Source organism: Collinsella sp. LCP19S3_D5 (assembly GCF_052121415.1).
Taxonomy (GTDB): domain Bacteria; phylum Actinomycetota; class Coriobacteriia; order Coriobacteriales; family Coriobacteriaceae; genus Collinsella.
The window spans coordinates 57,672-101,295 of the sequence record NZ_JBQKEH010000008.1; the positions used below are offsets into that span (position 1 = coordinate 57,672).

At 60.6% G+C, this 43,624-nt stretch carries 33 protein-coding genes and 2 tRNA genes (1 of these 35 running past the window's edge); 5 read left to right on the plus strand and 30 right to left on the minus strand.

What is annotated here, in order from left to right; translation table 11 throughout:
- The 7 genes from ACTQXO_RS04805 to ACTQXO_RS04835 form a co-directional block, all read right to left on the minus strand.
- Positions 1 to 82, minus strand: partial view of a lysostaphin resistance A-like protein gene (locus ACTQXO_RS04805; RefSeq protein WP_441032247.1) — the beginning only. 830 nt of this gene lie to the left of the window's left edge; the window shows 82 of its 912 coding nt (coding positions 1–82); its start codon is at positions 80 to 82; its stop codon lies beyond the left edge, outside the window.
- Between the two features lie 102 nt (positions 83 to 184).
- Positions 185 to 388 carry a type II toxin-antitoxin system RelB/DinJ family antitoxin gene (locus tag ACTQXO_RS04810; protein ID WP_117647680.1) on the minus strand — a complete coding sequence of 68 codons (204 nt, stop codon included), beginning with the start codon at positions 386 to 388 and terminating at the stop codon, positions 185 to 187.
- A gap of 920 nt (positions 389 to 1,308) precedes the next feature.
- Entirely contained in the window at positions 1,309 to 2,691 is a 1,383-nt protein-coding gene (locus tag ACTQXO_RS04815; RefSeq protein WP_427795718.1) for a 6-phospho-alpha-glucosidase, read from the minus strand.
- A gap of 3 nt (positions 2,692 to 2,694) precedes the next feature.
- The gene (locus ACTQXO_RS04820; protein WP_441032990.1) at positions 2,695 to 4,311 is read right to left on the minus strand and encodes a PTS transporter subunit EIIC; all 1,617 of its coding nucleotides are present in this window, start codon (positions 4,309 to 4,311) and stop codon (positions 2,695 to 2,697) included.
- Between the two features lie 99 nt (positions 4,312 to 4,410).
- Complete coding sequence (locus ACTQXO_RS04825; protein WP_441032987.1) at positions 4,411 to 5,265, minus strand: PRD domain-containing protein; 855 nt, start codon at positions 5,263 to 5,265, stop codon at positions 4,411 to 4,413.
- A gap of 18 nt (positions 5,266 to 5,283) precedes the next feature.
- Positions 5,284 to 5,796: a PTS sugar transporter subunit IIA gene (locus ACTQXO_RS04830; RefSeq protein ID WP_427795715.1), complete on the minus strand. Its 513-nt coding sequence runs from the start codon at positions 5,794 to 5,796 to the stop codon at positions 5,284 to 5,286.
- Positions 5,797 to 6,242: 446 nt separating this feature from the next.
- A complete protein-coding gene (locus ACTQXO_RS04835) occupies positions 6,243 to 8,447 on the minus strand; it encodes a DEAD/DEAH box helicase (protein ID WP_427793338.1) in 2,205 nt (734 codons plus the stop codon).
- Between the two features lie 637 nt (positions 8,448 to 9,084).
- On the opposite strand from ACTQXO_RS04835, the gene ACTQXO_RS04840 reads away from it, so the two are divergent.
- The 4 genes from ACTQXO_RS04840 (at position 9,085) to ACTQXO_RS04855 (ending at position 12,737) form a co-directional block, all read left to right on the plus strand.
- Positions 9,085 to 11,427, plus strand: coding sequence for a heavy metal translocating P-type ATPase (locus ACTQXO_RS04840; protein ID WP_441032984.1), 2,343 nt, complete (start codon positions 9,085 to 9,087; stop codon positions 11,425 to 11,427).
- Positions 11,428 to 11,574: 147 nt separating this feature from the next.
- Positions 11,575 to 11,796, plus strand: coding sequence for a heavy-metal-associated domain-containing protein (locus ACTQXO_RS04845; RefSeq protein ID WP_154515953.1), 222 nt, complete (start codon positions 11,575 to 11,577; stop codon positions 11,794 to 11,796).
- Between the two features lie 51 nt (positions 11,797 to 11,847).
- A complete protein-coding gene (locus ACTQXO_RS04850) occupies positions 11,848 to 12,117 on the plus strand; it encodes a metal-sensing transcriptional repressor (protein WP_229778266.1) in 270 nt (89 codons plus the stop codon).
- Between the two features lie 146 nt (positions 12,118 to 12,263).
- The gene (locus ACTQXO_RS04855) at positions 12,264 to 12,737 is read left to right on the plus strand and encodes a hypothetical protein (protein WP_427747716.1); all 474 of its coding nucleotides are present in this window, start codon (positions 12,264 to 12,266) and stop codon (positions 12,735 to 12,737) included.
- A gap of 90 nt (positions 12,738 to 12,827) precedes the next feature.
- Here the strand turns inward: ACTQXO_RS04855 and ACTQXO_RS04860 are convergent, their stop codons facing one another.
- The 5 genes from ACTQXO_RS04860 to gltB all read right to left on the minus strand — a co-directional run bounded on the left by ACTQXO_RS04860 (position 12,828) and on the right by gltB (position 23,433).
- On the minus strand, positions 12,828 to 14,198 hold the full coding sequence (locus ACTQXO_RS04860) for an amidohydrolase family protein (RefSeq protein WP_441545507.1): 1,371 nt from the start codon (positions 14,196 to 14,198) through the stop codon (positions 12,828 to 12,830).
- 490 nt (positions 14,199 to 14,688) lie between these two features.
- On the minus strand, positions 14,689 to 15,765 hold the full coding sequence (locus ACTQXO_RS04865; protein ID WP_441545508.1) for a hypothetical protein: 1,077 nt from the start codon (positions 15,763 to 15,765) through the stop codon (positions 14,689 to 14,691).
- 351 nt (positions 15,766 to 16,116) lie between these two features.
- The gene (locus ACTQXO_RS04870; RefSeq protein ID WP_427717769.1) at positions 16,117 to 16,824 is read right to left on the minus strand and encodes a hypothetical protein; all 708 of its coding nucleotides are present in this window, start codon (positions 16,822 to 16,824) and stop codon (positions 16,117 to 16,119) included.
- 424 nt (positions 16,825 to 17,248) lie between these two features.
- Entirely contained in the window at positions 17,249 to 18,730 is a 1,482-nt protein-coding gene (locus ACTQXO_RS04875) for a glutamate synthase subunit beta (protein ID WP_441032974.1), read from the minus strand.
- A gap of 5 nt (positions 18,731 to 18,735) precedes the next feature.
- Entirely contained in the window at positions 18,736 to 23,433 is a 4,698-nt protein-coding gene (gene gltB, locus ACTQXO_RS04880; RefSeq protein WP_441032971.1) for a glutamate synthase large subunit, read from the minus strand.
- A gap of 513 nt (positions 23,434 to 23,946) precedes the next feature.
- Between gltB and ACTQXO_RS04885 the strand changes: the two genes are divergently transcribed.
- The gene (locus tag ACTQXO_RS04885; RefSeq protein WP_441032969.1) at positions 23,947 to 25,203 is read left to right on the plus strand and encodes an Nramp family divalent metal transporter; all 1,257 of its coding nucleotides are present in this window, start codon (positions 23,947 to 23,949) and stop codon (positions 25,201 to 25,203) included.
- 469 nt (positions 25,204 to 25,672) lie between these two features.
- Here the strand turns inward: ACTQXO_RS04885 and ACTQXO_RS04890 are convergent, their stop codons facing one another.
- The 18 genes from ACTQXO_RS04890 to rpmE form a co-directional block, all read right to left on the minus strand.
- The gene (locus ACTQXO_RS04890) at positions 25,673 to 25,816 is read right to left on the minus strand and encodes a rubredoxin-like domain-containing protein (RefSeq protein WP_035137395.1); all 144 of its coding nucleotides are present in this window, start codon (positions 25,814 to 25,816) and stop codon (positions 25,673 to 25,675) included.
- An 89-nt stretch (positions 25,817 to 25,905) separates the two neighbouring features.
- Complete coding sequence (locus ACTQXO_RS04895; RefSeq protein ID WP_427727425.1) at positions 25,906 to 26,409, minus strand: flavin reductase family protein; 504 nt, start codon at positions 26,407 to 26,409, stop codon at positions 25,906 to 25,908.
- A 232-nt stretch (positions 26,410 to 26,641) separates the two neighbouring features.
- Positions 26,642 to 27,112, minus strand: coding sequence for an SsrA-binding protein SmpB (smpB, locus tag ACTQXO_RS04900; RefSeq protein WP_006235325.1), 471 nt, complete (start codon positions 27,110 to 27,112; stop codon positions 26,642 to 26,644).
- Positions 27,102 to 28,019, minus strand: a complete 918-nt coding sequence (locus tag ACTQXO_RS04905) for a hypothetical protein (RefSeq protein ID WP_154515983.1) — start codon at positions 28,017 to 28,019, stop codon at positions 27,102 to 27,104. Before ACTQXO_RS04905 ends, smpB begins: the two co-directional genes overlap by 11 nt.
- Positions 28,020 to 28,114: 95 nt before the next feature.
- Positions 28,115 to 28,191: transfer RNA gene (locus tag ACTQXO_RS04910), tRNA-Glu, on the minus strand.
- A gap of 17 nt (positions 28,192 to 28,208) precedes the next feature.
- Positions 28,209 to 28,282: transfer RNA gene (locus tag ACTQXO_RS04915), tRNA-Gln, on the minus strand.
- A gap of 310 nt (positions 28,283 to 28,592) precedes the next feature.
- On the minus strand, positions 28,593 to 28,952 hold the full coding sequence (locus ACTQXO_RS04920; RefSeq protein ID WP_427727422.1) for an arsenate reductase family protein: 360 nt from the start codon (positions 28,950 to 28,952) through the stop codon (positions 28,593 to 28,595).
- Positions 28,953 to 29,267: 315 nt separating this feature from the next.
- Positions 29,268 to 31,403 (minus strand): ribonuclease R family protein, encoded by a 2,136-nt coding sequence (locus ACTQXO_RS04925; RefSeq protein ID WP_441032963.1) that lies wholly within the window; start codon positions 31,401 to 31,403, stop codon positions 29,268 to 29,270.
- Between the two features lie 267 nt (positions 31,404 to 31,670).
- Positions 31,671 to 32,591, minus strand: coding sequence for a permease-like cell division protein FtsX (ftsX, locus tag ACTQXO_RS04930; RefSeq protein ID WP_154515997.1), 921 nt, complete (start codon positions 32,589 to 32,591; stop codon positions 31,671 to 31,673).
- Positions 32,578 to 33,795, minus strand: coding sequence for a cell division ATP-binding protein FtsE (gene ftsE / locus ACTQXO_RS04935; RefSeq protein ID WP_441032959.1), 1,218 nt, complete (start codon positions 33,793 to 33,795; stop codon positions 32,578 to 32,580). Before ftsE ends, ftsX begins: the two co-directional genes overlap by 14 nt.
- Before the next feature lie 445 nt (positions 33,796 to 34,240).
- Complete coding sequence (locus ACTQXO_RS04940) at positions 34,241 to 35,182, minus strand: transketolase family protein (RefSeq protein WP_441014998.1); 942 nt, start codon at positions 35,180 to 35,182, stop codon at positions 34,241 to 34,243.
- Position 35,183: 1 nt separating this feature from the next.
- Positions 35,184 to 36,014: a transketolase gene (locus ACTQXO_RS04945; RefSeq protein WP_154516003.1), complete on the minus strand. Its 831-nt coding sequence runs from the start codon at positions 36,012 to 36,014 to the stop codon at positions 35,184 to 35,186.
- Between the two features lie 207 nt (positions 36,015 to 36,221).
- Complete coding sequence (locus ACTQXO_RS04950) at positions 36,222 to 37,112, minus strand: YitT family protein (RefSeq protein ID WP_441032955.1); 891 nt, start codon at positions 37,110 to 37,112, stop codon at positions 36,222 to 36,224.
- A gap of 162 nt (positions 37,113 to 37,274) precedes the next feature.
- Positions 37,275 to 38,423, minus strand: coding sequence for a peptide chain release factor 2 (prfB, locus tag ACTQXO_RS04955; RefSeq protein WP_441032952.1), 1,149 nt, complete (start codon positions 38,421 to 38,423; stop codon positions 37,275 to 37,277).
- Positions 38,423 to 41,230, minus strand: coding sequence for a preprotein translocase subunit SecA (gene secA / locus ACTQXO_RS04960; RefSeq protein WP_441032949.1), 2,808 nt, complete (start codon positions 41,228 to 41,230; stop codon positions 38,423 to 38,425). Before secA ends, prfB begins: the two co-directional genes overlap by 1 nt.
- A gap of 156 nt (positions 41,231 to 41,386) precedes the next feature.
- On the minus strand, positions 41,387 to 41,659 hold the full coding sequence (locus ACTQXO_RS04965; RefSeq protein ID WP_441032946.1) for a hypothetical protein: 273 nt from the start codon (positions 41,657 to 41,659) through the stop codon (positions 41,387 to 41,389).
- The gene (locus ACTQXO_RS04970; protein WP_441032943.1) at positions 41,646 to 42,749 is read right to left on the minus strand and encodes a hypothetical protein; all 1,104 of its coding nucleotides are present in this window, start codon (positions 42,747 to 42,749) and stop codon (positions 41,646 to 41,648) included. The genes ACTQXO_RS04965 and ACTQXO_RS04970 overlap by 14 nt, the downstream gene beginning before the upstream one ends.
- A gap of 190 nt (positions 42,750 to 42,939) precedes the next feature.
- Positions 42,940 to 43,365, minus strand: coding sequence for a 50S ribosomal protein L31 (gene rpmE, locus ACTQXO_RS04975; RefSeq protein WP_154516018.1), 426 nt, complete (start codon positions 43,363 to 43,365; stop codon positions 42,940 to 42,942).
- Positions 43,366 to 43,624: the final 259 nt, after the last annotated feature.

Here is a 43,624-nt window from a genome sequence, read left to right on the forward strand (position 1 = left end):
CGGAGAACAAAACGACGCTCAGGGCAATATCGACAGCGACGACGCCAAAACAGGCAAGCGCCCAAATCATCGCATTGAGCATGCCAACCTCCTCCCGACAGGTAGTCATTTAAGAACGTCCCCAACGACTACCCTAACTGCCGGCAGACAAGTAACGTCCCCAAGTACCGGCAGTTTGGGACAGTCATTGTTGATGAGAATCGGGTGCAGTGCCAAAGGCCCCGCTGGGCGAAATGTCGAACGGGAAGGTGCCGCAGCGATTGAACGCGGCGATAAACATGCGGATGGCGTTGGACGGCGTGGTGCCCACGAGCTGGGTTGCCGCCGCGAAGGCCGCCTTTTCCTCGGGCAAGACCTTCGCGACAACCGGGGTCATGTGTTCTGCCATGGCGCTTCCTTTTTGAAACAACGGTGGTGCGGATAGATGCGGGCCACGCGGCTGGGCGACGGGCTGTGAAGGCAACCCGATTGGCCCGCATCTGGAGTTTGTTTCTGCGGCGTTGGTATTACTTGGTATTCCTAAGTTATACCCGGCAGATAGAATACCACACCCGATCCCATGGGGACGGAGAAAAGACGGATTATTTTGTTGCTGGGTTAGTATTTAGAGCGTGATGATGTCCGAGATATCGAGGGCCTAAGCGTCGGCGTATGGCGCGCCCAGGCTGGGTATCCGGCGCATGGCGCCCTATTGTCTTGCATAATTTCGCTTGCGTCATGCATAAAAAGACGGGGGCACCCCTTCTCGTCCCAACGTACCCCCGCTTGTACCGTGCAAAAACCGGAGTTTTCAGCATCGCGGCCCCCGCAGGCGGTGCCGCGAATCGTGGACGCCGCGCGATTGGCGTCGTTTTGGGGCACGGCGCGACGCGAAACGCGCGTTATCGCCGCGCCGGACGCCGTCAGCCAACCCAAATCGCCTGCCGAAGGATCCCGCTGGCTCAAAAAGACGATTCCGGCGCGTATGCAGTCACCCCGGCTTGCTGAAAACTCCCAAAAATGCACGGCGCGCCCCGGGGGACCCGTGCGCGCCACGAAAAACACGCCCGCATCCAAAAGAATGCGAGCGCGAAAGCCGGATGGCGGCAAGGGCGCCAGGCAGCGGGCGAAATCCCCGGCGTGTCCGCCCGGGCACCGCAGCCGCCGCGCGTCAGCAGAAAACCTCATGCCCTGCGTTGATGTCAGAGAGCCCATCCCCCGTATCAATCCTTTGCGCAAAACGGAAATGCCTCGTCCGCGCAAGCACGCGGACGAGGCATTAATCATGTTTTGCGGTCAGCGACTCTTTTGCGCCAGCGTCTTCTGCCTTTAGCTAAGCTCGGGCCAGTAACCCTTGTTGGCCTCGATCATGTCGTCGAGAACCTCCTTGGCGACCTTCATCGACGGCACGGTCTTGTTCAGCGTAAAGGCCTTGAGCGCCTTCTCGTACGAACCCTCGATCGTAGCCTCGACCAGGAGCTTCTCGGAGTTCAGCTGCTGCATCATGAGGCCCTGCTGGAACAGCGGAATGTTGTCGCGGCTGATGACTTCGGGGCCGTTCTTGCCAATGTAGGCAGGCAGCTCGACCATGGCGTCGTAGGGCATGTTGGGGATAGCGCCCTTGTTCTCGCAAATGACCAGGAAGCGCTGCTTGGTGTCGTTCTTCAGAGCGATAGCCAGGTCGGCAATCCAGTCGCCGTGGCTGCCCGCATAGAACGTGCTCTCGTCGATCTCGCCCGTCTTCTCGTAGTGATCGATACCATCAAAAAGGTTCTTCTCGCGCGTCTCCTCGACCTCATTCGCACGGGTGCGCTCGGGGTTGGAGTGCTCGACGAACTCCTTCTGCTGCAGGTAGTAGTTCAGATACGTGTTGGGCAGATACTCCGGGAAGCACTCCATGATCTCGTACACGCCCTTCCAGACGTAGTACCAGCTGCCCTTGGTGTGACGGTTCTGCTCGGGATGCTCGTCGGTGGCCTCCTCGGGCTTCTTGGACATCAGCGAGCTCATGCCCTTGAGGTACGAATCGGCCAGCAGAATCTCATGCTCCTTGATGTACTCGCGCAGCTGCGGGAGCACCTCCTCGCCCTTGTGGCGGATCGAGGTGAACCAACCAAAGTGGTTGAGGCCAAAGTAATCGTACTCGACATCCTTCTTGTCGATATCGAGCGCAGCGCAAACCACGTCGATAATCGCGATCGGCATGTCGCAGATGTTGATGATGCGAGCATTGGGACGCAGAACGCGGCAGGCCTCGGAGACGATGGCGGCAGGGTTAGAGTAGTTGAGAATCCAGTAGTCCTTCTTGGCGTACTTCTCAACGTCATCGATCAGCTCGACCATGGGGAAGATGGTACGCATGCCATAGGCAAGGCCGCCGCAACCGCAAGTCTCCTGACCCACGCAGCCGTGACGCAGCGGAATCTTCTCGTCCTGCTCGCGCATGGCATAGCCGCCCACGCGCATCTGGGCAAACACGAAGCTCGCGTCGGTAAAAGCCGTCTTTTTGTCGGTGGTCACCGTGAGCTTGATGTCCAGGCCGAGGTCCTCGTGCAAAATCCAGTCCACGAGCACGCCGATCTTGCGCTGGCGCTCCTCGTTGATGTCGTACAGACGAATCTCGTCAACATCGAGCTCGTCCTTGCGCAGGGCGATGGACTTGACGATGCCGGGGGTAAAGGTGGATCCGCCACCACACAGAGTAATGATCATTGTTTACTGCTCCTTCTCAATTGTGTTTTCGACCTTGTCGCGCATCTCGGCGACCTTCATGCCAAAGATGATCTGGATATTGTTGCCGTTGCGGTTGATGCCACTGTTGGGCACGTGGTTGATGAGGTCCTCATCGATGAGGTCCGGGTTCTTAACGTTCACGCGGAGACGCGTAAAGCAGTTCTCGAGCTCCTCGATGTTGTCCTTGCCGCCAAGACCTGCGACCAGGTCGGCAATGCCTGCATCGACGCCCTCTGCGGGAGCCGCGGCAACAGCGCCCTGCTTCACCGCAACAGATGCGGCGGCCTCGCCCTCGGCAACGGACTCGGCGAGCTCGGACTCCTCCTCGCGACCGGGAGTGTGGAGGTTGAGCTTCTTGATAAGGAGGGTGAAGAGGAAGAAGTACAGAGCGGCGTTGACGACTCCAAGCACCAGCATAACCGGCCAGTTGGTCTTGTCGACACCCAGGACCAGGTTGGAAACCACGACGTTGATGATGCCGCCTGCAGTCGAAGCGGGCACGGAGAGGACCTTGAGCAGGACCAGGAAGATGCCGGAAAGAACCGAGTGAACGACAAAGAGCACGGGAGCGGCAAAGACAAAGAGGAAGTCCATGGGCTCGGTCACGCAGGAGAGCACGACGGTGATGATCAGCGGGATGATAACAGCCTTGGTCTTGTCCTTGTTCCCCTTGTAAGCAGTGAAGATAAAGGCGAGACCGATACCGATGTAGGGCCACAGGTTGTTGAAGGCATAGCTGTTGAAGTAGGTGCTATCGGAGAAGGGCTGGCCCGTCATTGCCATCTCGGCGACACGGATGGGATAGGCGCCGGCGATAACCTGATCGCCCAGCGTCAGGGTGCCACCCACATCGGAGAACTGGAACGGGATGGAGATGAGGTGGTGCAGACCGGTGGGAACGAGCAGCTTGTTGAGCATGCCGTAGATAAACAGACCGATGTTGCCCGAATCCTTAATGATGCCGGCAACGGAGGAGATAGCACCCTGAACCGGAGGCCAAACGATGCAAAAGCCAGCGCCCATAAACCAGGAGATGATGATCATGATCAGGAACGGAAAGCGAACGCCCGAGAACATCGACAGGGCAATGGGGAACTGCTTGTTCGAGTACTTGTTGAATACGGCACCGGTGATGCAACCAAGAATGATGCCGCCAAACACGCCGGTATCGAGCACTTGGATGCCCATAACGGTGCTCTGGCCAGTTCCGGTAAGGCCGAGCATGCCGCTCGCCTCGGCAAGAGAGCCGGTGGCGTTGAGCACGATGTTGTTAGCCTGCAGGAACAGGAAGAACGACATCAGGGCGATCAGCGAAGCATGGCCCTTGTTCTTCTTTGCCATGGCGCCGGCGATGCCCACGCAGAACAGAATCGAGAGGTTGTTGATGATAAACATCAGCGACTGATAGACAACGGCGCCCACGAGCTGGAACGGACCGAAGCCCAGCACAGGGACCATGGCGCAGATGGTCTTGTTGGTCAGAATAATGCCCACGACGAGCAGAATGCCGGCAACCGAGAGATACATCATCGGCTGGACGATTGACTTCGCGAACACCTCCAACGGCGCTTTGAAATTGAACTTCTTTTTTGCGGTCATAGCGGTACTCCCCTTCCTTTTCCGCAAATTAAGACAGATGTGCCCTGGACAAGACCGTGAGCCTTGCCTTATATCAATCGATGTGTGGGCACGTTATGCCTAGAGACCAGGTTCTCCAAGCAGGTTAACAATGTGATACGCGAGATAACTCTTCTCGGCATTGGTAACGACAACGTTATAGGTAGACGACAAGTGGGCGGCTATGGCGTCCGCGCACGAGAATGCGCACGGATATGCCGTTTCATCGATTCGGAACAGCGCGTCGCCGTTGATTTGCCCTGCCGCGGGATCGAGCGCTCGCTGTGCGAAAAACTGCAGGTGACGAACGAAACGTTCATAAGGCAGCGAGGTGTCATCGAGGGTCGTAGCATAGCGCTTGGAAACAATCGCGAGCACGTCACGAACAAGCTGGACCGAAACAATCAAACGATCGGAGCGTTGCGGCATGGTGGCGTTGACGATGTGCAGCGTAATGAAACCCTGCTCTTCTTCGCTCATCTGGATGCCCATATACTCCTTGACAATCTGCAACGCACGGCCCGCAAGCGCATACTCCTTGCGATAGAACTGCTGGATCTCGAGCAGCAACGGATTCTCACAGGAGACGCCCTTGCGCTCGCGCTCCAAAGCAAGGCTGATATGGTCTGCGAGAGCAATGAGAATCTTGTCGTTGATATCAACATTGAGCTCTCGACGGAGCATCTGAACAATGTCCTCGGCAATCACGAGGTTGACGGTGGGGATGGACTCCAAAAGATGCGCCAAGCGGTCAATCGTACGCGAATCCTGAGAAGTTCCCTCCTGCAACGCGTAGGTCTTTTCGATCGACGCCTCATCGATGGCATCGCCGGCATGACGGCCAAAGCAGAGGCCTCGACCGATGACGATGAGCTCGGAGCCATCGTCCGAAGTGACCATTGCGACGTTGTTGTTAAAAACTCGCTTGATAACCACGGTACCCACCACAAGAACTTACTCAGAAAGCCAGACGACAGACTCTTTAACAACAACAGGGCCGGAAGCATGCTCACGAAGAGTCGAGTTCTCTGAGCGCTCGCACACGATAACGAAGACCGTGGGATCGAAGCCGGCGGCGCGGACCGCGTCGAAATCGACCTCGACGAGGGGCTGGCCCGCGTCGACATGGTCACCCTGGGCAACAAGCGCATGGAAGCCCTTGCCTTCAAGCTTAACAGTATCGATTCCGATATGCAGCATCACCTGAGCAGAGCTGTCGTCGGACATGATGCCCAGCGCGTGCTCAGTCGGAAACAGCGCCGCGACGGTGCCTGAAACAGGAGCGCACACCGTTCCCTCTTGGGGAACCACGGCAACGCCATCGCCCACCGCACGGCTGCTAAAAGCGGGGTCATTGGTATTTTCTAGATGAACAAGCTCGCCGGAAACGGGAGCGAGGATTTCGAACTCGGAAGCTGCAGTCTTCTGCTCATCCGAACCGCCCATTAGGCGAGAAAAGAAACCCACGGTAGCATGTCCCTTCATAAATATAGCCCAACCAAAATCAAGCGAATGCATCCATAGAGACACACCCGTTCAAAGACTTTGGTTAGGCCCACGTCCGAGGGACTCGGTAACCTTCCGCATTTCTTTTACGGAAGCTATTGTAGACAAGCCCAAAGCCGGAACAACCATTATGACCGATGAACGGTATTTTTTCTTCGATAAACGGTATTTAGGCGACACTTGGGGACACTCCTTGTTTGGTGCCTTGGGGACAGGTTACTTTGCACCAATCATGAGTTGCGGTGAAATAGGGACTGAAAAGCCGCTCAAAAGGCCAAAACAGTCCGTACTCCACCGCAACTTCAAGACGTTGGTGCATATGAACCCGTCCCCTTGCACCAAAAAGGGCCCCGAGCATAGTCTGCTCGAGGCCCAAACTCGTGTCGCCTTACCGCGCGACGCGTATGTTACTTGCGCTTGCCGCCGCCGTCACCGGGGCGACGGGAGCTGCCGCCGCGCTTGCCGCCACGATTGTTACCATAGCTGCCACGGTTATCGCGACCGCCGGCACGGCCACCACGGGAGCCGGCCTGGTTGCCGCCGCGACCGCCACGGTGGCCGCCGCGACGCTCTTCGCGGGTATCGTCGTAGTTGCGCCAGTCATCGCGACGATCTCGACTGGCACGCGGGTCGCGACGATCGCGCGACTCGCCAGAACGGCCGGCGCCACTGCGGCCGCCATTGCCGCGAGCATCCTCGCGACGCTCACCGCCGCGGCCGCCGCGCTCTTCAAAGCGCTTGCCGCCACGGGACTCGCCGCCGCGGCCGCCGCGCTCGTCATCGCGACCGGAACGACGACGGTCGCCCGCGCCGCGCTTGCCGCCGCGCGAACCGCGGCCCTCGTCCTCGCGCTCAACACGGCGACGACCGCCGCGGTCCTCGTCCTCACGACGACGGCGGTGCGCCTCGCCCTGGAACTGCTTGGCACGGCGCTCGGCACGGTTGCCGCGCGGGGCCGGCTCGACGGCACCAGCACCTGCACGCTCCTCGGCAGCCACCTCGCGGGCCACGCTCTCCACGGCCTCGTCCACGCGAGCCTGAACGCCCTCGCGCACGCGGGTCTTGCCGCCGCGCTTGGGACGGCTCGGGCGCTCGCTGTCGCCGCGACGCTCATCGCGACCGCGGTTGGAACGACCGGCCACATCGCCGTAATCGTCGCCGTTGCGCTTGCCGTCGCGACGCGCCTGCTCAAGCTTCTTCTTGCTCTTGGACTTACCGCGCTTGGTCTTCTTCTTCACCTTAAAGGCCGCAGGGTCCCGCTCGGGGTCAACCGCGGGCGGATTGGGGCCCACGTGCAAGTCGCCGGCCTCGTAGATGTCGGCAGTCTTGTCCATGAGCTTCTCGATCTCGTAGAACTCATCCACGTCCTGCTCGGTCACAAACGTGATGGCCCAGCCCAGCTCGCCGGCGCGGCCCGTACGGCCAATACGGTGGATGTAGTCGGTCGGCTCGGCCGGCACGTCAAAGTTCACGACGTAGCGCACGTCGCTGATGTCGATGCCGCGGGCGAGCACGTCGGTTGCCACCAGCACGTCGACGGTACCGTCGCGGAAGGCCGAAAGTGCGCGCTCGCGCTGGGCCTGGCTGCGGTTGCCATGAATCGCGGCAGCCTTGATGCCCTTGCGCTCCAGACGACGGCAGCAGCTGTCGGCACGGTGCTTGGTGCGCATAAAGACGATGGTGCGCTCCGGGCCTTCCTTCTTGAGGAACTCGGGCAGCAGGTTGTTCTTGGCCTCGATGGACACCGGGAACACAAACTGGTCGACGGTGTCGGCGGTCGACGTGGCGGGCGCGATCTCCACGCGGGCCGGGTCGCTCACTAGATCGGTGATCTCGCCCACGGCCTCCTCGTCGAGGGTCGCCGAGAACAGCAGCGTCTGGCGCTCGGCCGGCGTCTCGCGCACAATACGGCGAACGGCGGGCAAAAAGCCCATGTCGAGCATGCGGTCGGCTTCGTCGAGCACCAGCACCTTGACCTCGTCCAGGTGGCAGGCACCCTGCTCGATCAGATCGACCAGACGGCCCGGCGTTGCGACCAGGATGTCGCAGCCGTACTTGAGGGCAGCGGTCTGCGGCTTGTAGCTCACGCCGCCCACGACGGTCACGGCAACATGACCGGTGACGTCGGCGATCTTGCTCGCGACCTCGTCGATCTGCTGGGCAAGCTCGCGCGTAGGGGTGATGACGAGCATCACGGGGCCGCGGCCGTTGCCCTCGGGCTTTTTAGCACCGCGACGACGGTTACGGCCGCCGCGCTCGCGCACAGGTTTGGGAGGAGCGATGTGCTCCAGATTGTTCATGGTCGGCAGCAAAAAGGCGGCCGTCTTGCCGGTGCCGGTCTGAGCGGCGGCAAGCAGGTCGCGGCCCTCGAGCACCACGGGGATCGAGCCGGCCTGCACGGGCGTCGGCGCCGTGTAACCCAGGTTCTCGATGGCACGAAGTATCTCGTCCGAAAGACCCAGCTCGTCAAAGGCGGGCAGGTTCTCGGTAGCGGACTCGACGGTCTCGGCGGCGCTGGCCTCGTCGGCCGCATCGAAGGCAGCCTGGGCCATGGCCTCGCGGGTCTCGTCCAGGATCTCGGCGTCGGTGACGTCGGATACAGAATTACGCATATGATGTTGTTCCTTATCTGCACGCGCAAGGGGCACGGCATGCGGCCGCGCGGGCGTGCTTGGTAGTGCGCTAGTACATGCAAAAACGGGTGCGCACAGAGAGGACGTTGCTCAGCACGCTGGCGATCGCTTTGGCAGCCATATCACGCGCCGTCCAGACGCAGCAGCTCTAAGCGATGGAGCAGATTCGCCGCCGGTTAGTATACCCGTACTCCGTATGCCCCCACGTAAACCACAGATGACGGGGCGGACGGGGTGGGTCTGGGCCAATTGTCTCAATCTGTAACAGTTACGAGGCAAAACCAGGTCTACACGTTACGAATCGAGACAAACCAAAACCTCGCAAAACAACATCTCGATCTGCAACAGATAGAGGTCATTTTCCCTGCCAGATGTTACAGATCGAGATGTTAAGCAACCGCCGAATTGTTTGTCTCAATCTGTAACAGTAACTCGGCAAAAACGGAACTAGATGTTACAGATCGAGACGAAGGGCGAGGATGGTGCACTAACTTGGCAGTCGACCCCCGTATCGGAATGTCATACATTTAACTTTTGCCATACACCCCCAGGGGGTATGGGTGTATAGTATCGAGAGGTTAACAATTCCAACACCGAACTACAGAAAGGAGAGGCCATGGCTCAAGATAAGTTCGACGTAGGCGGCATGACATGCGCCGCCTGCCAGGCGCACGTGGACCGCGCCGTGAGCAAGCTCGACGGCGTCCAAAGCGTCGCGGTCAACCTACTCGCCGGTTCCATGATGGTCGACTACGACCCCGTGCAGGTCTCCCCCGACGATATCTGCACCGCCGTCGACCGCGCGGGCTACTCGGCCTCACCCGTCAGCACGGGCACCGGTGCCGCCGGCTCAAACGGCAGCGCACAAGCCAGGTCTGGCGCCGCCCATATGGAGTCGCCCACCAAAAAGTTGGAGGTCGCCGCCTCTGCCATGCGCACCCGCCTCATCGTCTCGATCGTCTTCCTCATCCCACTGTTCTACATAGGCATGGGACACATGCTCGGCTGGCCGCTGCCCGGCATTTTCACCGACCATATCCACAGCATGACGCTCGCCCTCACCGAGCTTGTCCTGCTCATCCCCATCGTCTACGTCAACGACGCGTACTTTATCAACGGGTTTAAATCGCTCGCGCACGGCGCACCCACCATGGATGCCCTTATTGCCGTGGGCGCCACCGCTTCCATTGCCTGGTCGCTCTATGCCATGTTCATCATGGCCGACCAGCTGGCCACGGGGCAGGTGCACGAGGCCATGATGACAGGCATGGACAATCTGTATTTTGAGAGCGCGGGCACGATCCTGTCGCTCGTCACCGTGGGCAAATACCTCGAGACGCGCAGTAAGTCCAAAACCGGCGGCGCCATCGAGGCGCTCATCGATCTGGCGCCTAAAACCGCGACCGTCGTTGCCGACGACGGCAGCGAAACCACCGTCGACGTCGATAGCATCCTTCCCGGCCAGGTCCTGCGCGTGCACCCCGGCGAGTCAATCCCCGTCGACGGCGTGGTGCTCGAGGGTAGCTCGGCCGTGGACGAGAGTGCGCTCACCGGCGAGTCAATCCCCGTGGAAAAGACCGCCGGCGACACCGTCAACGCCGCCACCGTCAACCGCACCGGCTCGTTTACCTTCCGCGCCACGCGGGTTGGTGCCGAGACATCACTCGCCAAGATCATCCAGCTCGTCGAGGACGCCAACGCCACCAAGGCGCCCATCGCCCGCATGGCCGACAAGGTCGCCGGCGTGTTCGTGCCCGTGGTGTTCGTGATCTCGGCCGTGACCTTTGCGGTGTGGATGGCACTGACCGGCAGCATAAACGAGGCACTTACCTCCGCCGTGGCCGTGCTGGTGATCAGTTGTCCCTGCGCGCTCGGCCTAGCCACGCCCGTCGCCATTATGGTGGGTACCGGCAAGGGCGCCGAGATGGGCATTCTGTTTAAGAGCGCCGAGGCGCTGGAGAACCTGCGCGGCGTGGGTACCGTGGTGCTCGATAAGACGGGTACGGTCACCCGCGGCAAACCTGCCGTGACCGATATCGTGGTAGCCACGCGCGCCGACGGCTCGCCCGCCATGAGTGAAAAGGCGTTACTGAAGCTCGCTGCCGCGCTGGAGCGCTCGAGCGAGCATCCGCTGGCCGAGGCGATTATGACCGAGTGCGAGGCGCGCGGAATCGTGGCGCGCATGGTCGAGGACTTTGCCGCCGTGCCTGGACGAGGCGTTACGGCGCGCGAGGGGCAGAATATCATCGCAGCCGGCAACGTGCGTCTGATGAACGAGCTGGGCGCGGAGGTGCCCTCAGGACTTGCGGAGCGATTTGCCGCCGAGGGCAAGACACCGTTGTTCTTTGCCAAGAACGGCGAGCTTGTCGGCACCATTGCCGTGGCTGACGAGGTCAAGGAGACGAGCGCTGAGGCCATCGCCGCGCTGCGTTCGCTCGGCGTCGACGTGCACATGCTCACCGGCGACAACCGTGTGACGGCCGAAGCAATCGCCCGCCGCGTAGGACTGAGCAGCAAGCAGGTCATTGCCGACGTGCTTCCCGCCGACAAGGAACGCCACGTGCGCGAACTGCAGGATGCGGGCGGCAAGGTCGCCATGGTGGGCGACGGCATCAACGACTCCCCTGCCCTGGCGCGCGCCGACGTGGGCCTTGCTATCGGCACCGGCGCCGACATCGCCAAGGAAGGGGCAGATGTGGTACTCATGCGCAGCGATCTCATGGACGTCGCCCGCGCTATCGAGCTTTCGCGCGCCACGATTCGCAACATCAAGCAAGACCTGTTCTGGGCGCTGTTCTACAACGGCATCGGCATTCCGCTCGCTGCGGGCGTGTTCTTCCCCCTCACCGGCTGGCAGCTCTCGCCGATGTTTGGCGCCGCAGCCATGAGCCTGTCGAGCGTGTGCGTCGTGTCCAATGCTCTGCGCCTGAAATCCTTTAAGCCTAAAGTGGCAAAATAGGCTCACCATTAAATCCATTTAGAACGGGTTTTCCAGGTGCCCGAGATTGACCTGAAAGAGGAGCGACGCGTACTTTGGTACGCGAGCGACGGCTTGAAGGTCAAGGTCGGGTGCCTGGGAAAGCCAACATAACAGAGAGGAATACCCATGCGTTACACAATTAAGACTTCCGGCCTTATGTGTGGCCACTGCGACGCTACTGTCGAGACGGCACTGCTCAACGTTGCCGGCGTGACCGACGCCGATGCCGATCACGAGACTCAGACGGTACAGGTGGAGTGCGCCGACACCGTGGCCGCCGAGCAGCTCGCTGCCGCCGTCGAGAGCGCCGGCGAGAAGTTCCACGCCCTGTCCGTGACCGCAGCCTAGCTGCTACCAGAAGCATTCGACCCCATCGACCAGAAACGAGGACCCGCCATGATGGCAGACCACAAATCGGTGAACCGTATGCTCAAGACGGCGCGCGGCCAGATCGACGGCATCCTGCGGATGGTCGAGGAGGACCGCTACTGCGTCGATATTTCCACGCAGCTCATGGCCACACAGGCACTCCTCGCGCGCATTAACGCCGACGTGCTCAAGGCGCATATCGAGGGCTGCGTGACTTCAGCAATCGAATCGGGCGACGAAGACCTCAAAGCCGCGAAGCTCGCCGAGATCGAACGCGTCGTCGACAAGCTCTCTAAGTAATCGGCGCATTGAGGACAAACCACTTTGCACCGTCTTGATGTTCCGAGGACGGGTATGTTTGCACCACATTGGCGCAGATTAACCTGTCCCCCTTGCTCTAAATCGGGTATAAAGGCGTGCGGCATATCGAACGAAAGGCAATTTGCATGAATGACTTTATGAAGGGCCGCAATGGCGCCGACGAGCTCACCATCGTGATGGGTTTTGCGGGCATCGTCATCGCGATGATCGGATCGATGGCCCGCATCCAGTGGCTCAGTTGGATCGCCATCGCCGTCATCGTGATCGGCGTGCTGCGCGGCCTGTCCAAAAACATCGACGCACGTCGCAAGGAGAACGAGGCCTTTGTCGCCGGCTCGGCTAAGGTCCCCGGCTTGGGCAAGTTTGTCGCCAGCTTGGGTGGCGGCGCTGCAGCGGCCAGCACCTCACGCGCGGCCGGCACCAGTAAGGAAGACTTTGAGCGTGCCAAGCGCACGGCCAAGAAGATGTGGAAAGGTCGCAAGACCACGGCATACCTCAAGTGCCCCAACTGCGGCCAGATGCTCTCCGTTCCCAAGGGCAAAGGCAAAATCCGCGTCACCTGCCCCAAGTGCCACGCCAAGATGGAGACGCGCTCGTAGCCGCCATACCGCAGGACAAAATAAAAGCCGAGGTCTCGCACTGGGACCTCGGCTTTTTTGAATGCGACAAAGGGCCCGCCCCCGTCACACCTACGCCACGCCGTCGCGGGCAAGCTCCTCGGCAAGCGCCTCGGCTGGCATGGCCATAATCGTGTCGAGCTCGGCGTCCACCTCGGGAATACGCCTCACCTTGAGCTTGCGCACCAGATCGCCACGACACATCACGTGCATCGGCTCGCGCAGAGCGCACAGGTCATCGAGCGGGTTCTCGCGCGTCACCAGGATATCGGCAGCCTTGCCGCACTCGATCGCACCGGTCTCGCCGCCCAGCCCCAGCAGCTCAGCATTGACCTGCGTAGCCGTATGCAGAGCAAACGCATTGCTCACGCCCACGTACTTGGCAAAATAGGCCACCTCGCGCCACATGTCGTACTGGGTCACGAACGGGCAGCTCGAATCCGTACCCAAACCTACCTTGATACCGGCTTCCAGCGCCGCACGAGCGCTCTCGATAATGCCCGAGCACACGATATCGCCGTTCTTCTTTTGCGTTTCGGTCGAATGAGTCTTCTCCGGATCGAGCAGCACAAACGGCAGTGCGGGGCTGATCGTGCAGGTCACACTCGGCGCACGCCCCTCGAGCTGAGTTCCCGCGGCGCCGCGGTACAGCTCCAGGATCTCGGGCGTCAACGGAGCGCCGTGCTCGATCGTATCGACGCCGGCCTCGAGCGCGGCCTTCACGCCCTCGGTGCTCTCGACATGAGCCATAACCGGAAGGCCCATATCGTGCGCTGCCTTGCACGCCGCTGCGGCAACCTCCACCGGCATACGCAGCACGCCCGGCTCGCCTACCTCGGTCGCATCGAACACACCGCCCGTTACGAACAGTTTAATGACATTGGCACCGCGCGCATACAGGTCGTGCACCTGTTCGGCCGCCTCGGAGGGACTGTTGGCCACCTGCGCGAACAGCCCCGCGCCGTGGCCACCCGGCACCGTAACGCCCGTTCCCGGCGCCACCAGGCGAGGACCCTGATACTTGCCGGCATCGATGGCATCGCGCACGGCCAGATCGGCAAACAGCGGGTCGCCCGCGCCGCGCACCGTGGTCACGCCGCTTGCCAGCTGCTGTTGGGCGCTACCCTTAAGGATGCGGCGGACAATGGCGCGGCCCACGGGATTATCGAGTTTCTTCATCAGCGCGCCCGCATCGCCCGCCGAAACCGGCTTGCCCGAGCCGCACAGATGCACATGCATATTGATGAGGCCCGGCATGAGATACGCCCCGGCCAGGTCGAGGACCTCGGCACCTGCAGGCGCCTGCGCCACAGCGCTCGGCCCCATCCACGTGATGACACCGCGCTCAACGGCCACGGCCATGTCGGGCTGCGGCTCCATATGCTCCGAACCATCCAGGACGGTCGCATTGATAAACAACGTGGAACGATCGGCAGACGCCATATCGAGCTCCTCCCTCACGATTAACTTGAACATTTGTCCATTATCACCTAATGCAGCAAACTAAAGTCGAACATATCGGTTAGCGGAGGGACGAGAGAGCTGTGAGGGCAAACGGAGACAGCACGACAATGCTCCGGCCGTTCCAGCAAAACGTCTTGATTGTACTAGGTAGACCAGGTTTTAGCAGCCAGATGTTACAGATCGAGATCTTTCGGCACCGCGTCCAGCCTTTGTCTCAATCTGTAACAGTTGGGTCGAATTTTGGCCGTTAGATGTTACAGATCGAGATATTCTCCAGCCCTGTCGTCAAACATCTAAATCTGTAACATGTAGACAGGTTTTCGGCCTCTAGATGTTACAGATTTAGATCTTTTAGCGGCAGCCAACCTTCTGTCTCGATCTGTAACAGTTACGAGGCCAAACGGCCCCTTGTTGTTACAGATCGAGACAAACTCGACAGGAACAACTACATCCGCGTTAGTCGTATCCCTCAGCGCCCATACCACTGACGCTTCCATCCCTCAGCCAAATCGGCCCGCTGCGAAATACCCGCCAGCCTTATCTTTTCAGCCAGCTTCCCCGGGTTCTTGAGTTCATCAAACGTGAACCTCAGCACCTTGTGCCCGAGCATTGTCAGATGAGATTCCCGCTGACGCTCTGCTACGAACGGGTCGACCGACTCCCGATTCCCACCATCCTGCAGAGTATACTTTCCTCTTCCGTCGAGCTCGCCAATCACGCACGTCCCGTCCTCGAGCCTCCAGAAATAATCGACCCGAAACACCTGGCTCGAATCAAGCGGATCGCGAAACTCCACCTGCAACTCTGGCACCGGAAAACCGTATGCAATAAAGAACGCTCGGAACCGAGACTCGCCACCGTTTTCGGACAGCCCGTCCGCATGCGACGCAATCACCTGAGCTCTGCGATACCCGCGTCTGCCCTCGCAATCGGCCTGGAGCCGTTCGCAGAGGTCGTCGCGCGATATGCCCTTCGCCCGCAGCGCAGAATCGGCAATCGCCAGACCATATGAAAACGGCGCACGCAGCAGACAATCCTCCACCGTGCGCCAAAACGGCGTCACTCGCACGCCGTCGACGCGCTCAAGCGCACCCGACGCCTGCGGACGCAGCAGCCTATATCCCGTACTCAACGCCACCGAACAACCCGTCTTGACCAAGTAACGCGGCCCGAGCAGATCATTCGGCACCTCCAGACCCCATATCAGCGCGGCGTCATACCCCCAAAACGCCCAATCGGGATGAAACTCCGCAAGCCCCTTGATGGTCCACCGAGCCCGCTCCGGCGGCGTCAACGCATCCCATTCATGCTGAAAACAGAATAGGTGCAATTCGGGCTCCGCAATATCGTCTGTGCCCACATGGCGCCGCAGCCACATGAGCTCGGCATTGTCGTGCGTCGCAAGCAGCACGCCTTGTTCAGCCGCCTCCGTGAGTCTGGCAAGCATCCTATTCCGCGCCAAGGTGCTACGTACTGCATGTTTGTGTTTGAAAACGGTATTAGACACTTTCATCACCACCACGTCAGACAAATGGACCATCGTCACCGTTGCCTCCGCTGACAAATGTCTTGATCTGTAACAGGAAGACAGTCTTTGAGCCTCTAGTTGTTACAGATTTAGATTGTTCGGCACCGCGCCCAACCTTTGTCTCGATCTGTAACAGTTAGGTCGAATTTTGGCCTGTAGATGTTACAGATCGAGACATCCCCCCTGCCGGGTTCCAAACATCTCAGTCTGTAACAGTTAGACGTTCTCCAGACCCCTAAACGTTACAGATTTAGACAAACCAGCAACGCCCAAGCAGTCGTCTCGATCTGTAACAGGTAGACCGGTTTTTTGTCCCTAAACGTTACAGGCCGAGACAAATAGACGGGCGGCGGCGCGACTGCCCATCCCCTACTCCCATTCCTGTTCGTAGATATTGAGTGACTTTACGTAGCGCCCCTGGGCACCCATGATGTCGCGAACCAGCCGTAAGAAGAAGCTGATACACGAGGTATCGAAGCCATCTTCTAGGTCCTCAGGATGCACGGCGCCAGGCCCGTCGACCGCCGTATCGCTCAGGCGCGCAATGTCGTAGAGGTAGAGCTGCCCCGCCGTCAGCCAGACATCGTCGACGCACGCGAGGCGCACCGCAATCGCGCCATCGCGCCAGTGTTCCTTTTGCACGATATGCGGATCGTAGACGTCAAAGCGACGGTCGGTACGCGTGTCACGCAGCGCGACCATACCGGTCGCGGGATCCTTATCCAAAATGCCAAAGCGCGAGAAATAGTGCGTGCCGCGCACCTGCTCGAGCCGTCTGAGCGAGACGGGCGAAAGCGACGCCGGCGGCTCGTCAACATACAGCTCAAGCAGCGTCTTGCCATGGTAATAGGGACGCTCGAACAGCAGCCAATCGGTAAATGCCATGTTATAGGCCATGATTTCATTTTGCGAGGGCTCCTCGCAATAGCTGAGCCATGGATCGACTATCACTTCGAACTGTGTACGCGCCGACTCCAAAAACTGAAACTTGCGCAGCATCCAAAACTGGGCCATGCCGGCGATATCGTCACCGACGGCCTCGGCCAGACGTCCCCGGTCCAAAACATGATCAGCCATGGCATCCTCCTCAAACTGATAAACCTCAATTTGAGCTTACGAGGAGGGCGGGTGGTCGCCGCCATCACGGGCGAAATGGGCATCGGGCTGCAAACCAGATGCTGACCAAGCACTTGACGGGATACTTGCAGATTATGCAAATTGCCACAAAATCGCGGGTAGAACTAGACGAATCACCCGCGCCGCTGTCCGCAAACAACTAAAGCCGCCACATAAACAGCAGAGCGCAACGAGCGCAAACGCCAACGGGTAGGCAGCCAAACGTCGGCAAACGAGCAAAACGCTCGCAAACCCGCAAGGAGTGTCCCCGGATGCCGGCATATAAGGAACGTCCCCAGCTGCCGGCACTTGGGGACGTTCCTTATATGCCGGCCGTTGGGGACAGCCCTTGCCGATTCGATTGTTGAGTAACTCCGTGATTGTCTTACAGCCCCAGCGCCTCGGCGACCTCGGCTGCGCAGGCGAGGGCATCGGCCATGGCACTCACCACGAGCGAGCTGCCGTTGCGGGCATCGCCGGCCACATACACCGGCGCGGCATCCGCGGCAACGCCATCCACGCGAGCCGCAAGATGCGAGTCCTCGGAGGCCATCACGGGCAACGGACGGCCCGCCGTGGCAATAGGCACGTCAACAGCGTCGAACACGCCGTGCTCCGGACCCGTAAAGCCACAGGCGATCAGCACCAGCTGGGCCGGCACCTCGTGCTCGGAGCCCGCAATGCGTTCGGGCTTGCCGGCCGACCAGTCCAGATCGACCACGCGCAGGCCCGCGGCAGCGCCCTTCTTGTCCAGCAATACCTCGAGCGTATCCACGCCCCAAGCACGCATCTCGCCGCCCATGGCAGCGATAGCCTCCTGCTGACCGTAGTCGGTCTTCTTAACGTTGGGCCACTGCGGCCAGGAATTGCTCGCCGCACGCTTATCGGGTGCGGCCGGCAAGAACTCAAACTGACGCACACTGCGTGCACCCTGGCGCACCGCGGTACCCACGCAGTCGTTGCCGGTATCGCCGCCGCCAATGACCACAACGTCCAGGCCGCGCGCGTTCACCGCGGGCTCACCGCCATCGAGCACCGAGACGGTCGAAGCCGTCAGGTAGTCCACGGCATACACCACGCCCGGGGCATCCACATTCGTAGCCAAAAGACCGCGGGGCGCACGAGCACCGGCAGCCACCACAACGGCGTCAAAACCATTGAGCTTGGCCGCCGCCGCAGGGTTCGTAACGTCAGTACCCAGCTCAAAGACAATCCCCAGCTCGCGCATGAGCGCCACGCGGCGCTCGACCACGGACTTCTCGAGCTTCATGTTGGGAATGCCGTACATGAGCAGACCGCCTGGGCGGTCGTCGCGCTCAAACACCGTCACGCGGGCACCGCGACGCGCAAGTTCCCATGCAGCCACCAGGCCAGCCGGGCCGGAGCCCACCACGGCGACCGAGGGCGCGTCCTCCCCTGCCGGCTCAAAGCGACGCGGGCCGCCGTTTGCCCATTCGTGGTCGCTGATCGCGCACTCGTTATCGTGAATCGTTGTGGGCTGGCCGTCGACCGAACCCAGGTTGCACGCAGCCTCGCACAGTGCCGGGCACACGCGGCTCGTAAACTCGGGCATGGGCGAGGTGAGCGACAGACGCTCGGCCGCCTCGTCCCAGCGACCGCGATACACCAGCTCGTTCCACTCGGGAATCAGGTTGTGCAGCGGACAGCCACTCGGACGCGCCTTGCCAAAGCTCGCACCCATCTGGCAAAACGCCACGCCGCACATCATGCAGCGGCTCGCCTGGGCGCGGCGCGCATCGTCGTCGAGCTCCACATACAGCGGATCGAAATCGCGGCTGCGCTCCTCCACGGGGCGCAGCTCGTGGGTCACGCGATCGATATCAAGAAAAGCACCGGGCTTACCCATGGCACTTACGCCTCCTTCTTGGTCGAAGCAACAGAGCTGACAGCCACGGGCGCAGTGCCCGCTGCACCGCCCGCGACATCAAAGCGAGCGACATCCGCGGCGCTCGCGCGGCCGGTCACGATGTCAAACGCCAACTCCTCGGCCTGCGCGTGCGTCTTGCCCACGGCCTCGGCCGCAGCGACAATCGCCAGCACGCGCTCGTACTCGGTCGGAATGACCTTCACAAAGTGCTTACTCATCGTCTCGAAGCTGTAGAGCAGCTTAATGCCGCGCGGGCTCTGCGTCGCGTCCACGTGCTCCTGGATGAGCGCGCGAATCTGCGCCAGCTCGACAGCCGTCGGGGCCTTGAGTTCCACGCTCTCGTGGTTCACACGGGCCTCGAGCGTGCCGTACTGGTCAAAGACATAGGCCACGCCACCCGTCATACCGGCGGCGAAGTTCTGCCCGACCTCGCCCAAGATGAGCGCCAGGCCGCCCGTCATGTACTCGCAGCCATGGTTGCCGCAGCCCTCGACCACCACGGTGGCACCGGAGTTACGCACGGCAAAGCGCTGGCCTGCCAGGCCGTTAATAAAGCCGCGGCCGCTCGTGGCACCAAAGAACGCCACGTTGCCCACGATGATGTTCTCGTCGAACTTGTAGGTCGCATGCGGGTTGGGGCGCACCGACACCTCGCCGCCCGAAAGGCCCTTGCCAAAGTAGTCGTTGGCGTCACCGCACACGTTGAGCGTAATGCCGCGCGGCAGAAAGGCGCCAAAGCTCTGACCGGCCGAACCATCGCAATCGATGGTGATGGAGCCGGCGGGCAGGCCCTCGGGATGCGCCTTGGTCACTGCATTGCCCAGGATGGTGCCCACGCAACGGTTGACGTTGGCGATATCGGCGCGGAACCGAATCGGGCGCAGGTGCGCACGGGCATCGGCCGTATAGGGCACGAACAACGTGGAGTCGAGCGTCTTGTCGAGCTCGCTGTCCGAAGCCATCTGCGGCAGGAAGTGGCGACCGTCGGCGCCCGGGATATGGGCACCGAACTCGCAGGTCGCGCTCGCCAGCACGGGCGACAGATCAAGCAGGTTGGCCTTGCGGTTGCCCGGCACCTCGATCTGGCGCAGGCACTCGGGATGGCCGACCATCTCGTCGACGGTGCGGAAGCCCAGGCTCGCCATGACCTCACGCAGCTGCTCGGCAACAAAGAGCATAAAGTGCTCAACGTGCTCGGGCTTGCCGCGGAAGCCGCGACGCAGGCGACAGTTTTGCGTGGCGATGCCGGCCGGGCAGGTGTCCTGCTGGCAGTCGCGCTGCATGAGGCAGCCCATGGAGATGAGCGGCATGGTCGCAAAGCCAAACTCCTCGGCGCCCAGCAGGCAGGCGACGGCAACATCGGTGCCGTCCATGAGCTTGCCGTCGGCCTCAAGCACCACGCGGGAGCGCAGGCCGTTTTGCAGCAACGTCTGCTGAGCCTCGGCAAGGCCGAGCTCCAGCGGCAGGCCGGCGTGCCAAATGGAATCGCGCGCCGCGGCACCCGAGCCGCCATTGTGGCCGCTGATCAAGATCTTGTCGGCGGCACCCTTGGCCACACCGGTGGCGATGGTGCCGACGCCGGCCTCGCTGACCAGCTTGACCGACACGCGCGCACCGGGGTTGGCGTTCTTAAGATCAAAGATCAGCTCTGCCAGGTCCTCGATGGAGTAGATGTCGTGGTGCGGCGGAGGCGAGATCAGGCCGATGCCGGGCGTGGACTGACGGACCTCGGCGATCCAGGGGTAGACCTTCTTACCGGGCAGGTGGCCACCCTCGCCGGGCTTGGCGCCCTGGGCCATCTTGATCTGAATCTCGAAGGCGCTGCACAGGTAGCGGCTCGTTACGCCAAAGCGCGCACTTGCCACCTGCTTGATGGCGGAGTTCTTGGAGTCACCGTTAGCCAGCGGGGTCTCGCGACGCGGATCCTCGCCGCCCTCGCCCGAGTTAGAGCGTCCATGCAGGCGGTTCATGGCGATGGCCATGCACTCGTGCGCCTCTTTGCTGATAGAACCGTACGACATGGCACCGGTGTTAAAGCGGCGGACGATGTTGCGCGCGGGCTCCACCTCGTCGAGCGAAACCGGCGTGCGGCCGTTGGCATTAAAGTCGAGCAAGTCACGCAGGCGCACGGCACGGCCGGTGCGGTGCAGGCGGGCGCTGTACTCCTTAAAGGTGTCGTAGCTGTCCTCACGACAGGCGGTCTGCAGCAAGTAGACAGTCTGCGGATCAATGAGATGATCCTCGCCGCCGAGCGGGCGCCACTTGGTCAGACCCAGCGTGGGCAGCTGATCGGGAGCCGGGCTCTTAAGGATAGCGAGCGCGGCGTCGTAGCGCTCGTTTTGCTCGCGCTCAACGTCCTCGACACCCATACCGCCCACGCGGCTCACCGTGCCGGCGAAGTACGCGTTGACGAACTCCGGCGTAAAGCCCACGGCCTCGAAGATCTGCGCCGAATGGTAGCTCTGCACCGTGGAGATGCCCATCTTGGACATGATGGAAACGATGCCGGCGGTCGCAGCCTTATTGTAGTTGGCGATGCCCTGCTCGGCTGTCACGTCCAGATCGCCGTGCGCCGCCAAGTCGCGAATGCACGCATGCGCGTTGTACGGATAGATGCCGCTCGCGGAGTAGCCCACCAGCGCCGCAAAGTCGTGCGGAGACACGGCGTCGCCACACTCCACCACAATGTCGGCAAAGGTACGCACGCCGGCGCGGATCAGGTGGTTGTGCACGCAGCCCACGGCGAGCAGCGACGGCACGGGTACCTCGTCCGCTCCGGCGCGATCGCTCAACACCACGATGTTCACGCCGTCGCGGACCGCAGCCTCAACGTCCTCTGCAAGCTGCTTGAGCGCAGCCTGCAGCGCGCCCTCTCCGGCATCGCGGCGGTAAACGGCACGGAAACGGCAGGTCTTAAAGCCAACACGGTCAATCGCGCAAATGCGGTCGAACTCCTCCTCGCTCAGCAGCGGGCGCTCCAGACGCACCAGTTGGCAGGCCGTACGAGAGTCCTCGAGCAGGTTGCCGTGGTTGCCCAGGTAGAGCGTGGTCGAGGTGACCATATGCTCGCGCAGGGCGTCGATCGGCGGGTTCGTGACCTGGGCGAACAGTTGATAGAAGTAGTCAAAGAACGAGCGCGTCTTCTTGGACAGGCAGGCCAGCGGCGCATCGATACCCATCGAGGCGAGCGGGGCCTTGCCCTGCTGGGCCATGGGGCGCACGACCTCGTCAACATCATCCCAGTGGTAGCCGAGCTTGGCCATACGCACGGCGGCAGGCACCTCGGCATCCTCGGCAGGCGTTGCCGCGGCGGGCTTGTCGAGCGCGTCAACGGTCAGCGTCTCCTCGGCAATCCAATCGCGGTAGGGCTTTTCCTTGGCATAGCGGGCGCGCAGCTCGTCATTGTAGATCACACGGCCGCGGGCAAAATCGACCTCGAGCATCTGGCCCGGTCCCAAACAACCGCTTGTCAGGATATTCTCGGGGCGCACCTCGATGGTGCCCACCTCGCTTGCCAGCATAAAGCGGCCGTCGCGCGTCACGTAGTAGCGAGCCGGGCGCAGGCCGTTGCGGTCGAGGGCAGCACCCAGCGTACGGCCGTCGGTAAAGGCGATGGCCGCCGGGCCGTCCCAGGGCTCCATGAGCATGGACTGGTAGGCATCGTAGGCGCGACGCTCCTCGCTCAGGTTGTCGTTGTGGTCCCACGGCTCGGGCAGCAACATGGACGCGGCACGCGTGAGCGGACGGCCGTTCATGACCAAAAACTCGAGCACATTATCCAGAATCGCGGAGTCGGAACCCTCGCGGTTGATGATGGGCATCACACGCTCAAGATCATGCTGCAGCACGGGGCTGTACAGGTTAGGTTCGCGGGCGCGAATCCAGTTGACGTTGCCCTTGAGGGTGTTGATCTCGCCGTTGTGGATAATAAAGCGGTTGGGATGTGCGCGCTCCCAGCTAGGCGTGGTGTTGGTGGAGTAGCGCGAGTGGACGAGCGCCACGGCCGTCTTGACGGCGGCGTCGTTGAGATCGATAAAGAAGCGGCGCATCTGCGTGGCGACCAGCATGCCCTTGTACACGATGGTGCGCGAGCTCATGGAGCACACATAGAAGATCTTGTCACGCAGGGCAAACTCGGCGTCGGCCTTCTTTTCGATGGTACGGCGGCACACGTACAGGCGACGCTCAAAGGCATCGCCGGCGGGCGTGTCGTCCGGACGGCCCAGGAAGGCCTGCAGGATGGTGGGCATGCAGGCGCGGGCCGTCTCGCCCAGATCGTGAGGGTCGACCGGCACCTCGCGCCAAAAGAGCAGCGGCACGCCGGCCTCGGCACAGCCTTCCTCAAACACGCGGCGGGCATCCTCTACGCCCTTGTCGTCCTGCGGGAAGAACAGCATGGCCACGCCATAGTCGCCCTCTGCCGGCAGAATCTGGCCGCACTTTTGAGCCTCTTTGCGGAAAAAGTGATGCGGAACCTGGAACAGGATGCCGGCGCCGTCGCCGGTATTCTTCTCGAGTCCCGTGCCACCGCGGTGCTCCAAGTTGACCAGAATGGACAGCGCATCGTCCAGAATCTGGTGGTGGCGCTCACCGTTGATATCGGCAAGCGCGCCGATGCCACATGCATCGTGGTCGAATTCGGGGCGATAAAGGCCCTGCTGCTGAGCGGAATCTGCCTGCATCGCGATCCTCCCCTAGATATATAGACAGTCAGTTGAATAGGCATACTAGAAGCATCGCCGGCCCATTGTGTTTCCCGCCCGTTTCGAAACAATTGCGTAACGCACGCCCTACGAGTGGACACCGCCGACCTCAAGGGCAACAACAAGGGCCCCAGGTTCGGCCTGTAAGCTCACCGCTTCAAACATCTCAATCTGTAACAGGAAGATCCAATTTCGACGACTAACTGTTACAGATTGAGATGTTCTCGAGAGACGGTTACGAATGTCTCAATCTGTAACACGAAGGGGCGGTTTTGGCGGTCAGCTGTTACGGATCGAGATTTTCCATAGGACCATTTCTTCCTGTCTCGATCTGTAACACCTAGGCCCAATTTCCATCCCTAGTTGTTACAGATCAAGACATTTCGGCAACCCCCTTTTACCATCACAACAATTTTGTTAGTCATGGTCAGATTTCGAGCCTAAAACGGGTATCCTTTGCGGCGTCAAACAAACGGCACGCAGGAGTGCACCATGATCGACCATCTCAAACATCACTTTGGCTCCCCGCGCACCGGCGGCCACGGCGGACTCGACATCGCACGGCATATCGGCCCCGGGCTGCTCGTGACCGTCGGCTTTATCGACCCGGGCAATTGGGCCTCCAATATGGCTGCCGGCTCGCAGTTTGGCTACGCGCTGCTGTGGATCGTCACGCTGTCCACGATCATGCTCATCGTGCTGCAACACAACGCGGCTCACTTGGGCATCGCCACGGGCATGTGTCTTGCCGAGGCCACGACGCGCCACCTGCCCCGCCTCGTCGGGCGTGCGATACTCGGCAGCGCGTATCTAGCCACGGTCGCCACCGCCATGGCCGAAGTCCTGGGCGGTGCGATCGCACTTCAAATGCTCTTTGGCCTGCCCGTACGTGCCGGCTGCATCATCGTGGCGGCGGCATCGATTGTCATGCTCATGACAAGCTCCTACAAACGCGCCGAACGCTGGATCATCGCCTTCGTGGGCGTGGTGGGACTTTCGTTTTTAGCCGAGCTTCTGCTGGTCAAGGTCGACTGGCCGCAAGCCGCCACAAGCTGGATCACACCCAGTATGCCCACCGGCTCAGTCGCGATTATCGTAAGTGTCCTAGGCGCGGTCGTTATGCCCCACAACCTCTTCCTGCACTCCGAGGTCATCCAATCCATGCACTTCGAAGGCCAAGGCGAGCAGGTTATCGAAGAACGCCTGCACTACGAGCTCTTCGACACGCTCTTTTCGATGGGTGTGGGCTGGGCAATCAACTCGGCCATGGTCATCCTGTCCGCAACGACCTTCTTTGCGCACGGCATTGTCGTAGACGACCTCGCCGTCGCAGCGGCCACGCTCTCCCCCATTCTGGGCCCGGCAAGCTCGACCATCTTTGCGGTGGCACTGCTGTTTGCGGGCATATCGAGTAGCGTGACGGCGGGCATGGCGGCGGGCACCATCACCGCGGGCATATTCGACGAGGAATACGACATCCACGACCGACATTCCTCGATCGGAGTGGCGGCCTGTTTCGTCGGCGCAGTGGCGGCGTGCCTGATCGTCCCGAATCCTTTTGAGGGTCTCATTTGGAGTCAGGCACTGTTGTCGCTTCAGCTGCCGATTACGGTCTTTGTGCTCATACGACTCACCAGCTCGCCCCGCGTCATGGGCAAATACGCCAACTCGCGCCCGCTCAACGCGTTGCTCGTAGGGATCGGTGTCATCGTGACGATTCTCGACATCGTACTGCTAACGGGGATGTAATGGGATGGCGTGACTGTCCAGATATAACGTCTCAATCTGTAACACGTGAGGCCGCTTTGAGCCCTTAGATGTTACAGATTGAGATTTTCTGAGAGATAGTTTCAGTTTGTCTCGATCTGTAACAAGTGGACCCAATTTCCGCGCCCAGATGTTACAGATCGAGATATTTCTTCAGCCCCAACCTTTTGTCTCGATCTGTAACAAGTAGAGGGGGTTTACGTGCCTAAATGTTATAGATTGAGATTTTGAGAATGATGGTTTTGGTTTGTCTCGTTCTGTAACAGGAAGACCCGTTTTGAGCCGTTAGATGTTGCAGGTTAAGACAAAAGGTCGGCCGGACTCACAACAGACAGGATCGGCTAATAGCAGCCGTGATCCCTTGGGGACGGAGGAAAAGGGCCCCGGCCGGGATATCCGACCGAGGCCCTTGGACAGAGCTATATGTTGCTGCAAGTCGTGTGTCTACGAGCTACTCCTCGACGAGCTCAAACTGATCGGGACCGACGCCACACACCGGGCACACGTAATCCTCGGGCAGTTCGGGCGTGTCGACCTCTACCTCGTAACCGCAAACGGTGCACACGAACTTGTACGTCTTCTTTTCCTCGGCCATGATGTTCTCCTCTCGAACGTGGCTGCTGATGTACTTTGCTTATTAGTATATATTCTTAATAATATAATGCAAGCGGTTTTACCGCATTTCTACCCTTGGTACGAAGACGCCTTGGGCGGCGTCTTGCCCTTCAGGACCTTATGGTAGTAATCGTAGGTGAGCGGCGTCTCGTCGCTCAGGCGCTCGGCATCCTCGACCTCACCGATAAACAGTAGATGCGTGCCCACATCCACTGTGTCGATCAAACGGCAGCTAAACAAGGCCGCCGCATGCTCGGGAACATAGGGCATGCCCAGTGCGGTCTCGCACGTCTCGTACTTGGCAAATTTGTCATAGTTGCTGCTGGTACGGAATCCAAAGTTACCAATGTAGGGCATATCGGCCGTCTGATCGATCACGGTCAGCGCAAAGGCCTTGGCAGACGAGATAACGCCAGACGTGACATTTTCCTTGTTCACGGCAACCGAAATGCGCGGCGGCGTGGACGTCACCTGCACCGCGGTGTTGATAATGCAGCCGGCGCGCGATCCATCTGCCGCGGCACTCACCACATACAGCCCGCAGGGCATCGTAAAGAACGCAGTTTTATCCAAAACGATCACTCCCCTAACTCGGAATTGAGCCTTGCAGACGTATATACCCACAATGAGACATATGTGTCAGAACGGTAAGAAAAATGAGCCACACGCAGTTGCGGTGAAAAAGTCCCTGTTTAAGCCTGGATACCCAACAAACAGGAACTATTCCACCGCAACTTGCGAGGAGCAGACCGGGAGTACGACAACAGTGATGGATGAACATCCCCGCCCGCCCGGATATCAACCCTTAGCGATTACGCTCCTTAAGCGCGCGATCGATTTCGCGCTGAACGTCACGTTTGGCCATGTCCTCGCGTTTGTCGTAGAGCTTTTTGCCACGGCCCAGGCCCAACAGCAGCTTAACGCGACCATCGGTATTAAAGTAGAGCTCGAGCGGCACCAGTGCATAGCCGCGGTTGCGCAGTTTGCCGTCAAGAAAATCAATCTCCTTGCGATGCAGCAGCAGACGGCGCCGGCGATCGGGATCACGGTTCCACACGCCACCGTGACTATAGGGATGGATGTGCAAACCCACCAGCCAGCACTCGCCGCCGCGAATCAGCGCAAAAGTATCGGTAATCTGACAGGCGCGCTCGCGAATCGACTTGACCTCGGTACCGCTCAGCTCAATGCCGCATTCGAATGTCTCGTCGATAAAGTATTCGTGATGCGCCGAACGATTCTTGGAGATGAGCTTGCGCTCGCGCTTACTGGGCATCGCCGGCCTCCTCGGCGTCATCGGCTTTCCCGCTCGCGGCCTCGCGTTTGGCCTTGCGCTCGGCGTTGAGCTCGGCATCGCTTTCGCGCACCAGCTTAATGATCGCCGCGCATGCCTCCTCTCCCACCAGGTCGCGGGCACGGACCGTCAGGCGTGTAGCCTCCTGCTTGTCACCGTCGCTCGCAGCGTCGGTCGCACACATAATCAGACAAATGGCAATCTCGGCCGAAGGCGAGGTCGGTACGCCCTGTAACGCCAGCTCGCCCATCACATGCTCATCACTCTCGTCGGCGGCATCCGGATAGGTGGCATGGATCTTGCTGAGCAAGCGCGTCGTATGTGAATCGCCAGGGGCCAAGCGCAGCGCCAGACGTGCGCAACCCACGGCCGCCGAGACGTTCTCGGTCTCGGGCTCCAAAAAGTACTGGCCCAAGTTGGCGTAGGCGCGGGCGGCGCACCTGCCGTCACTCGCACGCTCCAGCACCGAAAACGAAAGCGAAGCCCACTCCTGCTTGTCCTCGAGCGCACGGAACAGCTCGGCCAGATCCAGTCGGTAGTTGCAGTTCATGGGGTCCCAGCGCACGGCCTGCATCAAGGCATTGCGGGCGCTCACATAATCCTGCTGACGGATGTAGGCAAACGCCATGTCGGAGTACAGGCGATCAAAGGGCACCTCGACCTGCACCAGCTCGCGTGGATCCTTTTCCACGCGGCGGTAGGCCAGGCGCTCAAACTTGCTATCGAAGCTAAAGTACTGGCGGTTCTCCTCCGTTTTGCACTCGGCATCGATATACTCCTCGGCGAGCTCCACCAAACGCTCCAGCAGCGGCGTCGCCGTGGCCAGGTCTCCCTGCGCCAGGTAATTCTCGGCATACGTAATGTCTTGTAGGCTGATGGGCAGGTCCATAGCAACTCCTCGGTCCAGGTGAAACGCGGCTCATTCCACACATGCGGTGTATACACAAAACCCGGGTCTCTTGCGAGGCCCGGGCATTCAATTTGTGGTAGCCCGTACCAGATTCGAACTGGTGATCTCCGCCTTGAGAGGGCGGCGTCCTAAACCGCTAGACGAACGGGCCATATGTAGCAAATGCAATGGCTGGGATGGAGGGAGTCGAACCCCCATTGACGGAACCAGAATCCGCTGTCCTGCCATTAGACGACATCCCAATGATTGCATCGCTGCGCTCGGCTGTGCCTTTGCGCAAGAAAGAAATATACGGGAAGTCTCGCCGTGACGCAAGCCCCAATTTTGACTTTTTTAAAATTGGCCTGATTTTAGCCAACCCGTGAAGGACCTGTGAAGCGACACATCTGCCCCTTATGGACAAAGGATAGCGAAGTGATACTTCGACAAGCACGCATAGCTCTTCGGCCCACACGGGTGGCCGCGGTTCAAAAACTGACCGGAGCAAGCCTGTCAGCGAAAACTGTATCCCAAAATCGGCATCCAAAACGGGATACAGCTTCCCCGCAGTCGCTACAGCAACGCCTCGGTCCAAGCCGCTTCCCTAAAGCCGGGGATCGCAAAGTCGTCGCCCACCAGCAGCGGGCGCTTAACCAGCATGCCGTCAGTCGCCAGCAGCTCGCAGCATTCCTGGTCCGTCATACCCGCATCCAGGCGCGCTTTCAGACCAAGCTCTCGATATTTCATGCCCGACGAGTTAAAGAAGCGTCGCACCGGCAATCCCGACCGCGCAACCCACGCGGAAAGCTCCTCGGCTGTTGGGTTATCCGCTACGATATCGCGATCGATATACTCAACCCCGTGCTCATCCAGCCATGCCTTAGCCTTTTTACAGGTAGAGCACTTGGGATACTCAACAAATAGCACTGCCACAGGAATCTCCTCTTCGTAAAGACGCATGTCTGGGTAAGCGCCGAAGCGTCGATGGCGCGTATCGACAGTTGACATTGTAACCGGTTGCCATAAAGAGTATCCAACGATGCCGGTAGTATCTTGGGTATCCAGACACGTCTTGCATGGGCGCCGATGGGACGAGTGGCATAACGCGCCAACGCGGCCACCAGCAGCACCAGCACGATAGCGGTGACATCGCCCGCAGCATCGAAACCCAGGTCAATAATGTCGAAGTGCCTGCCGGGAACAAAAATCTTATGCACCCGGTCGCCAACCAAGTTTTTTCTGGCCAAACTAATGGATGAGCTTAAAGTCCAAGTGCCCGCGGGTCGTGTTGACACGCGAGACCTCGATGATCACGCGTTGCCCCAACTCAAAACGGCGCCCCGTGTCGGCACCCGTGAGCGTGAGCGCGTCCTCGTCAAACTCGAACCACTCGCTTCCCAAACTCTTAATCGAGACCAAGCCCTCGACCTGTGTCAGGTCGAGGCGCACAAAGAGGCCCATGCTGCTGACCCACGAAATGGTTCCGGCATAGCGCTCGCCCAGACGATCCTCGTAATACTGGGCAATCTTGATCTTTTGCGTCGCATGGCTGGCGGCGTCGGCCGCACGCTCGGCATCGCTGCATGCACGGCAAATCTGCGGCAAGATGCGCGGCAGCGACTCGCGACCCCTGCCGATCAGCCACGGCGTGCGCGCCAAGGCATCCTTGCCGCCCAGCTGCTCATACGCCAGTTGCAATTTGAGCACGCGATGGACAACAAGGTCCGGATAGCGTCGGATAGGGCTCGTAAAGTGGCAGTAGCACGGCGCGGCGAGCGCAAAGTGGCCCTCGTTGCGCGGCTTGTACAGCGCGCGCTGCATACTGCGCAATAGCAACGTGTTGACAAGCGGGGCATTTGCCGTGCCAGCGGCAGCGTCAACCGCCGCCTGCAGCTCATCGGGACTTCCCAGGGCAATGCCAGCCGCGCGGCGATCGTCGATGATACCCAGCTGCGCCAGCGCCACAGCGGCCCCGTGCAAGCTGTCGGGGCTGGGATCCTCATGCACGCGATAGCATGCCTCAATATCGCGGTCTGCCAGCCACTCGGCAACGCACTCGTTGGCAAGCAGCATAGCTTCCTCGATGAGCGACGTGGCACACGAGCGCTCGCGGGCCACGATCTGCACGGGAACGCCGTCCTCGTCCAGCAAAGCGCGAATCTCCGCCGTGTCAAAGTCGACCGAGCCGCGCGCACGGCGAATGCGACGGCGTCGCTCGGCAAGCTCGTTGGCAGCAACTAGGAAATCGCTCAGATCCACGTCGTAGTCGCGGGCAGTCTCTTCGCAAGTCAAACCGCGCTCAAGCGCCTCCTCGCGCGACGCCTCGGCTGCAGCAACATCCTCGGCGGCACCTTCCAACACGGAGTACTCCACCGCACCGGCACGCACCAGCAATGCCTCGGCACCGTCATAGTCCATACGCACGCGCGAGCGAATCACGCTGGGATACGGATCGTAGTGGCGGACGTGCCCCTGCGCATCGAGCTCGATGTCGACGGTAAACGCCAGGCGATCCTCGTCGGGGCGCAAGGAACACAGGTCATTCGACAGGCGCTCGGGCAACATGGGGAGCACGCGATCGGCAAGGTACACCGACGTCGTGCGATGGCGAGCCTCTAGGTCGATGTGTCCGTCCCAGGCCACATAATGCGATACATCGGCGATATGGACACCCAGCTTGTAGCCGCCCTGCGTCGTGCGCTCCAAAGAGATGGCGTCGTCAAAGTCGCGCGCGTCGACCGGATCGATCGTGATGATAAAACGGTCGCGCAGATCACGGCGAAGTGGGTCCTTAAGAGCTGTCGCCACGTCGAGCGATAGCTCCTCGGCCTCGGCAAGGGCGGTCTCGGGATAACTATCGGTATAGCCGTAACGAGCCATGACATATTGAACGCCCAAGTCGGGCGCATCGTCGCCGCCAATGCGGCGCTCAAGAGTCACGGTGCCCGATTCCAGGCGTGTCGGATAGGTCAAAATGCGTGCGACGACTGCATCGCCCGGATGCACGCCCAAACGCTCCGCCGAAGTATCCTCGGGCAAAATAAAGAAATCGGCCTTGAGACGCGAATCAAGCGGCTCGATCACACCGAGCGGGCCTGCCGTCTGATACGTGCCCACCACGCTTATGGCCGCGCGCTCGACAACGCCCTCGATCACGGCACGGCGATCGCCGCGCGGTCCGGTCTTAATGCTCACGGCCACGATGTCGCCGTCCATAATCTCGCGCTTGCCGCGACCCATAACCTTATAGTCGCCATTATCGGTGACAACATAGGCGCTATGCTCATGGAGCTGCACGCGGCCCGTCAGGCTGGGACGCCGCTCGCTACGCACTGGCGCGCGCTTGTTGCGAGCGCTACGCTTATGTTTGTTATTGCGCCCCATGGCGCCTCCTTACTATCTGTTGCGGGGCCCGCAGGCGCAACCGCATCATGTCAAAACACCGTGCAGGCCTAAACCGCACGCATCAAAGAGTCTACCCAATCAACAACAAGGCACGCACCTCACGTCATGATCCCTATGTGACGGAGAAAATCGAGTTATCGAGACAAGCCGAACTGCCGGTGAGCCCTTTTCCTCCGTCGCACGGGATCAAAAAACGGGCCGCCCCAGAGCGGGACGGCCCGTTAGCAAAACTAATTCCAGCTGTGTCTACACGCGCAGGTAGCGACGCATGGCAATGGCGGAACCAAAGAGACCGATGATCACGCCGACCAGGATCAGTGCGGCATACGTCACCAGGTAGTATTGCATCGGCAGCGCAAACGACATCCAGCCAATGCTCTCCTGAAGACGCGGAACCAACAGGTTGCGAAGCAGCTCCAAAACACCGATGGAAAGCAGCGAGCCCAAAACGGCCTGCAGCACGCCCTCGGTGATAAACGGACCGCGAATAAAGCCATTGCTGGCGCCCACCAGGCGCATGATAGCAATCTCGCGGCGGCGAGCCGTAATCGACAGGCGAATCGTGTTGTTGATAAAGATGAACGCGATAAACGTCAGCAAACCAACAAGCACGACGGCAGCGATGCGGATGTAGTTCGTCACCTGGAACAGGCGGCTCACTTCCTCCTGACCGTACAGAACGCTCGCGTCGACGTCACCGTCATCCGCGATCTTCTGGAAATCGGAGTTCTTCTTGAGCTTCTTGGCCGTGCTCTCGACCTGGGACGGATCGTCCATCTCGATCGCGAACGAAGCAGGCAGCGGATTCTGGCCATCAAGTGCGCTCAGAGTGGCGTCGGCGTTACCCGACATCTTGCTCGTGTACTCGGCCAGCGCGTCGTCCTTGTCCTTATAGGTCACGGACTTAACGTTGTTCCACGTCTTGAGCTCACTCTCGAAAGCCTGGACGTCGGCCTGGTCGGCGTCATCGCTAATAAACGCGTTGATAACAACCTGGTCCTCAACGGTGCCAATCACGGAGTTCAGCATCGCGGAACCCATGATGAACAGGCCGATGATAAACAGCGAAAGGAAAATCGTGATGACGGCGCCGAGCGAGGTGGTCCAGTTACGGAAGAAGTGGCTCATTGCCTCTTTGAGCGAATAGCCCACGTTAGTTGGTGCCATAGTTGCCGTAACCTCCCCTCTCCTGGTCGCGGATTACGTGGCCGCCCTCGAGGGCGATCACGCGACGATGCATACTATCGACCATCTCGCGATCGTGGGTAGCCACGATCACGGTCGTGCCGGTGCGGTTAATGCGCTCGAGCAGCTTCATGATGCCGAGCGAAATTGCCGGGTCGAGGTTGCCCGTTGGCTCGTCGCAAATCAGCAGCGGCGGACGGTTGACCATGGCGCGGGCGACGGCCACGCGCTGTTGCTCGCCGCCGGAAAGCTGATCGGGCAGCGAGTCCATCTGATCGGCCAAACCGACCAGACGCAGTACCTCGGGCACCTGGCTGCGAATGACGCCCTTGGGCTTGCCGATGCACTGCAGGGCAAACGCCACGTTTTCATAGGCGGTCTTTTGCGGCAGAAGCTTAAAGTCCTGGAACACGGCGCCAATCTGGCGGCGCAGGAAGGGAACCTTGCGGTTCTTGATTTTCATGAGATCCTGACCGGCGACCAAAATGCGACCGCTCGTAGGCCTGACATCACGGTTGAGCGTGGAAAGCAGCGTGGTCTTACCCGATCCGGAATGACCGACCAAGAAGACGAACTCACCCGGATAGATCTCGATGTTGATGTCGTCGAGTGCGGGCTTGTTGGGCTGTGCCGGGTAGATCTTGGTGACATGCTCCATCAGAATGACGGGCTCGACACCGGCCTGCTTGGCCATCTTCTTGCGACTTGCCTGCGGATCGATAGGCGCGAACACCGACGTAAAATCGGGGTTGTTGAGCGCGTTGTCAAGACTTGCGACCTCGGCAGCCTGATCATTCTCGACCATGGGCGCAGCGGGCTGCGTAGGATCGGGAATGCCGGCAAAGAGGCCGGACTGCGCCGGCTGCGGCGCGGGCGTAGCAGGAGCCATGGGATCGGGAATGCCCGCCATGGTCGGCTGAGGCTCGGCTGACGTCTGAGGCTGGTTCACGCGAGCAGTCACCTTTTGGACGGGCTCAAAGCCCGCAGCGGCAGAAAGCTCGGCATCGCTGGTGGGATTGTAGGCAAAGGGATCGGATGCCGGCCGTGCCTGATCTGCCGGCTGTGCGGGGGCCTGGGCAATATGCTGGCCCTCTGAATCCGGAGTGGCGAAACGTGTGCCCGGGACACCTTGCCGTGTCTTGGGGGCCTCATCGCCCGCACCGGAGGTACGGAAGTGGTTACCCACTGGTGCTCCTTATCATCGTGCGTTTAAACTACATGAGCGCTTTGTATTTTAGCAGCATTAGCTTCGCTGCACATAAGAAGCATGGCAGGGTTTTGGTCTCACCGGCCGCGCACAGGGCTACCTCCCAAATCGTCCTCGGACATGTCGGAGTCCCCGCTGCGCGCTTCGCGCTGCGGGGACTCCTCCGTCCTGCGGAATGATTTGGGAGGTAGCCCTGTGCGCGGCCTGCGGCTACTAAAGAGTCGCCGCGTTTTTCTTGGGGTGCTACATATACAAAGTTGGAAGGGCTGAGTTGCACTTTGCTGATATAGGCCCTTTTCCCCAAGGGAGCTTTGGTGGCTAAGTTCCAATTTTTATTGCAGCAACAACAGGGGCGCCCTCTTTGGGGGCGCCCCTGTTCTGGCTTGCTTACGGTTGCTGAAGCGATACTTTGCCTCGTCTTGCCCTAGGCCAAGAACTCCTTGGTGGTTGCCACGATGTTGGCGGCATCCAGGCCGTACTTGTGCAGGAGCTCGGCGCCCGGACCGGACTCGCCAAAGGTATCGTTGACGCCAATCTTCTTGAGCGGCGTCGGGCACTGCTCGCAGAGCACGTCGGCAACGGCGCTGCCCAGGCCGCCGATCACGGAGTGCTCCTCGACGGTCACGACGTGACCGGTCTTGGCGGCGCTCTTGACGATCAGATCGGCGTCGATGGGCTTAATGGTGTGCATGTTGATGACCTCGGCGTCGATGCCCTCGGCAGCGAGCTGCTCGGCAGCCTCGAGAGCCTCGCCAACCATCAGGCCGCAGGCGATGATGGTCACATCGGCGCCCTCACGCATGACGATGCCGCGGCCCGGCTCGAACTTGTAGGTCTCGGGGTCGTTGATGACCGGCGAGGCCAGGCGGGCAAAGCGCATGTACACGGGGCCGTCGCACTCGTAGGCGGCGCGGACCACAGCGCGGGCCTCCACGTCGTCGGCCGGGACAATCACGGTCATGCCAGGGATAACACGCATAAGGGCGATATCCTCGCAGCACTGGTGCGTGGCACCGTCCTCGCCCACCGAAATACCGGCGTGCGTGGCGCCGATCTTGACGTTGAGGTGCGGATAGCCGATGGAGTTACGGACCTGCTCAAAAGCGCGGCCGGCGGCAAACATGGCAAAGGTGCTCGCGAAGGCAGTACGACCGGTGGTCGCGATACCGGCGGCGACACCCATCAGGTTGCTCTCGGCAATGCCCACGTCAAAGAAGCGGTCGGGGCAGGCGGCCTTAAACTTACCGGTCTGCGTGGCGGCAGCCAGGTCGGCGTCGAGGACCACAAAGTCGTCGTGCTCGGCAGCGAGCTCAACGAGGGCCTCGCCGTAGCTTACACGCGTGGCGATTTTCTTGACGTCTGCCATCCTAGAGCTCCTCTCCGGCGGCCGTGAGCTCTGCCATGGCCTGCTCAAACTGTTCATCGTTGGGGGCCTTGCCGTGCCAACCAACCTGGTTCTCCATAAAGGAAACGCCCTTGCCCTTCATGGTCTCGGCGATAATGGCGGTAGGCTGACCCTTGGTGGCGCGAGCCTCGGCAAAGGCGGCGCGAATCTGACCGAAGTCGTTGCCGTCGGCGAGCTCCACCACGTGGAACTTAAAGGCGCGGAACTTGTCGGCGAGCGGCATGGGATCGTTGACCTCCTCAACGGGACCGTCAATCTGCAGGCCGTTGTGGTCAACGATCACGCAGAGGTTGTCGAGTTGCTGATTGCCGGCAAACATGGCGGCCTCCCAGACCTGGCCCTCCTCGCTCTCGCCGTCGCCCAGCAGGGCGTACGTGCGGTAAGTATCGCCCCAGTGCTTGGCGGCGACGGCCATGCCCACGGCGGCGGAGATGCCCTGGCCCAGCGAGCCGGTGGACATGTCGACGCCCGGGGTATCGTTCATGTTGGGGTGGCCCTGCAGGTGGCTGCCGATATGGCGCAGCGTCTCGAGGTCCTCCTTGGGGAAGAATCCGCGCTCGGCGAGCACGGCGTACAGACCCGGAGCGCAATGGCCCTTGGAGAGCACAAAGCGGTCGCGGTCGGCCTTGCGAGGATCGGCCGGGTCGACATTCATTTCCTCAAAGTACAGATAAGTCATGATGTCGGCAGAGCCGAGCGAACCGCCCGGATGGCCGGACTTGGCAGCGTGCACGCCGGTGACGATGCCCTTCCTTACCTCGTTGGCAACCTTTTTGAGCTCTTCGTCGCTCATTGTGCCTTCCTTTCATCCTCTTTAGACAAGATGCGCACGGCGCAGAAGGTAATCCCAACCCAGCCGCAATGCACGTGCGCCATTCATTATGCTGGAAACTGAAGGCTTTACCAGAGTTTTTATCATTATTTGAATAATTTAGCAGGCAGACCCGCTGATGAATCGGTTTATCAATGTGAACGTCTTTTGGATGGAGCGCAGTCTGCCCTACGCGTTAATGTCCTTGAACCCCTCGCCGAAGGCTTCCGTAACGTCGGCGACCGTCACGATAGCTTGAGGATCGCGCTCGCGCACGATGGTCTTGAGTGTATTGAGCTCGCGGCGGCTAACGATCACCATAATCACCGGCTTCTCAGCGCCCGAATACATGCCGGTCGCCTTAAATTTAGTGCAGCCGCGACCCAGGCCATACATGATATCGGCCGCGATATCGGGAAAATTGTCCGAGATGATGAGCACCATGCGGCGCTTGTTGCCGCCATCGACCACAGCGTCGATCACATAGCCGCTAATTACCATCGAAAGCCCTGCATACAGCGCGTTCTCCAGAGAGAAGACGGGGGCCGATGCCGCGCATACGGCGACGTCGATCGCCATGACGGTCGAACCCACCGGCAGCGAGGTATTACGCGAGATAATCTGGCCGATGGTGTCGGAGCCGCCGGTGTTGGCGCCGGCGCGTAACACCATGCCGTAACCAATGCCCGTGATAATGCCGCCCCACATAGCGGGAAGCATCAGGTCTGCATCTGCCAGAGGCGCTACAAACGGGGCAAACAGGTCGGTAAAGAAGCCCAGTAGCACAAAGCCTGTCGCCGTCTGTACCACATAGAACATGCCGCCCTCGCGCATGACGACCAGTAACAGCAAGGCATTCATCACGATGGTTTGGATACCGACGGGCAGCGACACGCCCCGCGCGGCACCGACCGCCTGGATAATAGTCGCAAGGCCCGTAACGCCACCGGCGGCAAGGCCGTTGGGAATCAAAAACAGGTCGGTCGCGATGGCCGCCAAAGCGCACCCAAGCATGATCTGGGGTAGATCGCGGAAGAAGTTCATTGAAAGAATGCGCTTGATATCCAGACGATATGCCATGCTACCTCCCTCAAAAAAGCGCACCCCATTGGGTGCGCTTTGAACTTCTTACCGTATTCGATTCTACCGATTCGCCGAGGAAAAACCACCCCGCGGCGGGTTTGCTCTGGATATAAAACCGCCTGTCCAGAGTTTAGTGTCGGTCCGTGACTCACCCGGGGCTTAAGCGGACGGAGACTCCGCATCAGCATTGCCGGTAGCCCAGCGATGGTAGCCGATCACAAACGGATCCAAGTCGCCATCGTCGAGAACGGCGTCGACGTTGCTGGTCTCCACGCCCGAGCGCAGGTCCTTAACCATCTGATACGGATAGAGCACGTAGCTGCGGATCTGGTTGCCAAAGCCAATCGTGGTCTTGGGACCGCGGATCTCGTCGAGCGCCTCGGCGCGCTTCTCGAGCTCAATCTCGTACAGACGGGCCTTGAGAATCTGCATACACGCGGCCTTGTTCTGAATCTGGCTGCGCTCATTTTGGCAGGTCACTACAATGCCGCTGGGAAAATGCGTCACGCGCACGGCGGAGTCGGTGGTGTTGACGCCCTGGCCGCCCGGGCCGCTTGCGTGGTACACGTCGACGCGGATATCGTCGGGGTTGATCTCGATATCGATATCGTCGGGCAGCACCGGAATGACCTCGACGCCGGCAAACGTAGTCTGTCGACGCTTCTTGTCATCGGTGGGGCTAATGCGCACCAAACGGTGAACGCCGGCCTCGGCACGAAGCATACCGAAGGCATCCTTGCCCTCAACGGTAAAGGTCGCGCGATCAATGCCAATGACCTCGGCAGCGGGGCAATCGTTGATGGTGACCTTCCAGCCGCGGCGCTGGCAGTACTTCATGTACATCTTAAAGAGCATGAAGGTCCAGTCCTGCGCCTCCAAGCCGCCCTGTCCGGGCTTGATGGTCACAATCGCGTCACCGTGATCGAACTCGCCGGTAAACCAGCTCGAAAGTTCGAGCTCGTCGATGGCGCGCGCCAGACGATCAGCCGTGGCGGCAGCCTCCTCACGCAGTGCAGCGGCATCGGGGTCATCGCCCATTTCCTCGGCAAGTTCCAGCGCCGCGCGGGCATCGGAGAGCTCGCCGCGCGCGGTATCCACGGCGGCGATATCCTCCTTGGCGCGCGCAATCTCTTCCATCGTGGCGCGAGCGGCATCGGCGTCGTTCCAAAAGCCGGGAGCGACGCTCTTGGCCTCAAGCTCGGTCACGTGGGTGCGCTTCTCGTCCAAATGAAGATACGACTCAACCTCGCCGAGCCGGTCCGCAAACTTGTCCAGCTCGGCGGGCGTTACCTCTAAAGCATCCGCCATTAACGATTCCTGCCGTGGCAGTACTTGAACTTCTTGCCGCTGCCGCAAGGGCACGGTTCGTTGCGACCCACGTTGACATACGGGTCGTCGCTCTCGGACTTGCGGTAGGTGGTTACCTTAGCGCCGTTGTTGACAGCTGCCGGTCCGCCCTGGACGGCCGTGCGAGCCTGTGCCCGTGCCTCCTTGCGCAGGACCGAGTTGCCGTTGTCGCCATCGACGTCGGCGGGGCCGGAGAAGCGCGCACCCTCGAGCGCGGGGTCCTCCTTGCGCTCCACAGCCTGCGGGGCGGCCTTGATCTCGATGCGCAGGACGGTGCGCAGGTAATCCTCGTACATGGTGTCAACGAGCATCTGGAAGGCACCATAGGCCTCAGTCTTGTACTCGACCAGCGGGTCGCGCTGACCAAAGCCGCGCAGTCCGATACCGGTCTTGAGATAGTCCATCTCCTGCAGGTAGTTCATCCAGCGGGTATCGATGACGCGCAGCATGACCTGAGTATTGAGCTCGCGCATGAGGTCCTCGCCCAGGCGCTCGGCCTTCATGTTGTAGCACTTCTCGACGTAGGCTAGGACATCGGCAGCAAGGGCCTCGTAATCCTCGTCGGGGAACTTGGGCGTATCGATATGGCCGGTCAGCTCCACGACCCACTTGCGCAGGCCATCGAGGTCACGCTCGCCGTCGTGGCTGTCCTTAGCGCAAAACTCCTGCACGCAGCGGTACACGGTGTCGTGCATGACCTCGGTGATGTGGTCGGTCAGGTCCTTACCGTCCAGAATCTTGTTGCGCTCGGCGTAGATAACCTGGCGCTGCTTGTTCATCACGTCGTCGTACTCAAGAACGCTCTTGCGCATGGAGAAGTTGATGCTCTCGACCTTGTGCTGAGCGCTCTCGACGGCCTTGGAGATGATCTTGTGCTGGATGGGCATGTCGTCGCCCATTTCTGCCGTGACCATCATCTTGGAGACGCGGTCCATCTTGTCGCCACCGAACAGGCGCATCAGATCGTCCTCGAGCGACAGGTAGAACTGGGTCTCGCCCGGATCGCCCTGACGGCCAGAACGGCCGCGCAGCTGGTTGTCGATACGACGGGACTCATGGCGCTCGGTACCGATGACGGTCAGGCCGCCGGCGGCAAGCACGCGCTCGCGCTCGGCCTTGCAGGTCTCCTTGGCCTCGGCGTTAAACTGCTCGAGCTGCTCGGGCGTCACGTCCTCCATGGTCAGGCCCTCGTACTCAAGGCGCTCGCGCACCAGCTCGTCGGGGTTGCCGCCCAGCAGGATGTCGGTACCACGACCGGCCATGTTAGTAGCGATGGTCACGGCGCCGTAGCGTCCGGCCTGGGCAACGATATGAGCCTCGCGCTCGTGGTGCTTTGCGTTGAGGACCTCGTGCGCGATGCCGCGCTTGGTAAGGGCGGCCGACAGCTTCTCGGAGCTTTCGATGGAGACGGTGCCCACCAGGACCGGCTGGCCCTTGGCGTGACGTCGCTCGACGTCGTCGGCAACGGCGTTGTACTTGGCCTGGATGGTGCGGTACACCAGGTCCTCGTGATCGACACGCTGCACGGGCTTGTTGGAGGGGATGACCTCGACGGGCAGCTTGTAGATCTCGCGGAACTCGGCATCCTCGGTAAGCGCCGTACCGGTCATGCCGGAGAGCTTGTCATACAGACGGAAGTAGTTCTGCAGGGTGATGGTGGCAAGGGTCTGGTTTTCCTCGCGCACGAGCACGCCCTCTTTGGCCTCGATGGCCTGATGCAAGCCCTCGGAGTAGCGGCGGCCCTCCATGATGCGGCCGGTGAACTCATCGACAATCTTGACCTCGCCGTTGGTAACGACGTACTGCTTGTCGCGGTGGAACATGTATTGGGCCTTCAACGCCTGCTGCAGGTGGTTGACCAGCTGGCCCGAAAGGTCGGCGTAGATGTCCTCGATACCCAGGCGGCGCTCGATCTTCTTGAGGCCGCGCTCGGTGGCGGCAATGGTGTGCTTGGCCTCGTCCATGACGTAGTCGCCCGTGGGCTCCACATCCTCGGTGGCGGTGAGCATATCGTGCGACACGTCCTCGCCGCGCTCCAGACCGCGCACGGCGCGCGCGAAGTCCTTGTAGGTGCTGGCCGACTTGGTGCCGGCGCCCGAGATGATCAGCGGGGTCCTGGCCTCGTCGATCAGGATGGAGTCGACCTCGTCGACGATGGCGTAGCTGTGGCCGCGCTGGACGCGCTGCTCGGGGCGGGTGACCATGTTGTCGCGCAGGTAGTCAAAGCCAAACTCGGAGTTGGTGCCGTAGGTGACATCGGCCTGGTAGGCCGGGCGCTTAAGCTCGAGCGGCATGTTGTTCTGCAGCAGGCCGACGGTCATGCCCAAATACTTGTAGATGCGGCCCATCCACTCGGAGTCGCGCTTTGCCAGGTAGTCGTTGACGGTAACGACATGCACGCCCTTGCCGGCGATGGCGTTAAGATAGCCGGCCAGGGTGGAGACGAGCGTCTTGCCTTCGCCGGTCTTCATCTCGGCGATATGACCCTCGTGCAGCGCCATGGCGCCGATGAGCTGTACGTCAAAGTGACGCATGCCCGTGATGCGCTTTGAAGCCTCGCGCACGGTGGCAAAGGCCTCGGGGAGCATGTCGTCAAGCGACTCGCCGTTAGCATAACGCTCGCGGAACTTATCGGTCTGGCCGCGAAGCTCCTCCTCGGTCATCTTCTCAAACTGAGGCTCAAGCCCGTTGATCTGGTCAACGATCTTGTAGTAGCGCTTAAGGTCCTTATCGGATCCAAAGGACAGCAGCTTTGACATGAATCCCATGTGGTTTTCCTTTTTTGGCCATCGCCCGTAGCGCACTGCACTGGGCGAGTTAAACACAGATAGTTGTACTTTAGCCAAACGGGACGCACGCTATACGCTCGACCTCATCCCCCACGTAATAACTACGACCGACCTGCCAAAAAGGGACGTTTTATTTTAGTGGCTACGGCCCAGATAGGCGCCGATAACTTTGCGCTGCTCGGCGCTCGCCCGATAGTAGACGCGAAGCTCGCCTTCGGCATCCAAATCAAAGCGCGTCTCGTCAATCAGGCCATTCTTGTGCGCGGTCATGAGCGCCTCCTGCATGCGCGGCCTTGCAAAGGCGGCAAACGATGCATACTCAGCCGCGAGATCGGCCATCACATCGTCGACGCAAGCCTCGTCATGGCAAACAAAATAATCGAGCATGGCATAATTAAGCGGAAGCATCCCGATCACCGTCCTTTTTAACCATGTCGAGGGGATTCACGGCGATCAGGCAAATGCCGACGAGGTTGACGACGGCCGCCACCCATGCAACGGACGGAAGCGCGTAGCCGTCAAAGCCCAAGACCAGGCCGACGATAATCCACGTAAACAGCGGCGCTGTAAAGGTATAGGTGCCGTTGATGGCCATGCCCAGCGCCGTGCCGCACATGGAGTTGGCGCGATACCAGCTCATAAACGAAAAGTAGGCGGCAAAACCGGAGCAGGCGAAAAACACGACGGAGGATTTGTCGGTGAGCGCTTGGGCGACAAGGACGTAACTCTGACCAAGGGGCTCTCCGCATGCCAAGGTTAGGGCCGGCAGTACCAAGCACAGGTTGCCGACGCCCGAGACAAGCTGACGGATGTTGATGGCGATCTGAGGATCGATCATGCAGGTGGCGCGGCCGCCCACGCATCCCTCGACGCCCCAGCACAGGGCGGCTAACAGCGCCAGACCCAGGCCGAGCGCCATGCCGGAAGATGCCTGCCCGCTCAGGCCGGCGCTACCGATCATGGCGCCGGCGAACACGCAGACAACGATGCCGGTGACGACACGGGGGCTAAGCGGCTGTCGGTAGAGCACGCGGGCGAGCACCGCACCGATCGCGGGGTTGAGCGCGGCGATGGGCACGGCAAGCGTGCCTGCCTGCGAAAGCGCGATAACGTAGGCGGCAGAAGCGATGGGCCCGCCAATGAAGGCGGCGGCGATAACGATGACGCCGGGCTTTGAGGCGATGCAGCGGCCTAGGTCGGCGAGTTTGCCCTGACCGGCAGTGAAAAACGTGGCCCAGACGGCACTCAGCACGTCATTGACGCCCGAGGCGATCGTGGGCAAGATGAATACCGCCAAAAGGCCGGAGGGAGCAAATGCATCGAACCAACCGGCCCAAACGCCAAAGAGCTGACCGGCGGTAACAAAGGCCGTGTACAGCGCATACATGCAGCTCGAAAGCGCCGCGACAGCGATACCCTTCCTAAAATAGGCAGCATCGAGCGCACGCTTCTTTGCCACCGCGAGCTCGCGATTGCCCAAGGACGTCGATGTGTCCACGTAGCCTCCTATCGGTTACCTGCCAAAAAGGGACAGGTTTATTTTGGCAGGTTTTATCTGGGCAAACGAAAAATCCCCACCGTTCGGTGCAAAGAGGACGTGCTACTTTGCGTCGATAAGAAAGGGGCCGTGCACCAATTGGGTGCACGGCCCTTTTGCCATGAATGCGAGCGATTCCTCGGCGAGCTATTTACTCAGCAGCCTCGGTGGTCTCGGCCTCGGCAGCGGCCTCCTCGACGGGAGCCTCTGCGGGAGCCTCGGCGGCCTGCTTGGCAGCCTCCTCGGCAAACTTAGCGGCACGCTTGGCCTTCTCGGCAGCCTTAGCCTCAGCGGCGGCCTTGCGAGCGGCCTCGGCCTCAGCAGCCTTGGCGGCCTTGGCGGCCTTGGCCTCCTCGGCCTTCTTGAGCTGGGCGGCAGCGGCGCCACCAAACTTGTCGGCGAAGCGCTGGACGCGTCCACCGGTGTCGACGAACTTCTGCTGGCCGGTGTAGAACGGGTGGCACTCGTTGCAAAGCTCGACCCTCATCTCGGACACGGTAGCGTGCGTCTTGAAGGTGTTGCCGCAGGAGCACGTCACCGTGCACTCGACATACTGGGGATGGATACCCTGCTTCATGGTAGGACTCCTTATTGGTCAGGCGCTGGTTACCGATCAGCGCATAAGGCGTCTTGGTTTCCGACCAAGACAACAAACTCGGCTATGTTACCACGGCGTCGAGCGTCCCACAAAAGGTTCACGGTCTTTACGCCGGAGTGCACAGGCGCCTTGATTATCAACTTTATCCGAACACCTCCCACATTCATCCGTACATGTGCGGATGAATGTGGGAACCCGATACCCTGAGGGCCGGATCGGCCGGCCCCGGGAGATCGGA

Coding starts and splice junctions, on each gene's coding strand:
- ACTQXO_RS04925 (WP_441032963.1), bottom strand. CDS start 31,403: ATGGGGCGCAATAACAAACATAAGCGTAGCGCTCGCAACAAGCGCGCG.
- secA (WP_441032949.1), bottom strand. CDS start 41,230: ATGGGATTCATGTCAAAGCTGCTGTCCTTTGGATCCGATAAGGACCTT.
- ACTQXO_RS04950 (WP_441032955.1), bottom strand. CDS start 37,112: ATGGCATATCGTCTGGATATCAAGCGCATTCTTTCAATGAACTTCTTC.
- ACTQXO_RS04940 (WP_441014998.1), bottom strand. CDS start 35,182: ATGGCAGACGTCAAGAAAATCGCCACGCGTGTAAGCTACGGCGAGGCC.
- ACTQXO_RS04890 (WP_035137395.1), bottom strand. CDS start 25,816: ATGGCCGAGGAAAAGAAGACGTACAAGTTCGTGTGCACCGTTTGCGGT.
- ACTQXO_RS04875 (WP_441032974.1), bottom strand. CDS start 18,730: ATGGGTAAGCCCGGTGCTTTTCTTGATATCGATCGCGTGACCCACGAG.
- ACTQXO_RS04855 (WP_427747716.1), top strand. CDS start 12,264: ATGAATGACTTTATGAAGGGCCGCAATGGCGCCGACGAGCTCACCATC.
- ACTQXO_RS04835 (WP_427793338.1), bottom strand. CDS start 8,447: ATGCGTAATTCTGTATCCGACGTCACCGACGCCGAGATCCTGGACGAG.
- smpB (WP_006235325.1), bottom strand. CDS start 27,112: ATGCCCAGTAAGCGCGAGCGCAAGCTCATCTCCAAGAATCGTTCGGCG.
- gltB (WP_441032971.1), bottom strand. CDS start 23,433: ATGCAGGCAGATTCCGCTCAGCAGCAGGGCCTTTATCGCCCCGAATTC.
- ACTQXO_RS04885 (WP_441032969.1), top strand. CDS start 23,947: ATGATCGACCATCTCAAACATCACTTTGGCTCCCCGCGCACCGGCGGC.
- ACTQXO_RS04810 (WP_117647680.1), bottom strand. CDS start 388: ATGGCAGAACACATGACCCCGGTTGTCGCGAAGGTCTTGCCCGAGGAA.
- rpmE (WP_154516018.1), bottom strand. CDS start 43,365: ATGAAGCAGGGTATCCATCCCCAGTATGTCGAGTGCACGGTGACGTGC.
- ACTQXO_RS04905 (WP_154515983.1), bottom strand. CDS start 28,019: ATGGACCTGCCCATCAGCCTACAAGACATTACGTATGCCGAGAATTAC.
- ACTQXO_RS04815 (WP_427795718.1), bottom strand. CDS start 2,691: ATGATCATTACTCTGTGTGGTGGCGGATCCACCTTTACCCCCGGCATC.
- ACTQXO_RS04965 (WP_441032946.1), bottom strand. CDS start 41,659: ATGCTTCCGCTTAATTATGCCATGCTCGATTATTTTGTTTGCCATGAC.
- ACTQXO_RS04820 (WP_441032990.1), bottom strand. CDS start 4,311: ATGACCGCAAAAAAGAAGTTCAATTTCAAAGCGCCGTTGGAGGTGTTC.
- prfB (WP_441032952.1), bottom strand. CDS start 38,423: ATGGCGGATGCTTTAGAGGTAACGCCCGCCGAGCTGGACAAGTTTGCG.
- ACTQXO_RS04860 (WP_441545507.1), bottom strand. CDS start 14,198: ATGGCGTCTGCCGATCGTTCCACGTTGTTTATCAATGCGACCGTCCTG.
- ACTQXO_RS04870 (WP_427717769.1), bottom strand. CDS start 16,824: ATGGCTGATCATGTTTTGGACCGGGGACGTCTGGCCGAGGCCGTCGGT.
- ACTQXO_RS04845 (WP_154515953.1), top strand. CDS start 11,575: ATGCGTTACACAATTAAGACTTCCGGCCTTATGTGTGGCCACTGCGAC.
- ACTQXO_RS04945 (WP_154516003.1), bottom strand. CDS start 36,014: ATGAGCGACGAAGAGCTCAAAAAGGTTGCCAACGAGGTAAGGAAGGGC.
- ftsX (WP_154515997.1), bottom strand. CDS start 32,591: ATGGCACCAACTAACGTGGGCTATTCGCTCAAAGAGGCAATGAGCCAC.
- ACTQXO_RS04850 (WP_229778266.1), top strand. CDS start 11,848: ATGGCAGACCACAAATCGGTGAACCGTATGCTCAAGACGGCGCGCGGC.
- ACTQXO_RS04840 (WP_441032984.1), top strand. CDS start 9,085: ATGGCTCAAGATAAGTTCGACGTAGGCGGCATGACATGCGCCGCCTGC.